The 57671-nt window shown below is 64.9% G+C and carries 38 protein-coding genes, 1 tRNA gene and 1 rRNA gene; 15 read left to right on the top strand and 25 right to left on the bottom strand.

Annotated elements, in window-relative coordinates; genetic code table 11:
• Positions 1-760: 760 nt before the first annotated feature.
• The 3 genes from IFT71_RS00200 (at position 761) to IFT71_RS00190 (ending at position 3784) form a co-directional block, all read left to right on the top strand.
• The gene (locus IFT71_RS00200) at positions 761-997 is read left to right on the top strand and encodes a DUF3253 domain-containing protein (RefSeq protein ID WP_192138728.1); all 237 of its coding nucleotides are present in this window, start codon (positions 761-763) and stop codon (positions 995-997) included.
• Positions 998-1361: 364 nt separating this feature from the next.
• A complete protein-coding gene (locus IFT71_RS00195; protein WP_342212554.1) occupies positions 1362-2312 on the top strand; it encodes an SGNH/GDSL hydrolase family protein in 951 nt (316 codons plus the stop codon).
• Positions 2309-3784, top strand: coding sequence for a carboxylesterase family protein (locus IFT71_RS00190; RefSeq protein WP_192138727.1), 1476 nt, complete (start codon positions 2309-2311; stop codon positions 3782-3784). The genes IFT71_RS00195 and IFT71_RS00190 overlap by 4 nt, the downstream gene beginning before the upstream one ends.
• Here the strand turns inward: IFT71_RS00190 and IFT71_RS00185 are convergent.
• Positions 3781-5373 carry a tryptophan halogenase family protein gene (locus tag IFT71_RS00185; protein ID WP_192138726.1) on the bottom strand — a complete coding sequence of 531 codons (1593 nt, stop codon included), beginning with the start codon at positions 5371-5373 and terminating at the stop codon, positions 3781-3783. The genes IFT71_RS00190 and IFT71_RS00185 overlap by 4 nt on opposite strands.
• A gap of 86 nt (positions 5374-5459) precedes the next feature.
• The gene (locus tag IFT71_RS00180) at positions 5460-8639 is read right to left on the bottom strand and encodes a TonB-dependent receptor (RefSeq protein WP_244654669.1); all 3180 of its coding nucleotides are present in this window, start codon (positions 8637-8639) and stop codon (positions 5460-5462) included.
• A gap of 179 nt (positions 8640-8818) precedes the next feature.
• Here IFT71_RS00180 and IFT71_RS00175 point away from each other — a divergent pair, with 179 nt between their 5' ends.
• On the top strand, positions 8819-9862 hold the full coding sequence (locus IFT71_RS00175) for an ROK family protein (RefSeq protein WP_244654668.1): 1044 nt from the start codon (positions 8819-8821) through the stop codon (positions 9860-9862).
• A 67-nt stretch (positions 9863-9929) separates the two neighbouring features.
• On the top strand, positions 9930-13382 hold the full coding sequence (locus IFT71_RS00170; protein WP_192138725.1) for a glycosyl hydrolase 2 galactose-binding domain-containing protein: 3453 nt from the start codon (positions 9930-9932) through the stop codon (positions 13380-13382).
• A gap of 2013 nt (positions 13383-15395) precedes the next feature.
• Here IFT71_RS00170 and IFT71_RS00165 read toward each other — a convergent pair.
• The 3 genes from IFT71_RS00165 to IFT71_RS00155 form a co-directional block, all read right to left on the bottom strand.
• Complete coding sequence (locus IFT71_RS00165) at positions 15396-16184, bottom strand: S1/P1 nuclease (protein ID WP_192070863.1); 789 nt, start codon at positions 16182-16184, stop codon at positions 15396-15398.
• Between the two features lie 52 nt (positions 16185-16236).
• Entirely contained in the window at positions 16237-19551 is a 3315-nt protein-coding gene (locus IFT71_RS00160; RefSeq protein ID WP_192138724.1) for a TonB-dependent receptor, read from the bottom strand.
• Positions 19552-20048: 497 nt separating this feature from the next.
• A complete protein-coding gene (locus tag IFT71_RS00155; RefSeq protein ID WP_206757429.1) occupies positions 20049-21506 on the bottom strand; it encodes a serine hydrolase domain-containing protein in 1458 nt (485 codons plus the stop codon).
• Between the two features lie 409 nt (positions 21507-21915).
• Here IFT71_RS00155 and IFT71_RS00150 point away from each other — a divergent pair, with 409 nt between their 5' ends.
• Positions 21916-23976, top strand: a complete 2061-nt coding sequence (locus IFT71_RS00150; RefSeq protein ID WP_192138722.1) for a phosphocholine-specific phospholipase C — start codon at positions 21916-21918, stop codon at positions 23974-23976.
• Between the two features lie 76 nt (positions 23977-24052).
• Positions 24053-25363: a POT-type proton-dependent oligopeptide transporter gene (locus IFT71_RS00145; RefSeq protein WP_342212553.1), complete on the top strand. Its 1311-nt coding sequence runs from the start codon at positions 24053-24055 to the stop codon at positions 25361-25363.
• On the opposite strand, the gene IFT71_RS00140 is transcribed toward IFT71_RS00145, so the two are convergent.
• Together IFT71_RS00140 and IFT71_RS00135 are read right to left on the bottom strand one after the other, a co-directional pair.
• Positions 25360-26127, bottom strand: a complete 768-nt coding sequence (locus IFT71_RS00140; RefSeq protein ID WP_274602288.1) for a DeoR/GlpR family DNA-binding transcription regulator — start codon at positions 26125-26127, stop codon at positions 25360-25362. The two genes, IFT71_RS00145 and IFT71_RS00140, sit on opposite strands and share 4 nt — an antisense overlap.
• Positions 26128-26190: 63 nt before the next feature.
• The gene (locus IFT71_RS00135) at positions 26191-29199 is read right to left on the bottom strand and encodes a TonB-dependent receptor (RefSeq protein ID WP_192138720.1); all 3009 of its coding nucleotides are present in this window, start codon (positions 29197-29199) and stop codon (positions 26191-26193) included.
• A 316-nt stretch (positions 29200-29515) separates the two neighbouring features.
• Between IFT71_RS00135 and IFT71_RS00130 the strand changes: the two genes are divergently transcribed.
• Positions 29516-30181 carry a haloacid dehalogenase type II gene (locus IFT71_RS00130; protein ID WP_244654667.1) on the top strand — a complete coding sequence of 222 codons (666 nt, stop codon included), beginning with the start codon at positions 29516-29518 and terminating at the stop codon, positions 30179-30181.
• A 192-nt stretch (positions 30182-30373) separates the two neighbouring features.
• On the opposite strand, the gene IFT71_RS00125 is transcribed toward IFT71_RS00130, so the two are convergent.
• The 5 genes from IFT71_RS00125 to IFT71_RS00105 all read right to left on the bottom strand — a co-directional run bounded on the left by IFT71_RS00125 (position 30374) and on the right by IFT71_RS00105 (position 36072).
• Positions 30374-31723: a sigma-54-dependent transcriptional regulator gene (locus IFT71_RS00125; RefSeq protein WP_192138718.1), complete on the bottom strand. Its 1350-nt coding sequence runs from the start codon at positions 31721-31723 to the stop codon at positions 30374-30376.
• Positions 31723-33078, bottom strand: coding sequence for a sensor histidine kinase (locus IFT71_RS00120; RefSeq protein WP_192138717.1), 1356 nt, complete (start codon positions 33076-33078; stop codon positions 31723-31725). Before IFT71_RS00120 ends, IFT71_RS00125 begins: the two co-directional genes overlap by 1 nt.
• A 153-nt stretch (positions 33079-33231) precedes the next feature.
• Entirely contained in the window at positions 33232-33906 is a 675-nt protein-coding gene (locus IFT71_RS00115; protein ID WP_192138716.1) for a response regulator, read from the bottom strand.
• Between the two features lie 101 nt (positions 33907-34007).
• Positions 34008-34331, bottom strand: coding sequence for a hypothetical protein (locus IFT71_RS00110; protein ID WP_192138715.1), 324 nt, complete (start codon positions 34329-34331; stop codon positions 34008-34010).
• Between the two features lie 562 nt (positions 34332-34893).
• Positions 34894-36072 carry an MFS transporter gene (locus IFT71_RS00105; protein ID WP_342212552.1) on the bottom strand — a complete coding sequence of 393 codons (1179 nt, stop codon included), beginning with the start codon at positions 36070-36072 and terminating at the stop codon, positions 34894-34896.
• 129 nt (positions 36073-36201) lie between these two features.
• Between IFT71_RS00105 and IFT71_RS00100 the strand changes: the two genes are divergently transcribed.
• A complete protein-coding gene (locus IFT71_RS00100) occupies positions 36202-36813 on the top strand; it encodes a TetR/AcrR family transcriptional regulator (protein WP_192138713.1) in 612 nt (203 codons plus the stop codon).
• Between the two features lie 840 nt (positions 36814-37653).
• On the opposite strand, the gene IFT71_RS00095 is transcribed toward IFT71_RS00100, so the two are convergent.
• Positions 37654-38067: a hypothetical protein gene (locus tag IFT71_RS00095; protein WP_192070849.1), complete on the bottom strand. Its 414-nt coding sequence runs from the start codon at positions 38065-38067 to the stop codon at positions 37654-37656.
• A 90-nt stretch (positions 38068-38157) separates the two neighbouring features.
• On the opposite strand from IFT71_RS00095, the gene IFT71_RS00090 reads away from it, so the two are divergent.
• Entirely contained in the window at positions 38158-38448 is a 291-nt protein-coding gene (locus tag IFT71_RS00090) for a hypothetical protein (RefSeq protein WP_192138712.1), read from the top strand.
• A gap of 87 nt (positions 38449-38535) precedes the next feature.
• Here the strand turns inward: IFT71_RS00090 and IFT71_RS00085 are convergent, their stop codons facing one another.
• The 5 genes from IFT71_RS00085 to IFT71_RS00065 are packed head-to-tail and all read right to left on the bottom strand — an operon-like array spanning position 38536 to position 43801.
• Entirely contained in the window at positions 38536-39162 is a 627-nt protein-coding gene (locus tag IFT71_RS00085) for a hypothetical protein (RefSeq protein ID WP_192070847.1), read from the bottom strand.
• 5 nt (positions 39163-39167) lie between these two features.
• Positions 39168-39821 carry a papain-like cysteine protease family protein gene (locus IFT71_RS00080; protein WP_192138711.1) on the bottom strand — a complete coding sequence of 218 codons (654 nt, stop codon included), beginning with the start codon at positions 39819-39821 and terminating at the stop codon, positions 39168-39170.
• Positions 39822-39830: 9 nt separating this feature from the next.
• A complete protein-coding gene (locus IFT71_RS00075; RefSeq protein WP_192070845.1) occupies positions 39831-40307 on the bottom strand; it encodes a hypothetical protein in 477 nt (158 codons plus the stop codon).
• 33 nt (positions 40308-40340) lie between these two features.
• Positions 40341-42374, bottom strand: a complete 2034-nt coding sequence (locus tag IFT71_RS00070; RefSeq protein ID WP_192138710.1) for a hypothetical protein — start codon at positions 42372-42374, stop codon at positions 40341-40343.
• Positions 42375-42403: 29 nt separating this feature from the next.
• Positions 42404-43801, bottom strand: coding sequence for a Dyp-type peroxidase (locus IFT71_RS00065; protein ID WP_192138709.1), 1398 nt, complete (start codon positions 43799-43801; stop codon positions 42404-42406).
• 240 nt (positions 43802-44041) lie between these two features.
• Here IFT71_RS00065 and IFT71_RS00060 point away from each other — a divergent pair, with 240 nt between their 5' ends.
• From IFT71_RS00060 to IFT71_RS00050, 3 genes are read left to right on the top strand one after another with little or no spacing between them, the layout of a single operon-like run.
• On the top strand, positions 44042-44332 hold the full coding sequence (locus IFT71_RS00060) for a hypothetical protein (protein ID WP_192138708.1): 291 nt from the start codon (positions 44042-44044) through the stop codon (positions 44330-44332).
• A gap of 37 nt (positions 44333-44369) precedes the next feature.
• Positions 44370-45440 (top strand): YcaO-like family protein, encoded by a 1071-nt coding sequence (locus tag IFT71_RS00055; RefSeq protein ID WP_192138707.1) that lies wholly within the window; start codon positions 44370-44372, stop codon positions 45438-45440.
• Positions 45437-46183, top strand: coding sequence for a TfuA-like protein (locus IFT71_RS00050; protein WP_192138706.1), 747 nt, complete (start codon positions 45437-45439; stop codon positions 46181-46183). Before IFT71_RS00055 ends, IFT71_RS00050 begins: the two co-directional genes overlap by 4 nt.
• Here IFT71_RS00050 and IFT71_RS00045 read toward each other — a convergent pair.
• The 5 genes from IFT71_RS00045 to IFT71_RS00025 all read right to left on the bottom strand — a co-directional run bounded on the left by IFT71_RS00045 (position 46150) and on the right by IFT71_RS00025 (position 55330).
• Positions 46150-47955: a tetratricopeptide repeat protein gene (locus IFT71_RS00045; RefSeq protein WP_206757428.1), complete on the bottom strand. Its 1806-nt coding sequence runs from the start codon at positions 47953-47955 to the stop codon at positions 46150-46152. The genes IFT71_RS00050 and IFT71_RS00045 overlap by 34 nt on opposite strands.
• 822 nt (positions 47956-48777) lie before the next feature.
• The gene (locus IFT71_RS00040; protein WP_192138704.1) at positions 48778-51963 is read right to left on the bottom strand and encodes a tetratricopeptide repeat protein; all 3186 of its coding nucleotides are present in this window, start codon (positions 51961-51963) and stop codon (positions 48778-48780) included.
• Between the two features lie 128 nt (positions 51964-52091).
• Positions 52092-53444, bottom strand: a complete 1353-nt coding sequence (locus tag IFT71_RS00035; RefSeq protein WP_192138703.1) for a hypothetical protein — start codon at positions 53442-53444, stop codon at positions 52092-52094.
• Between the two features lie 186 nt (positions 53445-53630).
• Positions 53631-54656, bottom strand: a complete 1026-nt coding sequence (locus IFT71_RS00030; protein WP_192138702.1) for a DUF4238 domain-containing protein — start codon at positions 54654-54656, stop codon at positions 53631-53633.
• 260 nt (positions 54657-54916) lie between these two features.
• A complete protein-coding gene (locus IFT71_RS00025; protein WP_192138701.1) occupies positions 54917-55330 on the bottom strand; it encodes a hypothetical protein in 414 nt (137 codons plus the stop codon).
• A gap of 505 nt (positions 55331-55835) precedes the next feature.
• On the opposite strand from IFT71_RS00025, the gene IFT71_RS00020 reads away from it, so the two are divergent.
• Both IFT71_RS00020 and IFT71_RS00015 read left to right on the top strand, forming a co-directional pair.
• Positions 55836-56114, top strand: coding sequence for a recombinase family protein (locus tag IFT71_RS00020; RefSeq protein ID WP_192070834.1), 279 nt, complete (start codon positions 55836-55838; stop codon positions 56112-56114).
• On the top strand, positions 56114-57076 hold the full coding sequence (locus tag IFT71_RS00015; protein WP_192138700.1) for a recombinase family protein: 963 nt from the start codon (positions 56114-56116) through the stop codon (positions 57074-57076). The genes IFT71_RS00020 and IFT71_RS00015 overlap by 1 nt, the downstream gene beginning before the upstream one ends.
• Before the next feature lie 170 nt (positions 57077-57246).
• On the opposite strand, the gene IFT71_RS00010 is transcribed toward IFT71_RS00015, so the two are convergent.
• Positions 57247-57323: transfer RNA gene (locus IFT71_RS00010), tRNA-Met, on the bottom strand.
• 82 nt (positions 57324-57405) lie between these two features.
• Positions 57406-57520, bottom strand: a 5S ribosomal RNA gene (rrf, locus tag IFT71_RS00005).
• Between the last annotated feature and the right edge of the window lie 151 nt (positions 57521-57671).

Here is a 57671-nt window from a genome sequence, read left to right as displayed (position 1 = left end):
CGGCGGAGAGCAAGTCCGTCGGTTACTGGTCGTAGCGGGTGCCGATACGCCGCCAATCCTTGGAGCGCCCGAACAAGATATTGATCCGGTAGACGCCGAGCTCGGCGACGCCTTCCCACCGAATCCGCAAAGACCCATAAGGCGACGCTCAGACCGTCCTACCTTCGCCCGAAGAGGCGACGTTCGTTTAGCTTCGTATTCTAGCCGACGCGCCCGCCGCGACAGGCTAGCCGAGCAGGCGTTCCAATGGGGCCCTCGTCGACCATGCCGGCTGCATCCGATCGGCTAGAACCTCGTCCCGAAAGTGATGCTCGGCCCAAAGTATAGGCAAGAATGCTCCTTGTCGGCCCGGTCCGACCAGTTCCGCTGGAACCGGCCGCGCACTTGCGCCGAGATGTCCTTCTTGACGGCGAACGATCGCCGGACTGGCGCCGAGACGACTAACCCAGCCTGTACCCGTAGGCGGAGATCTGGGCGAAGCTCGCTCCGGGGTCCCACCCGCTTGTTGCGATAGAATCTCCACTCACCCATCGCTGCCGCTACCGCGCGGAGGTCGTCCCAGAACGGACCCGAGATTACATAGGCGCTCGCAGTCGGGAATATCCGGTTCTTCGTCGAATCCGTCGACCAGAGGTATTTCAGCTTGCCGCAAGCTTCCCACGCCCATCCTGCCACGTTCCGCACGGATAAGCTGCCCGAGGAAGGCGCCGAATGCCAATAGCACCTTGACCAGCCGGAGTGCGCGGTCGACGCAGTCTGGATGACGGATCCGAAGGCAGCCACTCTTTCCCTGCTCGAGCGCCGCGCACCCGGGGCGACGATATGCCCAAGCGAGGTGGCCCGTTCAATGGCACAGGATTGGCGCAGCGCAATGCCTGCAGTCCATGAAGCGATAGACGAGCTAGTGAGCAACGGGCTGGTACAGCTCAGCTGGAAGGGACAGCCGCTTGCAAAGCGCTCAGGACCGTACAGGATCCGCAATCTTGGCGGCGATTGAAGCTAGGGCTTAATTCGCATATTTTGCCCATTCCAGTATCGGAAGTCAGCTCAACAACGTCATATTCAGCAGCTGCGGCTGCGGCGACCCACGGGCAGACTTTCAAGCCGCTCCTTCTGCGGCCCGCAAACAGACATCGGTTTAGGTTGGCACGCTGTGCTCCTTGGTCGCTTGCGGCACGAACACGGAGAGCGCGAGCGTGACGCCTACGTTTATCAGGACGCCCCAGAACGTCAGGTGCAGGCCGCGCGCTAGCCCTACCCACTTCGCCACCGTGTTTGCCGCCGACCCCTGCCCCACGAGTATCTACTGAATCTGTCGCAGCGGCCCAGCGGGTCAGCGTGCTAGGCTGGCATTGAGCTCAGTGACCAGCACCGCCGCCCCAAGCGTGCTGCCAGATTGCAGGCAACAAATTGGAGAGCGTCGTGGCCCCACGCTCTGCGAAACCCACGCTGCCCTGGATCAGCGTGAGATAAGGCATCACAACCCATCGTTGGCAGGTCGCACAAAATTTAGCTTTGCCGTCTCATTATGCGATAGCGCTGCGAGAATTCCGGAGCGCAATATGAAAACGATCTTACTCAGCTTGTCTCTGGCAGCAGTGGCCGCACCGACAATCGCGAAGACGGATGATGTGAAGGCCAGCGCCGCGCGCCAAGCGGAGGAGCGGTTGCATACCGATTGGGCATGGCTCGGCCGCTACACGGAGGCCAATACGGCGTTGCCGGCCGGCATTGCGGGCCCACGCGTCGTCTTCATCGGCGATTCAATCACACAGGGCTGGTTCGACATGGCCCCTACCTTCTTTACCGACAACAACCGCATCGGACGCGGGATCGGTGGGCAGACCACGCCGCAGATGGTGTTGCGCTTTCGCCAGGACGTGATCGATCTGAAACCCGCAGTCGTACAGATCATGGCCGGCACCAACGACATTGCCGGTAATACCGGGCCGATGACGCTTGACCAGTCGAAGGCCAATATCATGACGATGGCGGAACTTGCGCGCGCGCACGGGATCCGCGTGATCCTCGCCTCGATCCCGCCCGCCGCGAATTTTCCGTGGCGGCCCGGCCTGGAAACCGCCGACAAGATCGTGGCGATGAATAGCTGGTTGAAGGGATATGCTGCGCAGACCGGCGCTACCTATGCCGATTACTGGACGGCGCTACACGACGGCAAGGGGTTCCGTGCGAGCCTGACCTATGACGGCGTCCATCCGAACAAGGCGGGATATGCCGTCATGGGACCGGTTGCCGAAGCGGCGATCCGCGCCTCGCTCGCCAAGCCTGCCCCGAAGGCGCTCGCGCGGTGATCGTCCTCGCGCTGGCGCTCGCCGCCGTCACCGCCGGCCCGTTGGTGCGCGTCGACGATGGTCCGGTCCGCGGCGAGGCGCTTGCGAACGGCGGTGCGGTGTTCCGCGGCATCCGCTTCGCCAAACCGCCGACCGGACCGCTGCGGTGGCGCGCGCCCGAACGGCCGACGCGTTGGACTGAACCTGTCGAGGCAATCGCGCCCCATGCGGCCTGTCCGCAACCCGTCTATGGCGACTGGAACCGGGACGCGGCGATCCATAGCTCGGAGGATTGCCTGTTCCTCGACGTACGCACGCCGACGTCGAGCGCGACCGCGGCGCTGCCGGTGCTGGTATGGATCCACGGCGGTGGCAATCGCGCGGGCGCCGGCGGCGGCACCGTCGAATCGCGGATCACCGAAGCAGGCATCGTGCTGGTCAGCATCCAGTACCGCCTCGGCGCGCTCGGCTTCCTGTCGCATCCCGCCCTCAGCCGTGAACAGGGCGGGCATTCGGGCAATTACGCGCTGATGGACCAGCAGGCGGCGCTCGCATGGGTCCAGCGCAACATAGCGCGCTTCGGGGGCGATCCAAAGCGCGTCACGATTGCGGGGGAATCCGCCGGCGCGCAGGACGTCGCACTTCACCAGCTGGCCCCGGCTTCGCGCGGGTTGTTCGCGCAGGCGATCCAGGAAAGCGGAACGCCCGGCTTCGGTGTCGCTCCGCGCACGCTAGTGCAGAACGAACGCCTGGGTGAACGTCTCATAAGGGCCGCCGGACTGCCGGATACGGCCCCGACCGCCCAGCTCCGCAACCTGTCCGTCGCCAAAATCCTGGAGGCGCAAGACGCAGTCGATGTTCCCGATCTGGACGATGACAGCTTCATCTGGTTGCAGGCGATAATCGACGGTCGCGTCCTGACCGATACGCCCGCCAAGCTGCTGGCGAGCGGCCGGTTCGCACGCACGCCGCTCGTCATCGGCGTCAACGCAAAGGAACTGCCCCTGCATGGCGGTCGCGCTGCGGCGGAGGCGACGGTTCGACGCGAATTCGGTGCGGGCGCCGACCGGGCGCTCGATCTCTACGGTCTCCAGCGAGGCGGCACGCCGGTCGATGATCTGCGCCTGGGTGACGTCACCACGCAGATCGCCGATGACGTGACCTTTCGCTGTCCGACGATCGCCGTCTCCAGGGCATTCGCACGCGCAGGCGTACCGGTGTGGCAGTATCAGTTCGACTACGCGCCGGCTGGCGGCACGGTCAGCCATGCAAGCGAGATCGGCTATGTGTTCAACCCGCCGCAACCCGGCCAGCCGCCACTGCAACGCTATTGGGTCAACTTCGTCAGAACCGGCAATCCCAACAGCGCCGGGTTGCCCCTATGGGCGCGCTATTCGGCCGACACGCGCGCTTACATGGCGTTCGAACAGACCGGCCCGGCTGCGCGGCGAGACCTGCGCGGGCCAATCTGCACGCTGCGCGACACTCCTTAACGCGCCGGCATCATCAGGCGATCAGGAGGGCCGCCCGGCTCGGCAGGCTGCGCGAGCCCCGGACTGCGCGCAGCCAGGCCGAGGAACGCGTCGTGCGGCTGCGCGAGCGCAACTGCCTGTGCAATCGACTCCTTCATCCGGGCAAATGCCGACTCAAGGTCCGGAATCGAGAAATGGTCGGCACCGGGATCATGCGCGGCGGCGTCGATCCCGAAGCCTGCATACATCGACAGCCAGCTCGGATCCTGGAACGATTCCCACTCATACCGGACCAGATGGCCGCGCGCCTTGAACAACCGGAGCTTGTGCGCCAGCGCGTCGGGGAGCGCCGTGTCGCGGCAGCGATCCCACATCGGCTCTCCACGCCTGACATTGGCAAAATAATGGAGCAGCAGGAAATCGCGGATCCGCTCATATTCCAGTCCGGTCGTGCGATTATATTCCTCCGCCAGCGCGGGATCAAACCCGCGATCGGGCAGCAAGGCGAGAAGCTTCTCGATACCCGTCTGTATCAGCGTGATGCTGGTCGATTCGAGCGGTTCCATGAAGCCCGCGGCGAGACCAAGTGCGACACAGTTCCCCTGCCAGAAGGCCGTACGCCGCCCAGTGCGAAAGCGGATCATGTTTGGCTCGCCTAGCGCTTCGCCCTCGAGCCTCCCCTTCAGCGTAGCGACCGCCTCGTCGTCAGAGATGTGACGGCTCGAATAGACATACCCGTTGCCGACGCGGTGCTGGAGCGGGATGCGCCACTGCCAACCGGCTTCGAGCGCGGTGCTGCGTGTATACGGGGTCAGCGGCCCCGATCGCGTGCATGGCATCGCCACTGCCCGGTCGCACGGCAGCAGGTTCGTCCAGTCTTCATACGGCACGCCCAGGGCGCCGCCGAGCAGCAGCGACCGGAACCCCGAGCAGTCGATGAATAGATCGCCGTCGATCGCCTTGCCGCAACTGGTGTCCACCCCGCTGATGAACCCCGTGCGACCGTCGACGCGCACATCGGTGATAGTGGCATCGATGTGTTCGACGCCCCATGCGATCGCCTTCTGCGCCAGGAACCGTGCGAATAGCCCGGCATCGAAGTGCACCGCCCAGTCGAAAAACAGCAGATCATGAACCGGCCGGTCGGTCGGCGGCATGAACAGGTTGCGCTCCGCCAGCGCGGTCGCGAGACAGAAATCGGCCAGCGGCGAAGCGTGACCGGCAGCGTTCATCTTGCGCCAGTAATGATGGAACGCCACGCCGCGCGATCGCATGCCGTACAGGCCGAACGGGTGGAAGAAGCGCTCGCCTTCGCGCTTCCAGTCGACGAACTCGATGCCGAGTTTGACCGTGCCCTGCGTCGCCGCCATCACCTCCTGCTCGGTGACGCCGATTTCGCGGAAGAAATCGCGGATGCCCGGCACGGTCGCCTCGCCGACGCCGACCGTGCCGATCGCGCTGGAGTCGATGACCGTGATCTTGACAGGCTGTCGCTCGAGCCGGCGCGCGAGCAACGTTGCCGCCATCCATCCCGCCGTGCCGCCCCCGACGATGACGATCGAGCGCAGCGGCCCGCGAGCGGATGCCGGACCCGGTGTTCTGCCCGTCATGACCAACTCCCCGTCAACGCTGTCCGGCGTACAGGTGCCCGCCACCCCGATGAAAGCTGGCGGGCATCTGCGTCACACATTATGCCTCAGAACTTGAAGCGCGCGCCCGCCATGAACCGACGCTCGTAAATGTTGTTGTAGGCCTTCTCGTCCGGGAAGGTCAGATAGTATTTCTCGTATTCTCCGGTCAGGTTCGACCCTTGCGCATACAGCGTCAGGTTCGGCGTGAAGTCGTAGCTGATCGACGCGTCAACATAGTTGGTTGGTTGCTGATAGAGTTCGAGACCCTGGATACCGCCGAAATTCTGCTGCACCGCGCGCTTGGAGCGATAATTCCACGCGACACGCGCCTGGAAATGATCGTCCTGGTAGAAGCCCGCCAGATTGGTCTGGATCTTCGAATTATCCTGGAACGGGATCGCATCGCCCTTCAGATCGACCGCGCCGGAGTCGGACGGCGAATAGGTGATGTTCGCGTCGATACCGAAGTTGGTCAGGATCGACGGCATGAAGCCGAGGTCGCTGAACGACTGTTTCCAGCCTGCCTCGACGCCCTTCAGCGTCCCGCCATCGCCCTGCACCGGCGTGCTGATCGAGACCGTCCGGTTGCGGACGACGCCGTCATTGTCGGGCAGGTCGGTGCGGACGATGTTGCCCGACTGGATGAAGCTCGCAACGTCGATGTAGAAGGCACCGACGCTGATCAGGCTGCTTGCGCCGATATAATATTCGAGCGATCCCTCGACGTTGGTGGCGCGCCACGGATCGAGCTGCGGGTTGCCGTTGGAACTGCCGCCGGTGACGCGGAACACGGGCGAACCGGGGTTGCTCGTGTCGATCGCATAGGTCGGGTTCAGGCCACCGCCCCATTGGTTGAGGTCGAGCAACGTCATCGTCTTCGAATAGGCAAGCCGCAGCTTCACATTCTCGGCAAGGTTGAACGCGAGATTGAAGGCGGGCAGGAAGTCGGTGAAGCTGCGCTTGGTCTCGACGGTGCCGTTGCTCAGATTGGCCAGGCCATAGGGCTGTGGCGAACCGGTGACGAACTGCGTGATGTCGAGCTTGGTGTTGATGACCTTGAGGCCCGCATTGCCCGACACCGGGATGCCGAACACGTCGCCCTTGACGTTGAGCTGCGCGTAGCCCGAAATCTGCTTCACGCCGACGTTGAACGACGCGCCGGGGTTCTGCACTTCCACGTTGCCGGGATAAAAGCTGTTCTGGAACGCCAGCGCGTTGTCCATCACCTTGGGATCCAGCACGTAGATCGGCGGCAGGCCAGCGCCCGGCAGGTTGTACTGCTTGACCTGCCCGTTGAAGATCGGATCGCTCGCCTTGCGGACCTGCCCTGCGGTGTAGGGAGCGAAGCTGGCGGTCCCGAACGTGCCCGTACCGGCACGGCACGAGGCATCGTTCAGGGGGACGTCGAATGCCTTCCATTTGACCAGGCAGCCACCCGCCTGCGACGCCTGCCCGGCATAGAGCGGTGCCGCGCGATCGAATTCGAAATCGTCGACCGTGCGCTCGCTATACCGGCCACCCAGGGCCAGGCTGACATTGTCGTTCGCCTCGTAGGAGACGTCACCGCGGATCAGCTTGAGGTCGCCCTTGCGCCGGTAATTGCCCTCCGACGAGGTCGTCTTCATCGTGTAGCTGTCGATATTGCCGAGCGCGTTCGTCAGCTGCGATGGCAGCGTGAACACGGGCTGGTTGCCGGTGAAATCGACCGTCGCTGGTAGCGACGCCGCGCCCGCCAAGGTGTTGACGACATAGCCGCCGGGATTGAACGCGACGTCTCCCGTCGGATAATGACCGATCCCGCCCGGCTGCCACTGCGCGCCGTTGGACGGGCTGAACTGCAGATAGCTCTGGTCGTAGTTCGAATAGGCCTTGCCGTAGATACCGCGCAGGCTTGCCATGAAGCGACCGCCATTGTCGTACTTGAGTTCGACATTGTAGTTCTGCGACTGCGACTTGAAGCGATCATTCTGCGCGTACGAGTCGAAGTTGCCGAGATCGTAATTATAGACTTGTGTGGTGTTCAGGTCATAGTCGCGAGTCACGCCGCCATTGCTGAGCGAAACAACCGAACCCGTGTTACGCGACTGCCCCGGGACGAATTCGGCCGCCTGCCAGTTGACGTTCTGCATCTGGATGCCGGCAGTCCGGTCATTCTCGTTCTGGCGGGTGAAGAACGCGTCGGCGTTCAAGGTCAGCGCATCGCTGATCTCCCACTGCGCCGAGGCATTGATACCGATCCGCTCGCGCTGGTTCACCTTGTCCCAGGCGGTGAAACCCTGTGGGACGATGAACGCGTCGTTCGAGTCACCATCGCCGTTCACGTCGCGGCCGGTACCGACGATCGTGCCCTTGGGACGATTGGCGGGCGAAAAGCCGCTGCTCAGGTTGACGTCGCCAGTCGGGTTGGCGGCGGTGTTGAACTGCTCGTTGTGGAGCGCTGCGCCATAGCCTTCCTGGATGCCGTTGTGCGAGTTCGACAGATGCAGGTTCGAATAGGCCCCGGACACGAGGAAGCCGACCTTCTCACCACGGAAGCCGAACAAGCCGTTCAGGTTTGGATCGAATTCCTTGGTCTTGTCGCCGTACGCGCCCTCGGCGGCAGCCGCGAAGGTGAAGCCCTTCTTCAGGTCGAACGGACGGCGCGTACGCAGGTTGACGGTGCCGGTGATGCCCGCGTTGAGCAGGTCCGCCGTGCTCGACTTGATGACGTCGGCGCCGGCGAACAGCTGCGACGGGATGTCGTTGAAATTCGGTTGGATCGTCGTGATCGATTGCGCGCCGAGATAGGCCTCGCCGTTGAGCAGCGTCGTCACCTGTGGCAGGCCGCGAATGTTGATTGCGGCCCCCTCACCCGCGTCGCGGCGGATCTGCACGCCAGGGATACGCTGGAGCGAATCCGAGATGGTCACGTCGGGCAGCTTGCCGATGTCTTCGGCGGAGATCGAATCGGTGACCGACGCGGCATCGCGCTTCAGGTTGACCGCACGCCGCTGCGCGCCGCGAATGCCGGTAACGACGATGTCCTCGCTTTCTGCGGCGGCATCACTCGTCGGGGTGGTCGGGGTTTGCGTTTCGCTCGCCTGATCGGCCGCAGCCGCGGACGGCGATGCAGCCTGATCTGTGGGCGCGCTTTGCAACACCCCCTGCGTCGTCGATGTTTGCTGCGCGAGCGCAGTACTGCTGCTGACCAACGCCGTCACCGACGCGGCGACCATCAACATGTTCTTGGATTTTGCGCGCAACATTCCGACCCTCTCCCTCACAATCAACACCGCCAGCGATTGGCGAACGCTTTAGCCTGCGAGAATGAAGTTGATCGGCGCCGCGGCGCCCTACCCCTCTCCCACGTGCCAGCCGCAACTTACCGTTGTCTTGACACCCGTGTTCTACCGCGCCGCAAAGCGCCGTCAATTGGATAATCAATTTGCGTTTATTTTTCGAACTGGCATTGTCGATCGGGATGGCCGTGCAGCGGTCACGAGCATGGGGGGAGGATATCGTGGGGGAGAGTGGTACCATTGCCAACATCGGCGGGCTGGTATGCGAAGATGCTGCGCCGGCGCTGGGTATCGATTTCGGCGGTACGAAGATCGAAGCCGTGTTGCTCTCGAAAAACGGCGCGGCTGCGTGGCGGCAACGCATTCCCAATCCCGGCAGCTACGACAGCGCCCTGACCGCGATATCGAACCTGGTCGCCGCGGCGGACGACGCCGGGGGCGTGCGCTGCACGGTCGGGATCGGTGCACCAGGCTCGCCGTCACCGCGAACCGGGATCATGCGCAACAGCAACTCTACCTATCTCAATGGCCGCCCCTTTCGCGAGGACCTCGCCCGGGCGCTCGGTCGCCCCGTACGGCTGGTCAACGATGCCAATTGCCTGGCTCTGTCGGAGGCGATCGATGGCGCCGCTGAGGGTGCGCAGAGCGTCTTTGCGCTGGTGATCGGTACCGGAGTCGGTGGTGGCGTTGTGCTGTCCGGCGCCGTGATTGATGGTGCACACGGGATCGCTGGCGAGATCGGCCATCTGCCCCTGCCCTGGCCCGACGGACGCGAGGCCGATCCTCCGCCATGCTGGTGCGGGCTGTCGGGCTGCATCGAGAGCTGGGTTTCGGGTACCGGCTTTGCGCGGGCCGCTGCCACCGAACACGGGCTGGCGCTCAGCGCACCCGACATCGTTGCCGCGGCGCGCTCCGGCGACCCCGCGGCCCGCGCCGCGCTGGATGCCTATGTCGATCGCCTCGGGCGTGTGCTCGCGCTCGTCGTCAACCTGCTCGACCCCGAGGTGATCGTCCTTGGCGGCGGCATGTCGAACGTCACCGAAATCTACGCCGGCCTGCCCGATGTCGTGCGCCGCCACACATTTTCCGATCTGTGGGACGGCCGTATCGTGCCCGCACGCTGGGGCGACGCCTCCGGCGTTCGCGGTGCCGCAAGATTATGGACAAAGGATCCGCAGGTCGGTCACTGACCCGGCATACCGCGGCACAAAACTGACCGGCGGCACTGCCAAGCCGGCACCTCAGGAGGGACTATTCATGCGACTGGCGACACTCACCACCCTGTTACTGCTAGGAACGGCCCTGTCGGGCGCGGTCGCAGCGCAAACCGCGCCAGCCGACGCGCCAGCAGCGATCGGCAACGCCGGCCCCTATAACGTCGACATCCTCGCCGGCGGGATCGGCGTCGAGCGCGACCTGACCGGCGCGCAGGCAGGGGTCGCCGCCGATGCGCCCTGGACTCTGTCGACCTGGGTCCGGCCCGGTGCGACGCGCATGACCGGCACCCTGCTGGCCGTCGGCGATCCGCTAGGGGCCTGCCGCTGTCTCTCGCTCGTCGATGGCCGCGTCACCGGCGCCGACGGCAGCGTCCGCGTCACCGGCGGAAGCATGCTCGCCGCCGGTCGCTGGACGCATGTCGCCGCCGTGTCGGACGGTCGCACGCTGACGCTCTATGTCGACGGCCGGCCGGTCGCGTCGCGCGCCGGCCGCTCGGTCGCCGTCACGCCCCGTCTGGCACTGGCACCCGTCACCGGCACCGGCCGCGCGAAGCAGCATTTCGGCGGATCGCTGGCCGACGCGACGTTCGACGCGCGCGCGCGGAGCGCCGCGGCACTGGCCGACGCGGCCCGCGCGCAGCCAGACTTCGCGCTCGTCCAGTTCTGGCAGGTCGGCGTCGGCTGGCCGCTCCAGAAACAAGCCAATATCGGTTTGACGCAGCAACAGGATCCGTGGACGCTGCCAAAGGCACGCGGCGACGCCACCACGTCGCCGGTCTTAAACATGCCCTTACCGCCGACGGGGTTGGCGCCGGCACGCGACGGCCGCTGGCTGGTGAACGGCTGGCAGCTTGCCGCCGCGCCGGACGTGCGCGACGATGGTGCGACGCTGTCACGTCCGGGCGTGCCCAGCGGCACATGGCGTGCCGCAACCGTACCGGGCACCGTGCTGACCACGCTGGTCGATCGCGGAGTCTATCCCGACCCCTATTACGGGTTGAATAACCTCAAGATTCCCGAAAGCCTCGCCCGGCAGGATTACTGGTACCGCACCAGCTTCACCGTCCCGCCCGAAGCCGCCGGAAAGCGGCTTACGCTCGTCTTCGGCGGCATTAACTATGCCGCAGACGTTTGGGCAAACGGCCGCAAGCTCGGCAGTACACGCGGCGCGTTCATCCGCGGCCAGTTCGATTTCGTCCCCGTCGCCGGTGACAATGTCGTCGCGGTGCGCGTGTCGCCGCCGCCCCATCCCGGCATTCCGCACGAACAGTCGATCAGCGCCGGCGTCGGCGAGAATGGCGGGCAGCTTGCCATCGACGGTCCGACCTTCGTCGCCACCGAAGGGTGGGACTGGATTCCCGGCATCCGCGACCGCAACACCGGGCTGTGGCGTCCGGTCGAACTGCTGGCGCATGGCAACGTCCGCCTGCTCGACCCACAGGTCGTCACCGACCTGCCGCTGCCACGGACCGACCGTGCCGATGTTTACATCACCGTCCCCGTTCGCAACGACGGCACCACGCCGCGCAGCGTCACCGTTCGCGCGGCGTTTGGCGATGTGCATGTCGAGAAGACGGTGACCGTATCGCCCGGCGAGACGAAGGTCGCCTTCTCGCCCAAGGACTTCGCCCAGCTGCGCGTCGCAAATCCGAAACTCTGGTGGCCGAACGGCTATGGCGAGCAGGCGCTGTACCAATTGTCGCTCGAGGCGCTGGCTGATGGCCGGCTGTCGGACACGCGTACCGACCGGTTCGGGATCCGTGAGGTGAGCTACGACCTGTCGCTGTTCGATACCGCGGGCGCGCTCCGGCGGGTCAATCTGCAGTTCACCGATGGCAGCCTGCGCGGCGAACGTCTTATCGACGTCCGTCACGAAGCGATCAAGCAGTCGCCGAACGGGTGGACCGAGTCGCTGACCGTCGCCGGCCAAACCTCACCGGCGGTGACGCCTGTCGAGGAGACGATGCCCGAGCCGCATTTGACCATCCGCGTGAACGGCGTGCAGATCGCGGCGCGCGGCGGCAACTGGGGCATGGACGATGCGATGAAACGCGTCGGCCGGGACCGGCTGGCACCCTATTTCCGTCTCCAGAAGGAGGCGCACATGAACGTCATCCGCAACTGGATGGGTAATAACACCGAAGCCGAGTTTTTCGACCTCGCCGACGAGACCGGCATGATGGTGCTCAACGATTTCTGGCAATCAACGCAGAATTTCCAGGTCGAGCCGCAGGACCCAGAGCTCTTCCTCAAGAATGCGGACGACGTCGTGCGGCGCTATCGCAATCACCCGTCGATCATCCTGTGGTTCGGCCGCAACGAAGGCGTGCCCTATCCCACGCTGAACGAAGGGCTCGACGATCTCATCGCGCGCGAGGATGGCACGCGCTGGTTCACGGGCAGCTCGAACGTCGTCAATCTGCAGGGATCGGGGCCGTACAACTACCGGCCACCGGTGGGCTATTTCACCGATCTGGCCAGCGGCTTCTCAGTCGAAACGGGAACGCCGTCGCTCTCGACGCTTGAATCCGTCCGCGCCACCATGCCCGATAGCGAGACCTGGCCGCTCAGCGACACGCTGGCCTATCACGACTGGCACTTTGCCGGGAACGGCGACACCAAGACGTTCATGACGACGCTGGCGACGATGTTCGGGCCTGCGACGAGCTTCGCCGATTTCGAGCGGAAAGCACAGATGATGAATCTCGAGACGCACAAGGCGATGTATGAAGGGTTTCTGGGCCATCTCTGGACCAAGAACTCCGGTCGGCTCCTGTGGATGACCCACCCGGCCTGGCCGTCGAACGCATGGCAGATCTACAGCTGGGACTATGATACTCATGCGGCATATTACGGGGCGAAAAAGGCCGCGGAGCCGCTCCATGTTCAGCTGAACTTGCCGGGCAACGAACTGGTCGTACTCAATACCACCCGCGAGCCACGCCCCGGCCTTCTCGTACGCACGCGGGTCGTCGGGCTCGACAATGCCGAACTGTTCAGCCGCGAGGATCGTCTCGATGCAAAGGCGAATGCGGCAACCCCGCTTGCCGCCGTACCACTCGACCGCCTGTTCGCATCGCATCCGATGGTTCTGGTCAAGCTCGACATGACCGATCGGTCCGGCACGACGGTTGCGGAGAATTTCTACTGGCGCGGCAAGGACGAGGCAGCCTACCAGATGCTCAACAGCCTGCAGAGTGTTACCCTGAGCAGCTCGGTCGCCGCCCCGATATCCGTCGGTGACGACATGATGGTGGCCGTGACGCTCACCAATGACACCAAAGTGTCCGCGCTCAATGCGAAGCTGACGCTGGTCGATACGGCGGGAAAGCGCATCCTGCCGGCATTCTACAACGACAATTATGTCGCGCTCCTGCCCGGTGAGACCCGGCGCATCGAAATCCGCTATCCAAAGACGGTCGGCGCGGCGCCGGCGGCGGTGACGTTACGAGGCTGGAACCTCCCAGAAATGACGCGTCCAATCGGACGATAGCCCGTTTGATCGTACGCAGGTCATTATGGGGCGCGACTGCGTCGCCGCCCCTGATGATCGGAACTACGTCCGGAACGGGACGCCTTGAAGGGCGACGGGGCACACCTGAACATACGGCGCTTTACGCTAAAAGTGCCACCTATTGCGAACTGCCGGCTTTCCACCAAGAAGCGACACTCGCCCCCCCCGCCCCTTCTTCTGAACGAACGTCCGTTTATGCCGATCGCCGGCCGAAAGCAGACAGGCTGCTTTCCACCAGCTTTGCGTGCAGAAGGTCTGGTGTTGCCGAAAACCGCGGGATGGCTCAAAAAAACTACGCGGCGGTAGAACGTACGACCGCACGACATCGGGCACCGCGCTACTCCTCCTCGTCCTTGCGCGACTGACCAGCAGCGAGATTGGCAAGGACCGTATTGCTGAAAGCGACGCGGCGATCTTCGCGCGGACGATCGAGATCATCGTCGTGCCATGTGAAGACCGCCGATCAACCAGCTTCCGCATGCTCGATCCTGGAGGTTCGAGGCCGACACCGCGGATTGCCGCGACGGCGCGGAACCGACCCCTCGCACCGCCACGTCGGGCCAATCAATATCTAACTCGTGGATAATCCGGTCGAGCGTTTGCGCCTTTGGCCAAGTGCGGACATTTTCGATCCGCGACAGGGCAACGCAGGTCATTCCTACACCGAAGGCAAGTGCTTCCTTACTGATCGCCCTAGAGTGCCTTTCACGTATGTACGATGATCCCTGAGTATCTCTCCGAGCTCCGGCCGCAGATGGCTGAAGCCTTGTGGCAGTCGCATCCGGGCGGGGGGACTATCCGATTTCATGAAACCGGCATGTAACATGACGTGTATTTCGTACGTACCCGCTGACAGCCGTAACACAACGCTGGTATGGCCGCTGCACGGATAATGTTGGCACAGGGACCAGAAGCGCAACAAGCGCTGGCCGAGCTTGTGCGCTTGCTGGCAAGGGAAGCGACCATCGAACATGCATGCGGGATTCCCGTGCCGCCGAGGCGGTGAAGCAAAGGCAGGCCGAGACATCGGCTATTACCACATGGAAAAGCTCACTAGCCTTGACCGCCTACCCTACAACGGCTTCATGGCTTCCTGTTTTCTAGCAAAGATAGAGAATGGTCCCGCTGGCTGGCCACGAGCGGTCGCTATACTTAACGATTGACATATCCACCTCAGGATTGTGACACGCAAGCCCAGCCAGGAGTTTAAAGCCTGCGACGGCGGCAGTTCGGCTTGATGTGGTGAAGCTGGTGCGAAGGTGTCGCGCCGCGGTGTCGCAGGCTAGCCAAGATCTGGACTTGCCCGATAACCTGCATTGCAAGTGAGTGCATGATATAACGTTCGAGTCCTTGGCGACACCTGGGGGACTAGCCGATGTCCTGGTTCTGAAAAGCGCTCGGTGTTCTGCGCAGCAAGCTCGGGCACTCGACCCTGGGCTATCACAGTTCTACAGATTTTGAACGGCAGGCACAGGTAGCTTAACCTCGCGTCTATTGGCCCAGCAGCGGCTTATGGCGTTGGGGTCACAGATGACAAAGTTCATGCCACACCCACGCCAATGAGGGGCAAAACCGGTCAGAGATATGAACACGCTGCACAACCGACAACGCCGCCCGTGAGGGCGGCGATTGTAGTTCTATATCGGTGGTTGCGGGGAGGTGCAGCCACCTTGATTTGCTTATCGAATGTCGATGCTGACTTGCCCAATTACATAGTGATGAAGCGAATTGCGTTGTCTACTTCACCCCTCTGGTTCCCTTGTGTCAGAGGTCCGCGATCTCGGCCGTGTCTGAGCCAATGCTATTCTCGAGAACCGTCATAGCCTCTTGCTTTTGAAGGCATATTTGGTGGAACGCGGAACGGCAGCTTCCGGGAAGGCGCGTGGCAATAGCCGACATTACGGGAGCTGCCGCTTTTCCCAAAATAGATCGATTTTTTTTGGAATGGCGGGGTTTGAGAAAGATAGCCAAAGTAAGCCAGCCGACATCTCCTTACCCGCTGCAACGTCCAAACAGATCGTTCAGATACGCCGCCAGATGCAGTCCCGATTTGGTCATCTGCGCATGGAGCAGTGGCCGGGCGGTGTAGAGATAGTCACCGTCGATCGTCTTCGACTTGGGATAGACCTGCGGATGAAGCGCCCGCGCCTCGTCGACCCATGACACGGGATCGGGGCTCGACCACGCGATGGCCTGCTCGCTGGTGATCCGGGCGAGCAGATAGTCGGTCCATTCGGTGTAGGACATCTGCTCGCTGTCGATCAGCGTCGAATCCCAGATCGTGTGCAGGTTGGTCTGTTGGCCGCGCAGCGTCACGATCTCGTCATTGCCCCCGCGGTCGCGGGCATTGCCCGAATGCAGCGGCTGGCCGAGATCGCCGGCGATATGGACGATCATGCGCAATGCGTCGCGTCGCGCGGCGATCGGCGCCTTGCGGTCGCGCACGACGGCCCGGAACTTGGCCAGCGCCGACACCGCATCGCCCTGCGGGGGTACGCCCGCCTGCGTATAGGTCTTGCCGTCGGGTATCGTGACGAAATGCCAGTTGAAGGTCGTCTTGCTCCAATAGGGATCGGACTGCATCCGCATATAGTCCGCCCAGTTGGCGGCATCGGCGAGCGTTTCGACGCCGAGGAGATCGCGGATCTCCAGCCGGGTCGTGCCGCAGATGAAGCGGTCCGCGATCGCGCCGCTGACGCGGTGCCCGGTCGGCCCCCACGCCATCGCCGGTGTCGATGCCAGCGCCAGCGCGCCGGCGAGAAAGGCCCTGATGAATCGCATGCTGTAATCCTTGTGCGCGACGGGGAGGCGCCTTGGCCTCCCCGTCCGTCGGTCAGAAGTCGAAGCGGAGGCCGACCCGCATCTGCCAGAGCGAGGCGCTCTGATAGGTCGTGGCGGTCTGCCTGCTCGCATTGGAGTAGAGATAGCGGGCGCACGGATTCCCCGCCGCCGCGACGCACGAAACGTTGGCGATGCTGACCGAGTCCGAGAAGACCTTGTAGGTGTTCCAGTTGCGGTTGAGCAGGTTCAGCACATTCTCGACATCGGTGAAGACCTTCGCCTTGCCGAAGAAGAACGGGATCTCCTGCGACACATGGAGATCCAGTTTCGAGAAGCCCGGCGACGTGCCCAGGTTGCGCGGCGCGATCGCGCCGTAATATTTGCGCAATTTGCTGCCGTCGACGGTGGCACGCAGCGCGTCGAGCGTCGCCTGGTCGGCGAACTCCACCACGCCGACCTGCGGACGGCCCGCCGCATTGATGATCGCCGCCTGATCGAAATCGGGAACGTAGAACAGATGCCGCCCATTGCCGCCGACCGTGCCGAACACCTGCGACCGGCCGTTGCTGGCGTCGGTAAAGGTGTAGCTGTACGGGCGCCCGCTGCGGAATTCCCCGAACAGGTCGATCCGGAACTCGTTGTCGCCGAACAGGTCCGCCCTATAGCCGATCTGCACCTTGCCGTTGTGCCGTGTCTCGAAGCTCGAGCGGCCCAGCGTGCCGCGGTTCGGGTCGGCGGTGGTGACGCCCAGCAACTCGGTCGGCGTATAGCCGGTGAACGAACCGACATCCTTCACGTCCGAATAGATGTAGTTCGCGCCGAGCGAGAGCCCACCGATGCGCTTGCCCAGCCCTACGCCGAGAACGCGCGAACGGCCCTGGCCCGTGTTGCGCAGCACGATGTCCCAATTGGCGCCGACCGCGGGATTGTAGCGCGGGCGGCCATCGGGAAGCTCGCCGATCTGGGCGGTCCGCACGTCGGTCGCGACGAAGCCGTTATTCACTTCGCTGGCGAGCGCGCTGAGGTTGAATTCCCAATTGTCCGCGATCCAGCCGGGGCCGAACGGCAGGCTTCCCGACCAGTTGAGCGCGACATTGGCCTTCCAGGTGGACGCCAGCTTCAGATCAGGGTCGAGCGCTCCGACCGAGGCCGCCGCGGGGGCCCCGGCACCCGCCAGATACTGGTCCAAGACGCTTAGAATGCCCTGGCCGGTGACGTTATCGAGCGCCGCCGATCCCAGCGATGGGGCGATGTTGGCCGCGGCCCCGGTCTGGGTGGCATCGACGAAGCTGGTGCCGTTGCGCTGGAACAACAGGCTGTTCTGGCGCACGCCGTCGTTCGAGAAGGAGTTCGAGAACCAGACATCCGGCGTCCCGCCGCCGAACAGGCCGGCGCCGGCCGACAGGCGCAGGTTTGGCTTCGCATCCCAGGTCACGCCCAGCCGCGGCTGCAGCACGCCGCCCGTCGGCATCGCCGCATTGGAGAAGCCGTACGCCGAGAGGAACCGGACGTTGAGCTGCGGTCGGTCGGCATCGACCCAGTCGTAGCGCAGCCCGCCGGTCACCGTGATATCGGGCGATACCGACCAGCTGTCCTGCACGCCGAACGTATAGGACATGTAATTGAAGCGCGCGGCCGCGTCCGCCGGATCGCCCGACAGCGCGTTGGCATAGGTCAGCTGGTTCGCACGCCCCGCCTCGAGATCGGCGATCGAATCGAAGTAATATTTCCCCTTGGTCGCGGGGACGAACAGGTTGTTGATCTTGACCTGCTGCCCCTCGGCGAGGAGCTTGATGACGTGGCCGCCGCCCGAATATTGGCCCGACCACGACACGCCGCTGTTCCGGATGCTGAGATAGTTGGACTGGCGGAACTGATCGGGGCCGAGCAGGACGCGGCCATTGGGGTTGGCGCCGGTCGGGGCGAGGCAGTTCAGCCCGCTGCCGCGCGACACGGGGTCGAGGCAGATCTCGAACTCGGGGAAATCGCTGCCGCCATAGGGGTTCTGCGTCCGCTCGTAATCGCGGCGCGTGACGCGCAGTTCGGTCGAGAAATTGTCGCTCCAGTTGGAATTCAGCTGGGCGGCATAGGCGTTGGTCGTCTCGCCGAGCAGATAGAAGTTGGATTGCAGCCCGACCGACGGGTTCGACCCGGTCTCGCTGAAGCCGACATCGCGCGGCACCTCGTTCTTGTGGTAGATATATGTCAGCGCGAGCCGGTGCCGGTCGCTGATGTTCCAGTCGAGCTTCGCCGACGCCTTCTTGTCCTTTTCCGGCAACGTTTTGGCGATGTCGAGCGGGTCGAAGCCGTAGCGGCTGTTCAGGATGCTGCGGACGCGGTCGACGTTGGCGCGGGTGACGAACGGGATCTCGGTGCTCGCGCCCTCTCCTGCCAGGCCGCGCGCGCTGACCTGGCTTTCCTTGAGCTGCTCATAGGATATGGCGAAGAACAGCTTGTCCTTGATGATCGGGCCGGACAGGTTGCCGCCGTAATCGCGGAAGCTCGGCACCGGGGTCAGTCGTCCCGCCGCCGCCGGGACGGCCGTCCCGTCCGAGCGGACATTATCGTAGGTCTTCGTGCCCTGAAGCGAATCGTCGCCGAAGATTCCGAAGGTGCTGCCATGGAACCGGTTGCTGCCCGATTTCAGGATGATGTTGACCGATCCACCCTGGAGATCGCCCTCGGAAATGTCGATCGGGACCGCCTTCACGTTGAGCTGGTCGATCGCATCGAGAGAGACGATGCCGCGCGCCGACGGCAGGCCGCCTGCGTTGAGCCCGAAATCGTCGCCGATCGCGACGCCGTCGATGGTAAAGCGATTGCCGCGCGGGCTGGCGCCGCCGATCGAGATCGCCCGACCGCGCGGGTTCGGATCGAGGCTGGTGAGCGGGTCGCGCCGCAGCAGGTCGCGCAGGTCACGATTGACCGACGCGATGCCTTGGATCGCATCGGCGTTCAGGCTCGTCTGCCCGGCGACGGCGAGACCGTCACGCTTGGCGCCGGCGGTAACGACGATGTCGTTGCCGGTCTGCGCATCGACCGTGACGTTCAGCGTGACGGTGCTGCCAGCGGCGGTCTGCACGCCTTCTGTGGTCTTGCTGTCGTACGACGGTGCGTTGACGGTCACGCGGAACGGTCCGCCTGCGCGCAGACCGGAGGCATTGAAATTGCCCGTCGTGTCGGTCGCCTGGGTGACCTGCGTGCCGGACGGCATGTGAACGATCGTGACCGACGCATTGGCGACGGGCTGTCCGCCCGCATCGGTGACGCGACCACGGACGGCAGAGGTGGTTTCCTGCGCGAACGCGGGCTGAACGCAAGCGACGGTAAGCGCCAGAACACTGGCGCCAATGGCGGTTTGTCTCATGAAATCTCCCTGGGCCGCTTGCCATTGCGGCCTAGCGGAGGCCCCTATGGGCAGTGTTCATGTCAGTGTTGTTACGGATCGGATCGTTTGCGGTTTGTGGATGATTTCTGCCAGCCTGACTTTGCTGGAAAAGAATTCATGGCGGGACAGTCGCCGGGGCAATCGCAAGGATAGCCGTCCGGGGCACCTGCTCTTGTAACTCAGTTCTCGATTGCTTTTTCCCGAAATGACCTGTCGGACATGGAGAAACAGGAAAAATCGTGCCTATGGAGTGGCCGTTATCGGGAGCCCGGATCGCCAGCCTTAACGTCCGGGTGTGGGCGTTTTGGGTCCGTCCGCTTTACCGCCCGAAAGCTGCCAGTCGGCTTTCAGGAACGGTTGGCAAGCTGGGAGCGCCTGAACGTCCCGACCTGGTGTTTAGCGGACAGGCAGCTTTCAGGAGGCAGCTGGCGATTGCTGCCGTTCCCAAAAGGATCAATTATGGAAGTCGTTTCAGCTTAAGGTTTGGCGTCGGCTTCCTCTGTGAAGGGCACATCGAACGGGCCGGAAACAATGCGCCCGCTAACCTTTGAACCGGTGCTATCCACATGCAGCACCATGTCAGTCGACAGTATGAAGTATGTGTCCGGCGACGACGCATAGAGCGGCTCGCTGACTCCTTCCTTCAGCGACAAGGCCAAGCCCGATCCTTCGCCGGTGATCGAGAAAGAGCCAAGGTTTGGAATTGCGTAGTTGCCAACCAGGCGCGCGCGCATGAGCGCCGGGATCGGCACACTCGCGCGCTCGATGCTACGGTAGCTTGGCCAGCCATAGGCTGCGGCCACGCTGCGGGTAATCTCAAGCCCCAACTCATTGCCCTGAGCGCCGTTGGTCATGACGGCTACGCCATCGCCAGTGTCGGTATAGGCTACCAGGAAGTTCTCATATCCCTCGTTGCTGCCCCCATGCGAGAAGTCGCGAGCGGCAGATGCACCGTGGATCTCAAGGCCGAGGCCGTAACCGCCCTTGCCGGGTGTCAGCATCTCCGTCGCAAGCGCCCGGCCGAGAAGTGCGCCCGTCTTGCCGCGAGCGCTGTTACGCACGGCTATGGCGTAGCGCAGCAGGTCGCCCGGCGTGCTCCACAGACCCGCTGCGGCCAGTTCAGGATAGGTGTGGGGCCCGCCCGAAACGGGCGCTCCCATCCCATCGTGCGGCCAAGCTGCGTTCGCCAGCAAGGCAGCGTTGAGCGGCTGCGCGAAGTAGCTATGCGTCATGCCGGCGGGACGGAGCACCTCGTCGCGCAGCACGTCGGCGAATGTTTGAGCTGTCACATCGCCGATCAGCTTCTGAACGACGGTATAGCCTCCGCCCGAGTAGCGCCAAGCCGTGCCCGGCGTGGTATCCACGACGACCGGCTTGGTGTTCGCAGGCGCGCGGCCGGCAAGAACGTCATCGACGGTCGGCACCGGTAGGCCGGGAGCATAGCCGGGAAAGCCATGCACCGTGGTCCCCGCAGTGTGCGAGAGCAGCTCACGCAACGTAACGTGCGCGCCGGGCGGCGTCGGCAGTTTCCAGCCTCGAAGCTGCCCGTTCACGTCGCCATCAAGCTTCAGGCGGCGTTGCTGGACGAGACGCAGCGCGGCCAGCGCCGTTACCGGCTTACTAATCGAACCCGCCTGAAAAAGCGTGTCGGGTGTTACCGGTATTCCGCCCGCGCGCGTGAACCCGTATCCCTTAGACCATTCGATCGTTCCGCCACGCAGGACGGAGACGCTGGCACCGGGCACGTGCAGCCGACTCATCTCTGCGGCAATCGTTCGAGGTGACGCTGGCGTGCCGGCCAGCACCACAGCGGAGGTCAGGCCGTGCTCGACCTCAGCAATCTTTGATGGTCCAGAAGCAAGTGGCTGTTGCTGGGCGGCGACAGGAGCGGACACGAAGGCCAAAACGAACGCTACTCGAATTTGCCCGATCATCATCCCCGCCTTCTGGTGTCCTACTGGGCTAATACGCTACGCATTGCTGCCGGGCGTAGCAAGGACCCTGCTGCGGCCCCGTACCGACCGCCATTGCCCTTGGTCCATTCTCGATCGAATCTCGGGAATGGCCGAGCTTGGTGGAGAGCGGAACGGCCGCTTTTGGGTGCCGATCGGCGAAAGCGGGCGTGTATTTATATGGCAGGGCAAGGCACGCATGAGGACCAAGCGCGACTCATCGCTGCGTCTGCGCAGTTCGCCACAGCTGACGCAATAATGCCCGATATTGGCAAAAAGCGGTCAGATATCTGGGCGCATTCATATTTATTACGCATTGGCTACGTATCGGCGATCGCTGGATATCGTTGGGATGCGGCATCGACGTCGCAAGCTTGTAAAGGCGCTGGGCATGGGAATTGATCGCCGGACCTTCATGCTCGGTGCATCCGGTGCCGCCGCTGCACAGGGGGGGGCCGCGTCCGCGCTGCGCCGATCTGGAGGCGGTGGCTCAATCATGGACGTCGAGCATGTCGTGGTCCTGATGCAGGAGAACCGCTCGTTCGATCATTATTTCGGCACGTTGCGCGGTGTGCGCGGGTTCGCGGATCCACGGCCAGTCGCGCTGCCCGGCGGCCGGTCGGTATGGGCGCAGCGCGGCGCGGATCGCGACGGGGGACGGACGATCTGGCCGTTCCGGCTGGACTATAACGCAAGCAACGCACGCTGTTTCACCGGGCTCGATCACAGCTGGAAGGACAGCCAGGCGCGCTGGCGCAACTGGGACGTATGGGCGGACCAGAAGGGCCCCCTCACGATGGCGCATCTCACCCGCGCGGACATTCCGTATTATCATGCGCTGGCTGACCAGTTCACGATCTGCGACGGCTATCACTGCTCGTTGCAGGGCCCGACCGGCCCGAATCGGCTCTATCATTTCAGCGGTACCAGCGGGCTCAGCGTCGGGCAGGAGGGGGTCTACTGCGTCACCAATGGCGGCACCGACCCGAACCCCGGTGCCGATATGGCCGAGGACGACGCCACCGAGGGACTGCGCTGGCGCAGCTATGCCGGACGGCTGGAAGACGCCGGGATTGCGTGGCGCATATACCAGGAGGCCGCGAACTATTCGGACAACCCGCTCGGCTATTTCAGCGAGTTCCGGAAACTGAACCGCGCGTCGTCGCGCTATCGGCGCGGGCGCGCCTGTGTCGACTGGATCGACGGTGTCGCGCCCAGCGATCCCGAGAAGACGCAGGCGAAGCACCTGATCGCCGCCTTCGCCGCCGATGCCGCCGCGGATCGGTTGCCGGCGGTGTCGTGGATCGTGCCGATGATGCAGATGAGCGAGCACCCCGATGCGCCGGTGCCGTTCGGCGAAGTGCTGATCAGCAGCGTGGTCGCAGCATTCGCCGCCAACCCGGACGTCTGGGCGAAGACGGTGCTGATCGTCAACTATGACGAGAATGACGGCTTCTTCGATCACGTGCCGGCCCCTGTCCCGGGAATCGCGCCGCGGTACGGCGCGAGCAATGTCGACGTCCGCAGCGAAACCTATCAAGGCGAGCCCGTCGGGCTTGGGCCCCGTGTGCCGATGACGGTTATCTCGCCCTGGACGCGGGGCGGATGGGTCAATTCGCAGCTGTTCGACCATACCTCGGTCCTCCGCTTCCTCGAGAAGCGCTTCGGCGTGATGGAGCCGAACATCTCGCCGTGGCGGCGCGCGGTCTGCGGCGACCTCACTTCAATCTTCGACTTCGACGTGTCGCTACGCGCGCGGCGCGATACGCGCTGGGCGGCGGCTTTGCCGTCGGTCTCTGGCTATGTCGCGGAGACCGAGCGGTTGTGCGCCACCGCGCCGCCGCCGGTCATCGCCAACGGACAGGGCGTGCCCGCGCAGGAGACGGGGACACGCCCGGCGCGTGCGCTGCCGTACCGGTTTGCCGTCGAGCCCTTGTGGTCAAGTTCGGGCCTGACGCTGCGCTTCGTAAACGAAGGCCCGGTGGGTGTCGTTTTTGGCGTGCAGGACGAGCTGGCCTTTCCGGGATGGCGCTATTTCACCGTGGCTGGCCAGTCGCGCCTCGAGGAGAGGTGGGACGTCGGGGCGGGCCAACCGCACGCGCTGGTGATCCGCGGGCCGAATGGCTTCCAGCGCGACGATCGCGGTGGGGGCGACGGCGCGCGCATCGAAGCCGCCTGGCACGATGCCGGCACGGGCGGCGTAGTCCGGCTGCGCAACCGGGGCGTTGCGCCGGTGGCGATGGCGATGCACTGCGCGCATTCGGGTGCGCGCCGCGAGATCGTGGTCGCGGCCGAAGGCACGGCGCAGCTTACTATCCCGTCCGCCGACCATCGCTGGTATGATCTGCTGTTGACCGCGCCCGGCGGGGTGCGCCTGCGTCTGGCCGGTCATATCGAGACCGGGGGGACCAGCATCAGCGAACCGGCCGCGCGCTTCCCGCACCCCGTCTGAGCCCGACTGTCACGGCGCTGTCGCCAAGCCGGCCTAGCCGGGCTCCGTGGGCAGGGTGGACGGAATGCATGGCGGCGTGACCGTAGACGACAGGATATTCACGCCGCGCTTCCTCTCGCTCGCGGCGATGGAGTTTCTCGAACGGTTCGCGGTGTCGGGGATGAAGGCTCTCCTCGTCCTGCTGTTGGTCGATCGGTTGCTGATCGGCGACCTGTCGCGCATCGTCGGCGCAACGGTGTTGCGCGAGGCCAGCTTGGCGATGTTCGGTCCCGTCTCCACGACAGGGCTCGCCTCGCAATTCTACGGCTATGTCAATGCGCTCATCTACCTTGCGGTCCCGGTCGGCGGTCTGATCGGCGATCTGATCGCAAGCCGGCGCGCGATGGTGGCAATCGGCGGCGTCGCGATGCTGCTTGGCCTGACGCTGATGCTCAGCGAACCGACCTTCCTTCTTGGGCTCATGCCCTTCGCCGTGGGTGCCGGGCTGCTGAAGGGCAACCTGTCCGCGCAGGTCGGGTTGCTGTTCCGCGACGACGCGCAGCGGCGGCGCGGCTATACCGCCTATCTGGGCTGTCTGAATGCCGGGATCATTTGCGGCCCGCTGGTATGCGGCGCGCTCGCCGCGTTCGCGGGCCCGAGCTACGCGATCGGCGCAGCCGCGGCGGCGGTCGCAGGGGGGCTGGCGCTGTGCGCGATGACCGGCCGTGACCTGGTCGAGCATCAGGTGCCGAGCGCATCGCCGCCAGGATCGCCGACCGGAAATGCGCAGGCAACCGCGCTGCTCGTGGTGGCGCTGGCCTCGGTCTATCTCTGCTATTCGGCCTATGATCAACTCGGCAACATCTTCCTGCTCTGGGCGCGCGAGCGGACCGATCGGCAAATCTTCGGCTGGACCATGCCGGTCGCCTGGTTCCTCGCGCTCGACGGCGTGTTCACGCTCGCGTTGATCGCAGGGGCGGGGCTGCTCTCTCGAGCGTTTGCGCGGCGCGGTATCCAGGTCGGGTCGCTGGTCCAGATATTCCTCGGCGGCGTGCTGTGCGCGGCCGGGTACCTCGTCCTGGCGCTCGGCGACACGATCAGCCGCGGGGCGCTGCTCGGGCTGCCCTGGACGCTGGTCTATCTCCTGCTCATCGACGGCGCGATCGTGCTGATCTGGCCCTCCGCGCTAAGCCTAATCGCGGGGGCTGCGCCGCGCCGCCTGATCGGCTTCTGGATGGGGCTATTCTATCTCCATGGCTTCCTCTCGAGCCTGTGGGCGGGGTTCAGCGGCGTGTATTACGAGCGGGTCACCAGCCCGCATTTCTGGCTGCTGCACGCCGCCGTCGCGGGCGGGGGTGCCATGCTGATCCTCGTCGCCGGGCCCCCGCTCGCCCGGCGCCTTCGTTAGGCGATCATGACGTCGGCGTGAGCGAAGGCGCGTGCGTATTCGTCCGCGAGCGGCTTGTCGGTCACCAATAGGTCGACGTCTGTCAGCGCCGCGGTCTGGATCAGCGCATACCGCCCGAACTTCGACGCGTCCGCGGCGAGCAGCACGCGCTTCGACGTGGCATAGGCTATCCGGCTCATCGTTGCCTCGCCGGGATGGAAGTCCATAAGCCCGCGCTCCAGGCTGATGCCGCCGACCGACAGGATCGCCAGATGTGGCGTGAAACCGCGGACATAGTCCTGCGCGACGTGATCGGAAAAGGCGCGATAGTCATAGTCCATCTGACCGCCGGCGAGGAACAGACGGTTGTTGTTGATCCCGCCCAGGTCGGTCGCGACGCGCAGCGAGTTGGTGATGACGGTCAGCGATCGCCGCGAGGCCAGATGCCGGGCGATGAAGCAGCTGGTCGTGCCTGAATCGATGAACAGGATCGCACCGTCCTCAATCAGTTCGGCGGCGGCGCGTGCGATGCGCAGCTTTGCGTCGGCATTCTCCTCCATGCGCTGGTGGAGCGGTCCTTCATGCACGGGCGTCGTCATCCGCGCGCCGCCATGTTCGCGGATGATGACGCCGTGATCCTCGAGCGCGCGCAGCTCGCGCCGGATCGTCTCGTCCGAGACCGCGAGCTCGGCGGCGAGCGCGCTGACCGACAGCGTCCGGCCGCCGCGCAGGCGCGCCATGATCTCGTGCTGGCGTCGTGATCGCTTCTCTATTTCGGCCTCCATCGTCGGGTTAGGACATGCTCCATGCCTCGGCCGACTGGCAAGCGCGAGCCGACCGAGGAGGCGTCAGAATCCGACGACCGCGGTCAGACGCACCGAGCGCGGCGTCTGGTAGTTGACCGGCGCGCGATAGTCCGAGTTTGCCGACCCGTCGCTCAACTCGCCGAAGTTATTGTACGACGTCGTCGCCGAACTATCGAAGACGTTGAACACGTCCACGCGCAGTGACGCCTGCAGATGCGGGATCGGCAGGTGGACGACCGCGCTGACGTCGAACTGCGCCAGCCAGTCGCCGGTGAACGCCGTCCCGCGCGGGATCAGCGTGCCCTGACAATAATAGCCATAGCCGTGATACGTGTTCGCATAGGCATCGACTGCAAGCGGCACCGCGCCGATGCAGCTGTAATGCGGCGCCGACTGCACCAGCATGTTGGCGCCGAGATCGAGCGCCTCGAACACCCGGTAGCTGCCATAGGCCTTGAAACTGTGGCGGCGATCGTTGGGCAGGTAGCCATAGGCGCCGTTGACGAAGCCGGGTGAATCGAAGTCCGCGGTGCGGTTGATCGCGAGCTGGCCGTTTTCCGAACGCACGCCGCCCTCGTAATTGCCCTTGTCGAACGCCAGCGTGTACGACGCCGACAGGCTCCATTTCTCGTCGAAGCTGCGATCGAAGGTGAGCGTCAGCGCGTTGTAGTTGCGGCTGGGCTTGGGGTAGCCGAGTTCGGACGCCTTGAGCGTTACCGTCGGGGTGGTGCCGTCGGGCAGCTTGTTGATCTGCGTCGTCACGTCGCGGCCGGGATTGGCGATCACGAACTGGCTGCCCCCCGGATAGGCCGATTGGCACGCCGCCGCGGTGAACCCGGCGCCGACGCAATAGGCGCGCGCACCGGCGTCGATCGAGATGTCCTCGATCACGTCGGTCAGCGCGCGGTGCGTGAAGTATGCGCCGATCCGGATCCGGTCGCTGAACTGGTGCTCGGCGCCGATGATGAACTCGTTGTCCGACTGCGGCTTGATGTTGGTGGCGATCGCGCCGGCCGGGTTGAACGCCGAGCCGTCGGCAGAGACCTCGCAGTTGCGAATGCCGGTGTCGGGGCAGGCCGTTGTGTTGACGACCGACAGGATCGGTGCGCCGGCGTTCGGTACGCTGCCCGTGCCGCTTACCCCGGTGAACACATTGTAGCGCGTGTAGGTCACCAGGCTGCCGGCGACGTTCAGGTTGATGTCACCGGCCATCGGCAGGTAATATTTCGAATAGGAGCCGAAGACCTTTGTGCGTCCGTCGCCGACCGGATCGAACGCGGCGCCCAGGCGCGGCGCCCATTGGTTGCCCGATTCGAAGAACGACTTTCCGTTGACCCCCTGGTTGCTGAAGCGATCGTTGCGGACGCCGATGTCGAGCCGCAGCCGATTGTCAAACAGCGACCATTGGTCCTGCAGGTAGAAGGCTTCGTTACGGACGTGCGCGACGCCGCTCTGTTCGTAGACGCGCGTGGTATAATATTGCGTACCGACCGGTGCCCCGATCCGCGCCGCCGACTCCGCGGTGACGTTGAAGATCTTGTACGCGCCGCCGCCGATCGTCTCGAATGTCTGGGTCTGGGTGTTTTTCTCGTGGTCGTAGCCGCCGCGGACGTGATGCGCGCCCAGCAACTGGAATTGCAGGTCGGCGTCGACGCGGTAGAATTCGCGTTTGTTGTCCGTGCTGCTGAACGCGTCAGTGACCTTGTTGGCGCCGATCTGGATGCCGGCGGGGTCGCTGCGATAGTCGATGACCTGCGGGTTGGTGACATCGAGCGGCACGCTGCCCGAGCGCAGCTTGTTGACGCCATATGCGCCCGACAGCGTCAGCCACGGCGTGAAGGTGCCGGTATAACGACCGACATAGTTGATTCCGCCGGCGCGCGCATTGGTGCCGCCCGTCTCGGCGCCTAGCCTGTCGGCGGTGCGATCCCAGTTATAGCTGCGGTTGCGCGTCTCGTTGGTGGTGTCGAAATAGGTGAATTCGAGATGATGGTCGCCGGTGATGTAGCCGTCGATCTTGCCGCCCCAGAACGGGCTGGTGTTGGCGACCCCGGTGGCGTTGTCCTGATTGGCCTGCGGCGTCTGCGAGCGGATCTCGCGCAGGTTGTAGAGGCCGTAGATGAACAGGTGATCCTTGATGATCGGCCCGCTCGCCTGGAAGATCGCTTCCTTACGGCTGGCGGTTGCGTGGGCATAGTCGACCGTGCGGGTCGACGGCGCGCTGCCGCGCAGGCCTTCGGGATCCCAGATGCCCGTCACGCTCGCATGGTATGCGTTGGTGCCGGACTTGGTCGTGGCGACCACATATCCACCGGTCGCACGGCCGAATTCGGCGGGCGCACCGCCGGTCTTGACCTCGACGGTCTGGTAGAAGTCGAACGGCACTTCGGCTGGCTGTCCACCCGACACGAAGTCGGTGACGTTCAGGCCGTTGATGTAGAAGGCGTTTTCGGTGAAAGCAGCGCCGCCGATCGATACCTGGTTTGCAAAGCCGCCATTGGAGGGCGACGAGCCTTGGACCGCGCCCGGGGTCAGCAGCATGACGTCGCGCAACGTTCGGCCGATCGGCACGCGCGTCGTCAGCGACCCGAGATTGATCGTGCTGCCGACCGTCGTGTCTTGGAAGTCGGCGACGCGCTGGCGGGTGCCCGTGACGACGATGTCGCCGCTCTGGTCGGCGGGCACGAGCCGGAAGCTGTTGGCGCCACCGGATTCGCGCGTCAGCGCGATGCTGCGCTCGTTATAGGTCGCGAAGCCCTTCGCGGTGATGGTGACGTCGTAGTTGCCGGGGGGCAGCTGGGGAATCGTGTAGCTGCCGGTCACGTCGGTGGCCGCGCTGCGGCTGACACCGCGATCGGAGGACGTGATCTTGACCTCGGCACCGACGATCGCGGTTCCATCCTGCTGCGTTACCCGGCCGGATGCGGCGATGTTGGTATAGTCCTGCGCGTCGACCGACACAGTCCCCAACACGACGGCCCCGGCGGTGGCGCCGAGCATCAGCAATGCGCGCAGAGCTGCGCGCGACGAAAGTCGCGTGGACCGAAACATCAGAACCCCTTTTGTAGCTGCCAGTGCGGGTGACCCGCGCTGCTGAAGGCCATCTAGTCGAGGGTTGTGGAGTTTCTGTGACAATCGATCATAGAACGAACAGTATTAGACGGTAGGGGGAGGCAAGGCGCTGGCAGACAAGATTTCGCGGTCTCAGCGCTTAGCGACAGGTCGGCCCGCAGGTCTTGAGGTTCAGAACCGGAGCAACTGCAAAATGATGGCGGATACGGGGTCGGGCCACCGCCTATGATCGTTAGGTGTGTGCCATCACGCCTGAGATGGAGCCTGGAGACGCGCGCATATGGATAAACGACCGTTGATCGTATTCGACGTCAATGAGACGCTGCTCGATATCGAGTTCCTTGAGCCCTTCTTCGCCGAAGTTTTCGCGGCTCCCGGTCGGATGCGGGAATGGTTCGCGCAGGTCATCCTGTACGCCGAAGCGGTCTCGCTGGCCGGGCCTTACATCCCGTTCGGCAAGCTGGGCGGTGGCGTATTGCGGATGCTAGGCGAGATCTACGACATTGCGGTCACGGACGACCATGTTCGCCAGCTTGGCGCGCTGACGGCCGATATGCCGGTACATGCCGATGTCGCTGCCGGTTTGGCCGCGCTGAAAGACGCCGGATTCTCGATCGTCACGCTTACCAACTCGCCGAAGAGTCCCGGGCCTGATGCGCTCGACAGGGCAGGACTGGGGCCGATGTTCGACCGCCGGTTCACCGTTGATACCGTACATCGGTTCAAGCCGACGCCGACGACCTATCAATTCGTGCAGGATGCCATGGGGTCATCGCCAGACACTATCTGGCTGATCGCAGCCCATACATGGGACACGATCGGCGCGCAGGCCTTCGGATGGAAGGCCGCCCTGGTCACGCGCGGCGTGAACGCACCTTTAGTCCTGGACGGCATTCCGCAACCGACGCTTGTTGCTCGTGACGTCGACGAGGCCGCGCGCGCGATCGTAGCTAGACACTAGCGCAATGCCTTTACAGACAACGGTCTTGGTGTGGTCCAACTCGCTACACGCGTGGTCCCATTCGATGTGAACGAATGGCCGAAGTCGGGACGCCGCCAAGGGCTCTCGAACGTCCGGCTCTGGGTCTCAGTATCAGGGAAGGTGAAAACTGCCGTACTCTGTTCAGCGCCTACGGACTGACAGTCGACGAACCTAGCGCAGTCCCATCCGATCTAGCTTTTTTAGCAGTCCGACCCGCGAAAGACCGAGGTTGCGGGCGGTGTGAGTGTGGTTATGGCCGGTCAGTACCAACGCCTCGGTGATACGGCGGTACTCAAGCGCTGCTATCTCCTCCTCGAGCGTCTGTGGCGTGCCGACGGTTGGCAGGTCTGCGACAGCGTCGCCGACGGCGAAGGCGAGATCGGCTGCGCCGACATCGACGCCGGTCGCCGATCGAGGGGCCAACGCGGCCGCACATTCGACGGCCGCGCGCAGTTCACGGACGTTGCCGGGCCAGCGCCGCTTCGCCAGCCAGTCCAGCGCGTCCGGTGTGAACTGGCCGGTGCCGTCGCTGGCGCGGCGTAGAAAAACCGAGGCGAGCAGGGACACGTCGGTCGGGCGTTCGTCGAGTGACGGCGTGCGCAGAACGACGCCCTTCAGTCGGTAATACAGGTCTTCGCGGAAGCTGCCGTCGGCAACGCATGCAGCGAGGTCGCGGTGGGTCGCGGCAACGATACGGACGTCCGCGATACGCGGCTCGCGCGCGCCCACTGGCTGGAAGCTGCCGTCGGCCAGGAAGCGGAGCAGCTTGACCTGCATGGCCGCGGGCATCTCGCCGATTTCGTCGAGGAACAGCGTGCCGTCAGCTGCGGTCTCGACGAGCCCGGGACGGTCGCTCGTCGCGCCGGTGAAACTGCCCTTGAGATGGCCGAACAGCTCGCTTTCGAGCAGCTCGGGCGGGATCGCACCGCAATGGACAGGCACGAGCTTCCGGTCGGCGCGCGGGGAGGCATAGTGGAGCGCACGCGCGACCAGTTCCTTGCCGGTACCGCTTGGACCGAGCACCAGAACGGGCAGACGGGTCGGTGCGACACGACGGATCAGGTCGCGCAATGCGGCCATCACCGGTGTAGTGCCGATGAGTCCCATGTCCTCGGCACCGGTGTCGCGAGCCTTGAGCGCAGCGAGTTCGCGCGCGAGGCCAGCACGCTCCATCGCGCGGGCGACGACGATGCGCAGGATGTCGGGGTCGACGGGTTTGGCAAGGAAATCCCATGCGCCGGCATCAATGGCCTTCAGCGCAAGCGCGTGGTCGGCGTGGCCGGTCATGACGATGACGGGCGCAGGCGCGAAGCTGGCGATCAGCGCAAGGCCGGCTTCTGGATCATGGTGCGGCGGCATCGCAAGATCGAGCAGGACGAGGTCGGCGGGTGTCTCGGCGAAGGCCGCACGCGCAGCGTCGCCGTCGCCGACCACGCGGACGTCATGGCCGAGACCGCGCAGCCACGCGCCGGTGAGGCGCTGGAAGGCGGGTTCGTCGTCGGCCAGCAGGATGCCGCTCATCACAAATCTCCGAAGGTAAGACGGAAGGAGGTCGACCAGCCCGGCCGCTGGGCGAGTGTGACGGTTCCGCCATGGGCCTCCATGATGCGGCGGACGATGGCGAGGCCCAGGCCGGTGCCGCCGGGGCGGCGCGAGAGGAACGGGCGGAAGAGGTTGTCGACGATCTCGGGAGCGATGCCGGGGCCGTCGTCGCACACGTCGATGGCCGCAGGCGGCCCCGCTGCGGCGATGATGGTGACGTTCTTGCCGAGCGCGCGCGCGTTGTCGACGAGGTTGGCGAGCACGCGAACGAGCGCGCGGCGGTCGGCCATGACGATAAGGTCTTCGGGCACGTCGAGTTTGACGCCCATCTGGGCGACGAGCTCGATCAGGCGGATGGGCTGCGGCACCACCGTCCAGGCACGCGAATAATCCAGGATGTCGCTGACGAGGTGATTCATCCGCGCTACCTGTTCGCCGATCTCGGCCCGTACGTCGGCGGGCGCACCGGTTGCGGCCATCGTCACGATGCCCAGCGGGTTGCGCAGATCGTGCGCGACGGTTGCGGCCAGTTCGCCGAGCTCGCTCATTCGGGCCTGGCGCTCGGCATCGATCAGCCGGTGCGAGGCGGCAAGGCGGCGCGCAGTTTCGCCGACGAGCCCTGCGAACCGGTCGACAACGTGGCGCGTCGCCGGCGGCGCGTCGCTCCAACCGCACAGGGTCACGGTTTCGCCGACGACCACCAACGACGGGCCGTCGTCGACGACGGGTAAGTTCAGGCGCAGCGCGAGCAACGCGTTGGCGATCGTGGTGAGTTCGACCGCGTCGGTCGCCCCGGCCAACTGGTCGCGCCAGTCCGCGACGTCGGCGTCGCTGACCCGGCCGCCGGGAAACACGACCGCATCGGCCAGCCGCTTGAGCGGGGCGAGCACGAGGATGCCGAGCGCAAGCGTCGCGGCGAGCGCTGCCCAGGTCGCTAACAGGCCCGCTGGCCGGCCGGCCAGCACGAGCGGCACCGTGGCGATGCCTGCGCTGACCGCTCCCGCCAGCGCCACGAGCAGAATCCAGACGAGCCCACGCCGAGCCCAAAGGTCCGTCGCCATGAAGCGATACCGCAGGATGCCGTAGAGCAAGGCGACCGAGTAAAGCGGCAGCAGCAGGACCGGCCAAGGATAGGCGTCGATCCCGAGCGCGGGGAAGGTGAAGCCGGTGAGTGCGACGAGACCGATCAGGCTGGAGACGAATACCGCGCCGGCCTGGCGGCGATGCTGCCCTTGCTGCTGCACCCAGGTCTGCGCGAGACGAAGATGGCCAATCACCGACAACAGGCCGGCGAAACCCAGCACGCCCCAGCCGACGATTGACGGCACGAACATGCCAGGGAAGCCGTGCCACGGCACAACCTTACCCACTCCGAATATGAGGCCTACGATCGTGGCAAACCCAGAACGATATGAACAGCGTTACAAATTGAAAAATCAGCGGCTGAACGATCAAGGGCCGTTTCAGTGATCGCGATTGCCGTGCCGTCATGACAGCGCGCGTAAAAGGTAGCCGACGCCCCTGATCGCGTGAATTTCGACCTCCGCCCCGGCTTCGAAAAGTTTTCGTCGAAGCCGCGAAACATGGGAATCGAGTGTATTGGATTGGATATCATCGTCGAACCCATAGACCGCCTGTTCGAGCGCTTCGCGCTGGACGGTCCTGCCGCGTCGCTTCACGAGCGATCCGAGCACCAGCAATTCCCGGCGGGCCAGGTCGACCCGGACACCCCGAACGGTCGCTTCCTCGTTGGTCAGATCGAAGAGCAGTGCGCCGACCCGAACCTCGTCGGCGCCCAGTTCGGCCGGACGACGCCGTATCGCACGGATGCGCGCGAACATCTCGTCGAGCGCGAACGGCTTGATGAGATAGTCGTCAGCCCCTTCGTCGAGTCCGGCGACACGGTCCAGGACTTCTCCTTTCGCGCTTAGCACGATGATCGGCAGCCCGGGATTGTCGGCGCGGAGTGCCGGGATGATCGAGAGGCCGTCCCCGTCGGGCAAGGTCCGGTCGAGTAGGACGAGGTCATAGCTAAAGCTGCGCGTCACCTCGTGCGCCATCGCCAGCCGGTCGGCATGATCGACGATGAACTGCTCGCGCTCAAGCGCACCGCGCAGCGTGTCGGCAAATTCAAACTCATCTTCGATCAGGAGAATCCGCACCGGGGCACCTCGTTGTCGACGTCAATGGAATCGCCATCCTCCAGCCGATCTGGGTGGGATGGTTGTCGAACGGCCGGCACGACGCCACCCCGGATGCCGGCCTACTCTTCGTAACCAGCGCGGTCCTTTTCGCGGGCTCTGCGCGCCCGCTTCTCCGCGAGCTTCTCCCGGGCAGGTCGGCCCAGTTCCTGCGCCATCAGTTGCTGCTCCATGAGAGTCGAGTTCTGCCGGCCGCGTCGGCGCTGTTGCTGCATCATGCAGCCGGTATAGGCTGGCGAGCCGCGACTAGCGCCCATCTTGGCGCAGGCCGCCTGATCCTTTCGCTTCTGGGCCGTGGCCCCGCTGCCGAGCATAACGGCACCCATCATGGTTGCCCCGATTGCAAGGCGGCGCAACCCTCGGGCATTAACTTTCAGTTTAATCATAAGATCTCTCATGGTTGTGAGTGGTCGACCAACGTGATGGTATCCGTGGTCGGGTCTTCGATGGCACGTGGCCAATCGGTTATTGCCGGATGGACGGGTGATCTCGCGCAGACCGTCGATGCGTTCTAGCGATACCGCCAGCCGCCATGATGCCGGTACCGCTGATTATAATAGCGGCCTTCATTATAGTATCGACCGCGATACCGTCGGTCGTCGTTCCGACGCGCGTGGTCGCCGTATCGACCGGGGCGATGCCGGATCTGGTCACGGCCGGGTCGACCACGACGGATCTCGCCGCGGTCACCCGCCTGCTCATATCGGGAGCCGCGGTCGCCGGGTTGAGCATTGGCAGCAATGGTCGTGCCAAGCATAATGAACGCAACCGCGGCCGGCATAAGTCTTGTGATCATGTCACTCTCCTGCGACCTTGCACTGGTGGTCACCAAGAGGATGTGACAGGCGTAGATTGCCCGAACATGGCGGTTCAGCGCGGTACGTGGTTGCGCCAATCCCGCGCCTGACGCTCGATCCCGAAATACATCGAGACAACGTGCGCCTTCGATCACCCGGGCGAGCGCGCACCGGGTTTGAAACCATGGCGACCCGCGCTGACAGCAATGCAGAGCGCGGTCAGCGAAAGCGCGAGCACGACCCACGAGAAGGTGCCTGCACCCGACGTATCGAGCAAGATGCCGCCGACGATGCCGCCTGCGGCGATTGCGCTATTCCAGACGGTCGTGATCATCGCATTGGCGAGGTCGACGCCGTCACCTGCAGCATCGGCAGACGCCGTCTGCAGTTGGGTTGCTGCACCGCCGAAGGATAACCCCCAGACAACGATACCGGCGATCACCACCGCAGGGATCGTACCAAACAGAATGAAGGCAAGCGCGACGCAGACGAACGTGACCAGGCTGACCAGCACCAGACGGCGCAACATCCGGTCCACCAGCAGCCCCGTCACCCAGATACCCACAAGCGCTGCCACGCCAAAGGTGAGCAGCAGCACATCAATCCGATCTTGCAGGCCCGACAGCGCGGCGAACGGCGCGACATAGGTATAGAGGATGTTGTGCGCGGTCATCCAGGCGAAAATCGTCGCGAGAATAGGGCGGATTCCGGGCGTCCTGAAGACGGCTCCAATCGACAACCGCCGGTGCGCTGACTGGCCGGCGAAGTCGGGCACTGCCCATAACACCCAGCCGATCAGCAAGACCGTCGTTCCCGACATCGCGAAGAACGCCGCCCGCCAGCCCACGGTCGCGCCGAGAAAGGCGCCCGCTGGTACACCGAGCGAGAGCGCGATGGGGGTACCGACCATCGCGATCGCGAGCGCCTTGCCCTTGAGCGGGCCGATCACCATCCGCCGCGCATAGCCTGCCAAAATACCCCAGGCGAGGCCGGCCGCCACACCGGCCAGGAAGCGCACGACCAAGGTCAGCCAGTAATTACCTGATATGGCGGTGATCGTGTTGAAGATCAGGAAGCCAATGATTGCCGCCAGCAGCGTCGGCTTGCGGCGCAATCCTTGCGTCCAGGCCGTCAATGGGATCGCGGCGACCAGCGAACCCACGGCATAGGCAGTGACGGTTTGCCCCGCGAGCGCTTGGGAAACGCCAAGTCCCTCCGACATGCTGGGCAGCAAGCCGGCCGGCAGCGTTTCCGTCAGGATAGCCGTAAAGCCGGTCATGGCGAGCGCCAGAAGCGCAGCGATCGGCAGCGTATCGCGCTCACCTTCCACGCGTACGGGTATTGGATGTGCCATAGAATACCTCACCTGTGGACTGAATGATCCACAAGTGTATGATGCGCTACTGGTTGTCAACGACTTCCGGACCGACTACTCCAGAAGTCAGCGAAGGAAGATGACATGGCCCGTACCGGACGCCCGCGAGGATTCGATCGTGACAAAGCAGTCGGGCAGGCAATGCACCTGTTCTGGGAGCATGGTTTCGAAGGCGTGTCGCTAGAGCAATTGCGCCAATCGATGGGCGGCATCTCGTCAGCGAGCTTCTACGCGGCCTTTGGGTCCAAGGAAGCCCTGTATCGGACCGCTCTAGAAGACTATCGCGCAACGCATGGCAAGGTGGTGCTGGCCTTGCATGATGAGGGGCTTTCGCCGCGGCAGCGCATAGAGCAAGCATTGCGCCGGTCAGCTGAGATGCAGACCGACCCTGCCCATCCGACTGGTTGCATGGTCACGCTCTCGAGCACTATCTGCTCTGTCGATGGCGAATCCGTTCAAGCGCTGACCCTAGCGGAGCGGGTAGCGAACCGTGCGGCGATCCGGGCCTGTGTCGACGCGGCGATCGAGGATGGCACACTGCGGCACGACACCAATCCGGCCGGACTGACCACGCTGTTCGACGGGTTTTTGGTCGGCCTTTCTCTTCAGGCTCGCGATGGCGTCTCTCACGAAGATCTCGATGCGGGGGTCACGCAGGCATTGGCTGCTTGGGATGCAAACTCTGGCCGGCCTTAGGGCCGCGTTTGTACGTGGCGGTCCGAAGTACGCTGAATTACCCGCGGACTATCTACACGGAGACCCAGAAGCGGACGTCCGGACTGCCCCTGTTGCTTCCCGACTTCGGGCAATCGTTCATAACTGATCCAACGGTCGGTTAGCGCCCTAATCTCAGCCGTTCAGCTTGGTTCTGAGCGATCCCGAAACCGGCCACTCGTCATCCAGCTCGGGCCGAGAGCGCTCCGGACCGGGAGAGGCGGACCAAGCGCCGCCTTTGCAGACAATCTGGTGGCACCGCTCGAAGCGTCGATCCGGCATGTCTTCTCGCAGCGGTCCCGCGCAAGCGCTAGTCGCGATCACCTCGCGGCGGTCACCCGCCGCTGAGACGACGCTCGCGCTCGCCCGGCGATGTAGCCGACGCTGTAAGGGTCACCGCCCTCATCGTCGGAATCGCTCTCGGCTTCGGCGAGCTTGCTATATTCGGCCTCCCACTCAGCGAGTCAGACCTTTTCCATCAGGTAGAGGTCACGGTGGAGCGACAGATCGTCGAGATAAAAGACGCGAAAGCAGGATAGGTGAAGGCAATGCTAGCAGCTTAGGCGAACTCCCGATGTTGCGCGCCCTTGGCCCCCGCTCCGGCTCTCTCCTCGGGTTGGGTCCGGTGGCGCCACCGCGAGCGTGGACCGGGGCCGACCCGTCCACGTCGACGACGCGGGTGGCGACCGCCTCGTGGACCGAGCCCACGTGCCGGCCGGAGATGCCGCGGCGGAATGGTCACGCACGAGGCGCGGCGAGGGCCCCTTCACGGCGACGAGACCCGGTCCCCACCCGCTTACCCCTGCGCGTCCCGCCTGGACCTCAGATCGGAATGCAGACATATCGTCCGTTCGCGTCGAAGTAGCAGTATTGCGCACCGGCCAAGAGGACACTCGTCGCGGCGTTCCTCCGCAAAGCCTCAGTGGCGCCCTCCACCGCGCCCGCGCGGTCGGTCGCGACCTCCGACAGCGCGTGCCGCTTCTCGCTCCGGAGGAAGATGCGCACCAGCCTCGGCCCGCCTTCCGGTCCGCTAGACCGGAGCGGGGAGAACCCCGCAACGTCATTCTCGTGCACGTCGTGCCAGTCCTCCGTCGATTCCAGTCTGGCCATCTGGAAGACGTCGTCAAGATCCGGGTGAGGGCGGACGAGCCCGATAACCTGCCCTTCGTCGTCCGGCATATCTTCGAGCGGGTCGAATAAGTCGCCAACTTGGAAAATACCAGTTCCCTTGACCATGATCGCTTCTTCCCCCGATGAATAGCCGTCGACTCGGTTGGACTAAGCTGCGCTTTATATTGCCCGATGCATCGGCTGAGAGGGGGATCGATGACAAGCCTGTTTCTCAAGCGGCGCAGTTCGACCGCATTCCGGCACGCCTGGCGGACGAGGACGATGGCTGGTTTCCTGCTGCTGCCGGGCTGCAGCACGGTCGACCACTTCGGAGCACGTTCCGCCCGTTTCAACGCCGCGACGGTCGAGGGGCGGTCGCAGGCTATATTCTCGAACATCATGCGCGCGGCATCTGCCCGGCCTCCCGCCACCGGACACACGGCTGAATCAGACTTCAACCCGCTTGGGCATCCCTCAACGATTCACGTCGCACGAAAACTGCTCTAGCGACGACGCTTGCAGTCAAGGCGCATCGCCGGGTTGCCAACGCCCCGCGGTGCGGTCGCCGGCAGCGCTCACTTCGGGCGTCATCGCTCACCCCCCGCGATCATCCTTCCGGTGCCGCTTCGACTTACCACCGCCACCGTCGGAGAGCCTCGCTTGCCGACGCGCGCGGTCGCCTGCCTCCCCGAGCACCTCCGAGGCCTCGCGCCGAGACGGCTCCGGTGTCGCGAGCGAGTAGAAGACGTCGGGGCCGTCCTCGCAGTGCAGCCACAGCTCGCTCATGCCCAGACGACCGAAATCGAGCACGCGCGCCTCGAACAGTCGATCAGGGGCATCCTCCTCCGCCAGGGCGCCCGCCTTGCCGAAGCGGTCCACGAGCGATCCCTTGATGACCATCGCCGCCGGCTTCCCACCGTCTTGGTCCAGCATGTCCACGATCTTCGGGCCGCGCGCGTCGCTGATGAGGTATCTCCAGCCCAGCTGACGCGCCTCGCCCAGCGCGGCATCGGACCCGTCGCTCAGCGCCGCCTCGGTCAGAGCGGCGAGCGGCATGCCGTAAAGCGGCAGACCCGCCCCCGTCGGCACGGAGGCACCTCCTCCCGCGTCCGCGGCTGCCGTGTTGAAGTCGCCGCGCCCGCGCGAACGGCTGACCGCCTGCAGTTCGTCCGCGACGAAGGCGTCGGCGGACTCCGGTGTTGCTCTGGACATGATCGTCATGGCTCTCATCCTACCAGATATGCGTGGCTCTGCTCGCCCAGCACCTTCTCGCCCGTGCGGTCGGCGTAGCCGTCCCGGAACGTGTCGAAGCGCATGGTCAAGCGGTCGGCCCTCCCCTGGGCCAGTCCCGGGAACAGCGGGTCGTAGACGTGGACGAACCGTTTGCCGGCTCCTCCGTCCGACACCCCCGCGACGCAGACGAAGTGCGCACCGCCGGTCTGCCAGGCGATGCGGCACGGCACCGGCCGACCCGCCATGATCTCGGCCTTCAGGGCGGAGAAGCTAATGCGGCCCAGCCCGCTGTTCTCCCGCAGACGGCCACGCTCGTTAAGGATGGCGGTGAGCGAATGGGGCGAGTTGCAGTGGGCATCGCAGCTGGCCTCCGCACAGGCGCGCTCCTCGACATCGGCCGGATCGAACACGTCGCAACCCTCGTCGGGTCGACTTCGGGCGATGTGGTCGGTGGCGATGTCGGCCTGCTCGACCGGGTTGTGATCCAGCCGTTCGACCGCCTGCGTCACCGCAGCCCAGCACCAATTCGTCTGCTCCTGGCAGACCAGCTCGAAGCCCGGAACGACGTGCTCGGTCCCCGACGGCGCTCCACCACGATCCGATGATCGCAGCGCCAGCGGCGCTCCCATGAAAGCCGGAATTTGCATCTTTCCCTCCTACAGGATGTCGATCAGCTGGTTGCGGACGAGCGCCAGGCGGACGAGCGCCGCGTTCGCATCGGTTACGCCGGCGCCGCCGCGGTCGTCTCCGGCGCCGGCCGCCTTAGCGGCCGCACGCGCACCGGCCTTGGTCGCGGCCGCACCCGACTTGGCCTCGGCTTCGCCCTGCCTGGCAGACGCGGCCTCCCGCCGCGCGGCCGCGACGTTCACCTGCTGAACTTGCGTCCCCAGGAGCACGCCGATCGCGGTGAAGCCGACGGCGGACAGCCCATTGTAGAGCACGAGCGCCCGGTCCCACGCTTCGGGCTGACCGGGCGGCACGAACCGCTCATACATGAGCCACGAGGCGATCAGCCAGGCGACGGCGAGCAGGGCCGCTGCGACTAGCGTGTAGACCGGGAGCCGGGCGGCACCCTTGTCCAGGTCTCCCTTATTCTCGCCGACATGAGGAACAACCTTCGACGCTTCGGTCATCTCACCTTTCCCATCCTGCGTGATCCGGCATGGTCAGTCATCTCTCCCTCCCGCTGTGAGCAGATCGTTGTGGGCCTTCTGCCTGGCGAACTTAGCGTCCAGCAGGGCCGTCCTGGCTTTCAGGTCCGCGATCTCCCGGTCCGCCGCCAGCTGATCGGCGGTCTTCGGCGTCCGGAGCTCGATCAGCCTGGCCTCCTTCTCGTGGGCATCGATCTCCGCCTGCAGATCGGCGACCCCCTGCGTCCGGGCCTTGGCTGCCTCGTCCCGCCGCTTCGTGCGATCGTCATCCGCCTGCTTCGCGATCGCGGCGGCGGTGGCGGCCATACCGGCCGCGATCGCCGCCTTGTCCCTATACTCGAACTTGGCGATGGTGCCGTCGGCGGCCAGCTCCAGCGCCAGCTCGTTGGACTGGAACGCCACGTTCCTGAAAGGCAGGAAGCGGAGCTGGCCGAGTTGCGGCGCGAACGTCGGCGCGGCCTTGGGATCGACCACGAGCAGGTTCTCCGACGTGTTCGCGTCGCAGGTCGCGCCGCGGCACACGAGCAGCCGCGCCCGCACGGGCTGGCGGATGAACACGCCCCCTTTCGGCACCGCCTCGCCGTTCCGGAACTCCCAAGCGTCCACTACCTCCGAACCGAGAGTTGCCGACCGCCCGCTACCGCCCGTCACGCGCCCGCCCGACACGCCAGACGTCGGCAGTTCTAGCATTTTCCGACAATCAAGAGTTGGAAACTCCGGGTCCAAACCTGCGCATCCACCTTCGAGGAACCTTCCGCCGTTCATCTCGACGGTGTCGAGCCTCATCGCCAGCTGTAGCGAAGCAGTGAGGCAGGCGGAGACGTCGAGGCTGGGATCGCCCGGTTTGCACGCGCTCGGGCCCTCGCTCGGTTTGGGCGGAGAGGCGCCGTTCGGGAGGAGGTAGGATCTGAGATATGCGTAGCGGGCGGCGAGGCGCTCGAAGCGTTCGGGCTGCCGAACGCGGAAGGCGGCTAGGAGCACCGCGAAGCCGTGCACGTCAAGAACGCGGCTCGCCTGCGCGGGTCTCTCCCCCATCTGGGAGGTGAATGCGTCCCGCACCTTCTCGGGGGCGTTGAGCGGGCCAGCCCGATCCGACAGCCGTTCCGGCCAGACACGCGGGCTCGTCTCGAGCAGCATCGCGTCGGCCTTGCCCTTGGCCAGCGTCTTCGCCTCAAGGACGGTCTGGGCCTGGTCCAGCGCGCTCAGGTCCTTGGCGAGCGTGGCGGCATATCCGGCCTTCACCGTCGGGGACAGACCCCTGACGCCGGCAACTAGCGTCCCGTTGCGCACCCGCGCGGTGATCGCCGTCAGGGCCGCCGTCGCCGCCTTGACCTCCTTCGCACTGCTCTCGCGGGCTGCGAGGGCCTCGCGGGCCGACTGCGCGCAGTCGATGAAGGTCGACCGCTTGATCGCACGGCCGGCGAGCTCGTAGAGTGCCGCGTCGTCCTCCGCGTTGATCTGCTTGACCGGCTTGGCGGCGAGGCCCTTCACGCCTCCGCCCCCCGTGTCGCTCGCCCCGACCCTGAGCACCGCCGGCGCCATCGCGGCGCCCGCGAGAGGACCGCCTCCAGCCAGCGCTGCGACGGTCAACCCGACGGACGCCACGTCCTTCAGCACGTCTCCCGTCCTGTCGTCCGCCGACACGTTGATCGACTTGAGGTTGCCGGTCTCCGGGTAGTTGGCGAAGCCGAATCCCGTCTGCTTGAAGAGATTGGACAGGGAGCGGTAATCAACCACGTAGGACTCGCCGCGCACGTATTGCGAAGTGGCGACGACCTTGACGTCGAAGGTCAGCGTCGGATCGACGAACAGCTCCCGCTGCGAGGACGAGCCGTCCGCAGCCGGGATCAGCCTGGTCGTTGGACAATTCGAGAGCGTGCGGGTGACCTCGATCCGATACTGCAGCATCGGGAGGTTGTAGGTCGTCCCGGGCAACGCCGCCTGCGGCAGGGTCATGGTGACGTCCGGAAGCGTCGAGATCTGCGTCGTGCAGGCTCCCGCGAGCATCGCCAGGGTGGAGATGCCGCATCTGGTGCAGGCTTTGATCATGTCGGTCTCCTTCGCTGCGCCGTGGCGCGTTAATCGGGGCGGAGCGCCAGCCCGCCGACGAAGCTCAGCGACGGCGCGAAGAAATACTCGCCGCCGAGCAGGGTCACGTGGCTGCTGAAGTCGGAACCGAGCGTTCCCGCCTCCGGGTGGTCCCAGGACTTGGGCCAGAGATGGCCGGCGGCACCGCTGCCGATCACCGGATCCCGCCCCGTTCCCGAGCACGGGAAGGCGTCGTCGTTCGCCCACGCCGCCTGCGTAAATTCGAACTGCCGTTCGATGTCGCGATTGTAGGCCATGAAAAGCAGGCCGACCCCCTTCGCAGGCCGGTCGCCGAGGTCCGGCGCCCTCGCGCCGTAGCTTATGCCGCGCCGCGGCATGAGACGGCTCCGCTCGTCGGCGAGCGTCGCACCCAGCGGCACCGTTCCTCCCCGCGGATTGGTCTTGCGGATGTGGGACTGGAAGGGACAGCGCGCGCCACCCGGGTCGCCGTCGTAGACGAAGTTGTTCGCAACGTGCGCGGCGCCGAGCGCCCGCTTCGAGGCAACCACCGGCGTGCCGTCCTCGAATCGACCGACCACGAGCGCGCCGGCGAGTTCGCGCGCATCCGGCGCCATAAGGTCCAGCGCGTCCGCAAGCCCGTCCTCCGCGGACTTAAAGCCCGCCACGTCCTGCTCGAGCTTGCGGAAGACGAGGAACGAGCCGTAGCTATTCGGCCCCGCTCCGCCGGGATCGGACACCAGAGCCACGTCGAGGGGACCGAAGCGGGGATCCCAGACGAACGGTTCGCCCTGTTGGTTCAGCTCGCGGACCACCTCGTCGTCCAGCATCAGCGGCTGGCTGCGTCCGTCCACGTAGCCGAAGTGCTCGATGCCCGCTCCATCGCGGAACAGGGCGGCGCCAGTCTCGCGTGCGGCGATCCGGGCTCCGGCGGTCGTCAGCGCCTCGATCGCGCTGGCGGCGGCGGCCGCGGTCCCCTTCAGGCTGCCGTCCGCCACGAGGAGCATGGCGTCCGCTCCTTCCCGATATCCGTCCTCCCAATCTTGAGAAGAAGGGTCCCCGAGCGCCTCCCGGGCAGCCATGCCGGCGGTGAAGGCGGCGCCCCCTGGCACTCGCGCTGACGCCACCCCGAGCGCGTCGTAGCCGCGCGCCGTCAAGAAAAGCAGGACCACCGGTCCTCCGTCGAACTTTGCGTCCGTGCGTCGCCGCTCCGCATCTTCGAGCTGGTGGGTGGCCGACGTCAGTTCGAGAGCGGCCAGCGCGGCACGGATGGACGTGCGCCGCGCGGGATCGAACCGCAGCAGCATCAGCTCGGCGTGCGGTCGACCGTGGCCCTTGAGGATGTTGGCCTGCAGGTCGGCGAGCAATGGGGCGAGCACCGGCTGGCGCCACACCAGGGGTTGCCGCAGCAGGTTCTCGGGAACGCTCATCTGATCTCCTTCAGACCGCACGGTCACGACCGCAGTCGTGCGGCGCCGGCTCGGAATGCCGCACTCGGAACGGCTGCAGGTCACAAGCATCGCGGGACCGTGCGTCAGCAAGTCGCTGACGCGTCTTTGACGCATTATTGACGGCGGACGTGTCCGCAGCGGCTCGACAGAAGACTGATCAACCTGGAAGGTGGCGGCGCGACGGGCCAGTTGTCCGCCGCATCGGGTAGGAGGATGACGATGGAAGCCGATGTCTTCGTAAAGCCGCTGGACGGCGAGTTGCCGATGGGCGCGACGCCGGCGCTCTCCGAGCCGCGCCTGATCATCAAGATCGACGACACTTACTGGATGCCGCTCGCGATGGTCGCCTTCCGGAGGACGGACGCGACGGGATCGCAGATCGCAGCCTGCGACGCGGTGGCCGCGAGCTTCGAGGCGGGGGTCGCAGCCGGGGGCACGTTCACGGCCGTGATAGACGCCTCCCTCGGACTCGTCCGCAGCGACCAGTCCACCGATCCGAATCAAAGCTAGGCGCAGCGTCACGTCCGAGGAGGAACGTCTCGCCCGGGTGATGATCGAGGCCGGGGTGACGCGTCTGGCCGAGCTGACGGGCCTCGACTGCGTCGGCGTGCCCGTCTGGCAGGCGGTGCGGCCGTGGTCGCGTGCGCTCACGGTCCACCAGGGCAAGGGTCTGGACGACGCGGAGGCGCGACGCGGCGCTCTCATGGAGGCCATCGAATCCCACCATGCCGAGCAGTGGCTGCCCGGATCAGCCGCGATCTGCTGCAGCTGGGATTCGCTGCCGGCTGCCCTACGCGCACCGACCCTGGACGATTTCGCCTATCGCCGCGGCTCCCCGGACCCTTCCGCCGCGGTCGAATGGGTGCCGGTCGAACCGCTCGGCTGCCATCCCGCCTTCCATGTGCCCGGCGACTGCGTCTCGCTGGACTGCGCGGCGGCGACCCACCCCGGATTGGCGCGGAACAGCAACGGCCAGGCGGCCCACTTCGCACGCGAGCCGGCGGTCCTTTCGGCGCTCCTCGAGGTGATCGAGCGAGACGCCGTCGCCGAATGGATCGCAGGTTCGGTCGTCTCGCGCTGCGGATCGGAAATCGACACCCGCACCCTGCATTCCGATGTACTGCGGTCCATCGACGCCCGCATGGCGGCGCTCGGGATCGGGTGGCGCCTCTATCGTGTCCAGGCATTGATCGCGGTGCCCGTGCACGTGGCGGAGATCGCCACCCACGGCCCCCGCGTCAGCCCGCACGAGCACGTCTGGGGGTCGGCGGCCGCCTTCGACCCGGAGGAGTCCGCTCTTAAGGCGCTCCTCGAGGCGCTCCAGACGCGCTGCAGCCAGATCGCCGGATCGCGCGACACCATTCCGCTGAGCGGGGCGCAGGCTGGAACCTTGAGGCAGCCGATCTCCCTGCCGCAGCGATCCGACTGGCAAGGACATCCCTTCGATCTTCGAACCTCTCGCCTCGCCGACCTCGAAGGCGTAGTCGGCGCGCTCGGCGGCGCGGGATATCCTCAGGCCGGCTTCGTGGAACTCTCTCCGGCCCAGGCCTCGGCGATTTCGGTCAAGGTCTTCGTGCCCGGTCTCGGCTTCGAAGCCCGCCGCAGGCGCCCGGCATGAGCCTTCCGCCAATCGTGTTCGCAGGGCCGAGCGTGGCGGGGCTGCCGCTGGAAAGCGTCGTCCGCCTGCCGCCAGCGAGCGCAGGCGACATGCTGGCCCTCGCGGACGGGCAGCCGCGCGTCGTCGCCCTGATAGACGGCGTCTTCGATGCGCAGGCCGCGGTCCAGCACAAGGAGATCCTCGAATTGATGGCCCGGGGGTTCCGCGTGCTCGGCTCCTCCAGCATGGGAGCGCTGCGGGCGGCCGAGTTGCACCATTTCGGCATGGAGGGGGTCGGAGCGGTCTTCACCGCCTACCGGAGCGGTCGCATCACCGCAGACGACGAAGTCGCCCTGCTACATGCCCCCGGCGAACTGGAATACCGCGCACTGACCGAACCGCTGGTTGACGTGCGCGCGACCCTCGCCGCCTCCGTTCGAGCGGCGATCCTTTCAGCGCCTGCAGCACGCATCATCCGCGAGCATGCCCGCGGATGCTTCTGGCGGGAGCGCACGTGGACCGCCATCCTCCGTGATTGCCGCAGGTCCGTCGATGGGGCGGATCTCGAACGCTTCGCGGGGTGGCTTCCTTCCGGCCGCGTCCCGATCAAGGCGCTGGACGCCCAATCATGCCTGAAGGCATGCCTGGATCCGTGGCGATCTACCTCGCGCACGCCGCCTCCGAGAACATTCTTCTTCCAAGCCCTCGCGCGACAGCGCGGGGTCAAGCTTCATCCGCCGATCCGCTCGAGCCCATCGACGTAGCGCTCGAGATGCTGCGGCAGCCTGAAGGGATGTCGCGTCACCACCCAATCACTCAGCGCCGATCGGTTCGGCAGCAGCCCCCCCATCCAGACCGCGGAGACCGCCGAGCGCGCTCGCGCGATCGTCGCCTCGGCTCGCACTCCCCCCTGAACGGCGGCCAGAGCCGTCGCAATCGCTCCCCAGCAGTCGGGATCGACGATCATCGACAAATGCTCGGTAGCGAGCAGAGGATCGCCGCGGATCAGGGCCAGCATGCCCATATCGAAGTGGAAGCCGTCGGTCGAGACCGGGTTGATTGCCAGACAGCGTCGAAGCAAGGTCTCGCCCGCGTCGAGGTCGCCTAGATGGATAAGGCCGTAGGCCACCTCCATAAGCCGCTCAGCATGAAAGGGGTTGAGGCGAATCGCCTCGTCGAAGCAGCGGCGTGCCGCTCCCCATTCGTGCTGCCTCAGATGGCACCACCCGAGGAGGCTGTGCCCATGCGCGTGCCCCCGATCGCCCGCGACCGCCGACCGCGCCAGCAGCAGGGCGCGCGCCCGCTCCTCGTCGCCGCTGCTCATTGCCCGCGTCCAGGCAAAGTCCGTGTTGTAGAGACGCGCGAGCGCAAGCTTCGCCGACGAAAAATCGGGCGCTTCCGCGACGATCCGTTCGAGCTCGTCCGCCGCCGCCCGCGCGGCGGCATGGTCCGGTGGGCGCATGGAACGCACGCGGCCGGACAGGTAGCGCGAATACAGCGTGCCGGTCGGCCGATTGCCGACATATGCCGCGATGTGGTTCTCGACGGTAGGAGCCACCGCCGCCGCCATCCTCTCGACGATCTCGTCGATCGCGGCATCGATCCGGTCGGCGACCAGGGGAAAGCGCGATGCCCACAGCACCTGACCCCCGGACATCGCGGCCAGGCGGGCGGTGACGACCGTTCCGTCCGAGACCGGTCGCAGCGTGACGCTCAGAAGGTAGGCGGTGTCGGACCCGCCATGCGCGTCCGCTCGTGCGTCGTCGGCGAGCACGACCACCCGGACCTCCCGGAACCGCGACAGCGCCGACACGACCTCCTCCCGGATGGCCTGCGCCAGGGCGGCGTCCTCCGCGGCGCCCCCGTGGCCGAATCGCTCGACGTAGAGTGCGGGCGGCGCATCCGCGGGAAGCGCGAGCGGCGGCAGGGGCGTGCGCGCTTCCGGTGCATCGGACATCGCTATGCGTCCGCGGAGGACGGCTGCGGCCAGCGGACAGGTGGGATCATGGGCGAGCCAGGCGCGCGCCAGTTCCGCGGACGATGCCCAATCCCCCTCGTCCGCCGCGTCCTCGCCGCGGGCCAGAAGCGCGGTCGTCGCCCGCCGCAGCTCCGTCCCGACGCGGATTCGCACCGTGGCGACCCACTCCACGAAGGGGACGGAAGGCTCGAGTTCCGCGAGCAGCGCCCGCGGCGTGGCGTTGGTGAGCGCCCGTGCGAGCGCCGCCCGGTCGCCTGTGGCGGCCGCTGCCTCGATGTCGGCGAGATCGCTCGTCACTCGGTCCGGCCGCAACGCGAGGCGACCTGCCTCCGCAGCGATCGGGAACTCCGTTCCGCGCCGCTCCACTGCGTGGCGCAGTTCCAGCAGGCATTGACGGAGGCTCGCCCTCGCCTGCTCAGGATGCCGATCGGGCCACAGCAGGTGCGCAAGGCCAGCTCGACCCATGCTGGTGGGCTCCAGCGCGAGCACGGTCAGGAGAGCGGTAGCCCGCACGCCCAGAGGTATGCGACTGCCGGTCGGGTCGTGCAGTGCCGGCATGCCGAACACCGTCAGCCTGAGTGGAGCGCGACCGTTCATCGTCGCCTGGCGCTCGTCTGTTCCGACCCGTTCATCGCTCCGTCCTTCCAGTTACAAACGGGTATGGACGCTGGGGTCCTCTCGCCCGGCGGAGGGACTCGTGGACACCTTGTTCTGCAATTCGTCACCGACTGCAAGTCACGACCGACCGCGTAGAAGCAGCAGCGTGAACTTACCACGTCGCGGAGCCGATGCTGCCCCGCTGCCGCCCGGTTCGAAGCGGGTCGAGTAGTTCCAGCCGCTCCGCACGCCAGTTCGAGCGGCCCCCATAACGGATCCTCCACCGGGATCCGACGAAACCCAGCCACTCGGACGATTGCCCCGCTGGAGATCTGGTCGAAGCCGACGCGGTCAGCCTTAGATGGAGGGCCAGCCACCTAGGCGTGCCTCTTCCGAAGACGCTGCCGGTGACGCTTCGTTTCACAAACGCGGCAGAAGACGAGCACGCGGCCCTCGCCTGCTAGAGGCATCCATCGCGAAGACCCACTCTCGGCCGTCCAGGGCGACATCGCCGCATCCCAGAACCGGACACTTATTCACTCAGCACTCGTGGCTACTCTGCGCCCTTCCCGGACGTTCGAGGCAACCAACGCAACGTCCGCTTGGCGCCCAGAGAAGCCGTTCGACGCCAGGTTGTTCAGTATCCGGAGCAGGTGAGGAACCGAAAGCTGCAGCGCTCCGGTCTAATCCATCAGCTTGTGCCGCAGATAGCTTGAGATCGGTGCCCGAGCCGTGCCCGCCGGGGCAGGCGCCATCCCCCACAAGCATCATGTCCGGCAAACCTTAGCCGCCTCGCCCCTCGTCAGGCTCGAGCGACTGCTTCACCGCAATCCATTCGATCTGCTGAACGGTCACGTCGGCAGCGTCGACGATATTGAGCTGCCGCTTGAGGATCGGCATGTTGGTCAGGAAGTTCGGCTCCGCCATGCCCTCGTGCCAGATTGCCGGGATCAGATAATAAGCGCGATAGTGGCGGTAGCTGCCGAGGAAGTTCTCCAAATTCTCATCGCTCTTGGCTTGCACGATCAACGACCGGACCGTGAAGCCGATCATCTGCCCGCTCTCGAGCTCGCCCGGTAGTGCGTTGGCGCTGAGTTGGATCGAATAATGGCTTGGATCACGGTCGGGCAGGCGACGAATCAGCGACAGGCGGATCCGGTCCTGCTCGTCGTAGATCCCGACATCATCGCGCCACCGTTCGAAAATCTTGGTCGCGGCCGCCTCATTCTCGAAGATCAACGCGAAGAGCGGCGGATAGCCGGGTCCGTTCTGATCGAAACCGGCGCCGCGCCACGCCGCCTGATCCCACAAATGCACGTCGATGATCGACCGGACGCCAAGCTTGCGGTGGCTTTCCGCTGCCGGTTCGCCGACACAGTGTTCATCGGCCGACCGCCCCGATCGGGCAGCCGCCATGGTGACGAGATCGATCTTTTCGATGACCGGCCGCAGGGCGCGCGGTGGATAGGATGCGGGCGCCGCGTCGCTGAGGTCGCTCGGCCGGGTGAGGTAGCGGCCGTTCATCCGGTGATAGCTGTTGGCCGCGGTTGTCACGAGCGCCATGCGGCCGATGACGCGTTCGTCGCTGACCAGCGCGGTCAAGACGCGCTCGGAATCGGGAACGAAACAGGTCGCGGCGAGCAGCTCGGCGGCGATGTCGACCCATAAGTCGCGAATGATCGCTTGCTCCCCGTATCGGGTGGGCGGCAGGTCTGCCGGCCAAGCGAGCCTCGCGCGCATCGTATCGCGATCGACTGAGAAGCTTGGCCGTTCGATCGCGACATTTTCGACGACGTCGATCGCAAATCGCTCGGTATGCGGCATCACTTGATGCTCGATGGTGGTGGCGAAGAAGGCCTCCAAACTTCCGGCGACGGCCTCGGCGGTAAGGATCGCATGGTCGCTGCCGGAGGATCGGATCTCGACCTGCATCCCAATCAGGGTGGTCGAGATGGTCTGGGGAACATCCGGCGCATAGAGGATCGGTCCGGTTGGCGCCCCTTGGGTGCCGGCCGGCTGGCTGGCGAGCGACGAGAACATCTCATTGACGCCCTTCTCGGTTTCGGTCGGCGGGATGCTCTGATCGGCGCGCAGCACATTCTCGTAGCCCAGCGCGTAAAGTAGGGCGGTGCGCGGCATGATCAGCTGGGCCTGGTCGAAGATGTCGGGCCAGTCTGAGAGCCGGGCGAGCTCGGCGTCGGGCAGGTTGACGATCTGGCTTGCCGCGATGATCTCGAAATCCTGCGCATCGCGCCTGAACTTCGCGCGGTCCTTGTCGCTGAACGGCAGCGCCTCGGTCGCGCCTCGGACGAGCCCCATCGCGACTACAAAGTCGGCAAAATGGTGGAGGTCGAGCGACAATGTCGCCCAGATTTTCGCGACCACCGCAAAGCGTAGCGGCAGCCGGCCGCCTTCCTCCGCATCGATGATGAAGGCCGAGAGCGCGAATATGCAGGTCGCTCTCGCCGCCCACAGCAAGCCGGCGCTGCGATAGGCGACGGTGAGGAGGCAGAGCGCGTCGGTCAGGTCGGCGGAATGCTCCTTCTTCGTGAGCCGCATCGCCGCCTTGGATAGCAACCGGATCATCTCGAAATGACGGCCGAGACCCAGCTTCTCCGCGCGACGCAGTAGGATCAGCGCGCCTTGCGCCTCGCCGGTACGGACCGCAACGAAATCGGCCAGCTTGTCGCCCAGCAAAGCATAAGCGGGGTCATCTCCGGCGACCCGCTCGGCGCCGGTGATGAGCTTGATGACGCGTGTCGCATCGAACTCGCCGAGGCCTTCGGCCCGGTCGAGGATCGCGGCGAAGCGCTGCCAGACCTCGGACAACGCCTCGCCATCGCCGGCGAGCGCGGCCTCGTTCATTCCGATGTGGCAGAGGGCAGCCTCGGCTTCGAGCTGGTTGTTGGGCCGCTCGCCGTCGGCTGCCATCGGCTGCAGCAGCGCGACGATGGCGGCGATGCGCCGATCGAGCTGGCAGGCGGAGCGATCGAGATGACCGTGCATCACCGCGTTGAAGAGGAGCTGGCCGAGATTTACGAGGAAGCCGAGCGTGCGCGCGTGGCCGGCATCGTCGGCCAATTGCTCGATCGCTCCATATTCGGAATCGAGGAAGGCGAAATCGTCGAACCACCAATAGGCGGTCCAGACCTGCTCATAGCGCGCCTCGATACGCTGGTGGAGGGTGCCGTGCCGGTCGGCGAGCCGGATCGCGCGGGCGAAGCGGCCATCGATGTCGACACGCGGCTTTTCGATGCCGCGGGCGAGCTTGGCGGCGAGCAGCGCATCGAGGACACGGTGCTGTTCGAGGCCGCGATAGCCGTCCGGATCGCCGAGCTCGGCTTCGACCGCTTCGAGCTGCTGGACGCGCGAATAGTCGGGTGGGCCGAGGCGGCTGGCATCGCTGACCTCAGTGCCGATGCCGAGATAATTGTAGGCGATGTCCTTTCGGCCATGTTCGATCACCTCCGCGACGATCCAGGACCGGTCGTGGATGGTGACCGGGAGGCCGGCCTTCGCGCTCAGCTCGGTTTCCAGCTTGGCGCGGTCCTTGGCTTTGGCGAACCGGCTGGTCACGCAGATGATGCGATCATAGCGCCGACCGGTGTCGATCAGCCCCTGGACATCGTCGATAATCTTCTGCTTCCAGCGCTGCTTGGCGCTGAAGGCGAACGCCCAGCGCTCTCGGCCTGAATTGGCCTCGCCCTCATAGTAGAGGTCGCTGATCTCGTCGGCGACGGGCGTAGTTTCGGTGTCGGCCTTGCTGTCGCCGCCGCCATCAGGCCCGGTCTGGGGTCGCAGATTGGGGCAAATGGCGCGTTCGCACAGCTTGCGGCAGAAGATCTCGAAGGCGTGAGTCTCGTTGCGGCTGGTCAGCGTCTCGAGATGATACCCGAGCAGCGACGCGTCGAGCTGGTAATCGGTGCGATCTCGCGTGTCCGAATAATATTCGGGCCGCAGCCGGCGCATGAATTGCGACGGGAGAATGCCGTGCTTCGTCTCTTGATCTTGCTCGGATGCGCCGTCTGCCATCACAGAAGAGATAGGTTGCCGGGGCGGCCGCGTCCAATCGTCCGCGCCCCTTGTCGGCGTGATTATCAGCTCCGAGCATTCAACGTCCGGCGCCTGGATATTCCTCTACGTTGCGCGGCTGGACGACCATGCTGCCCTCGACGAAATAGCCGAGATCGCCGCGGATCGCATTGGCGCGCGCCATATCGTCCTCGGTCCAGCCTGCCGTGTCGAGATAGACGAGGTCTTCGGAGCTGCCACGCTGTGCGGCCGCATCGACGCCGATTCCGACAATGTAGCGCGCGGCCGGGCGAGCGGCCTTGGCGGCATGGCACCTGAGCACCAGTTCGCGGGAACGGTGGGCGCGATACTCCGCATAGTCGTCGCGCGGTGCGCCAGGACCGATCAGCAAGACGTATTGGATGTCGGGATGCTCGGACGGCAGCAGTGAGCCGATCCATTCTCCAGCGTCGCGCGCAGCGCGCTCCTCGATCGACTGCGATAGGATCTGCCGGTAGGATCTGCCGGTAGAACCGGCTCTCACCGGCCATGATCCGGACGACCCTTTCATAATCGTCCATCGTCAGCTCGTTGCCGAATTCGAGCTGTCCGGCGAGAAACTGGCGGGTGATATATTCGATCAGCCGGTCCCAGGTTCGGTGCTCACGGTTAAGGCGGCGGCCCTCGATCAAGGCCGGCTGGGCCGCGACCTGACGCCATAGATTGTGCTTGAGCACGAAGTCTCCCGTCGCCGCCGGGAATGTTCGACCATGATGGAGGTAATACGCGAGGAGATCGGCTTCGGTAGGGGCGCCCTTGAACTGGCCACCCGCGGCGAGCGCGGCCTTGGCATCCAGATAGGCGACGAAATCGCTGATCGTATCGAGCTCGGTGAGCACGAGTTCGAGCACCTCGGCGTCGAACACGTGCAGGAACCCGCCGGCCTCGCTGACGGTGCCGACGCGCAGCGGCGCTTCGGCATCGGTGACGGTGAGGTCGATCCCAAGCATCGGCTGGCCGGTCTCCCGGCGGCACCGGTCCGCAGCGCCGGTCGCAACGCAGATGCGGTGAACCTTCACCGAAGCCGGCGGCGGGAGCCCGATTGGTAGCGGCGCCGATGCTGCCGGGTCGAGGAAGATCATGCCCGTTTGAGATCGCAGCCAGCGCTCGGCCTGACGGACCTGATGGGCGGACTTGCCGATCGCGCGCGCAAACCAGCGCCGCCAATCGAGCAAGGGATCGCCGGTGTCGGGATAGGCGCAGCTCTTGTCGGAGAAGAGCAGGATATCAGAGCGGAATACGACCATGAGGTCGACCAGCTCCTTGCCCGGCTGCTTGAACAGATTGGGATAGGTGTACAGCGCCAGGAACGAACGCTCGCACAGGCCCGCGAGGATCGCTTCGGATTCGGTCAGGCCTTCGGATTTGCGGAACCGCACAAAGCTTCCCTAGTCAAAATGACGCCTCCGGCCGCTGGCCGGCGCCGATCATGCCACGGAACCGTCCGTCCACCCACCCGGCAACGGGATTGAAAGTGAGTAGCCAGCGCAACACCGCCGGCACGCCGCGTCAGCGAAATGGGATTCTTGCGATCCGATGCCGGGGGGCGAGAGCACGGTATGGTGCTATAGTCCGAAATCCTCATCGTAGAGGCCGTCCTCGCACGCTTCAGGCCTGAACTTGGGCAGCACCGGACGGCCGGCGAACTTGTGACCGATGTGATAATCGACCTTGCCGGGCCGACGTACGACACGTGCGTCGAGCACTGGCGATGTGTCGGCGTGGCGCTGGATGAGATCATCGTTCGAACGGTCGCGGGCAAAGGCCAGACGATAGGCGAAACGGGACGTGATCCGGTTGATCGCGAGAACCTTCTTAGGGTCCGCGATACCGCCAAAGCGCGGAATCGGCCCATGGCGCAGCAGCCGGTTCCCGCCGTGCAGCACATATTGCGGCGACAGCGGGAAGTAGAACTCGACCTTCGTATTCTCTATGTAGGGTCGGCGAATGCCGGCATCGGCGGGATCGAAATAGGCAACCGGATTGTCGGAGGTGAGGAAGCCGATCCCCGTATCGTCGCGCAGTATCTCGAAGCCGAGCCGCCGCGTCATGTCGCCGAACCGGCGCATGTCCTCGCCCATCGTGCCCAGCGTTCGCGGGCGATTGACGGTGACCTCAACCGTGTCGAGCTCATCCTCGTATCGCTTCAGCTTCGCCGGCAGCTTGCCCATGTCGGCCAAGGCCTTGAGGCTGGTCCGGGTCTCCAACGCCATCAGCGCTTCATGATAATCGCGCGCTGCGGGCACCCGCGTGCGCATCATCGTGACCATCGAATAGAGCGCCAGGAGGACGGCCGGGCCGAGCGATCCGGCGCTCACCGCGTCCAGCACGCGCGGCCACCGCGTCTCAACGTTGCCGAACAGATTCTCGAAGCTATCGTTGTCGCGCGAACCGTCTTCGCGGGTCTGGCTGTAATAGTAATTCTCGAAGCCGATTTCCTCTGGCCGGACGTGGAGCGGGGAAGTTGGACGGTCGCAGCGATAGGCGTGGAGCTTGCCGCCGGCATGAGCCCAGCTTCTGAGATAGGTCACCGATACGAAATGATGGCGCTTGCGTTCGGCGGTCGGGCGTGGGGCGGCAGCGGGGGACATGATTTACATAGTGCCGGATCGTCGCGGGGTTCGCCAATGCTACGCTTTAGATGCCGCGCTCCAAGCGTCGCCGACCGATGCCCGGATCTTGAAGTAGCGCGTCATTGCTCTTGAGTCGATACAAGCAGGAACCTCGTGACCTGAAGCCGCGCTGCTATCCGTTGCTGCTCTGGCGCTGGCTGTCAGCGAACCCCAGGAGCGGGGCGGGACTCTGGAAGCGCCATTTCGGCCCGCGCCATGCCCAGCCACACGATGAATGATCAGCCGGCCGGGATCGGCTCGCTGGTTGCGGCATCGCGCGCATTCGAGCTCGGGAGCTTCGAGGCTAAGTCGGCGGCGAACAGGTGGCACGCCATCGCGATTTCGAAGAAGTCGATAGCGGCGATGACGACCGGTTCGTCTAACGCATAATCTCGTGTGCGCGTAACCCGGTGCAGATAGACGGTAACTTCTGCTTTCCCGAACGGATTGTCGGGCGCGTGGGTGTCGATGGTCTCGCCCGGCAGCAGTTCCACCTCCTCGTCGCCGCGCATGTAGAAGGTCTGCAGGCGGGGGAAGCTGAGGGTGAGGATGCCGGTCACCGGATCGACATCCTTCGTGCCGACACGGCCACCGCGATGCTCGAGGCGATTGCGGACGTTCTGCAGCGATCGAGATTCCGCGTCGAACGCCATTGGCTCAGTCAAGCCGCGGTTCACCTGCTCCATCAGCCCCGGAAAGGTCAGCTTAGACGCCGCGGAACATATTTTAGCCACCCTCTCGCAAGCAACGGCAGGAAAGCTCCCAATTCCGGCTGTTGGGCGCTCGGACCGCATCAGTCCGGGAAGGGCGCATACCTGCCATTACGAAGCAGCTGAACGAACGTCGGCTTCTGACCATCAGCGCCCGAAAGCGGACAGGCCGCTTGCCACCAGTTTTCACTAATCTCCGCGACGGGTTAGCGGCAGATTCTTCTCTAGGGGGGTAGGACGGGAAGGCCAATCTTGCTGGCGGCTATGTAGGTGATGTGCGACCGACGCCCCCACTTCGCTGCTCCAGCAGCTTGGCCATCGAGCTGTCAAAGCTGCTGGCGCGCGATCTTGCACGAACCGAGTTCCGAAGACGAGCTGCTCTGAACAGGACAGCAGAAGGCTATAATGTAGACGGGAACGTTCAGCGAAACGAGGTTGAGGAAAGCTGATGCGCGTACTGCTGTATGCACGCTATTCAACGGATCTCCAAGATCCGCTATCGATCGACACGCAGTTGACGATGTGCCGTCGCGAACTCGCACAGCGAAAATGGACCGAGGTCGGCTGCTACACCGATGGTTCGCAGTCCGGCGCAACAATCCACCGGGCCGGGCTACAGGCGTTACTTGCCGCGGTAGGAACCGGGGGCGTTGACGTAGTGTTCGCAGATGCGATGGACCGGGTGTCGCGAAGCCAGGCGGACATGCTTCGCTGTACGAAAGACTGATGTTCCGCGGCATCCTCCTTGTCACATGTAAGGAAGGTGAGGTCGGGGCGCTGCAAATCGGCATGATGGGAACGATCAACGCCGAACAGATTGCCGCGACCAGCGAGAAAACTCGCGATGCTCTAATCAAGCGGCACGCAATGGGAAAGAATCCCGGCGGCACGGCATATGGCTATGAGAAACGCATCGCCTACGACCTGAACGGCGAACGTACCAGGGGTCTGCAGCAGATCGTGCCGGCGCAAGCCGCTATCGTCGTACGGATCTTCGAAGACTATGCTGCTGGCATATCGCCCGGCAGCATAGTCCGCCGCCTTAACGAGGAAGGCGTACCGCCCCCGCGCAGCGGTCGACGTGATCGGGCAACTTCGAGCAGTCCACCTGCATGGACGCCCAACACGCTGACCGGCAACGCCGAGCGTGGTACTGGCATTCTCAACAACCAACTTTATGTCGGTAGACGCGCTTACGCCCGCCAGACGTACCGCAAGAATCCCGATACCGGTAAACGACATGCATTCCTGAATGCAGAAGAGCAGCAGGCTACCACAGTCGCAGCACCAGGCCTACGCATCGTCAGCGACACGTTATGGCAGAGCGTCAAGGACCGCCAACAGTCGCTGCGGCGTGGCCCGATGAAGGCCCGGGACGCCGTCCCTGCCCTGCCCTTCTTCGCACAGCAGCGCCCGAAATATCTGACATCCGGCAAGATGACCTGCGGCGAATGCGGTTCGAGCTATGCCAAATCTGGTCGCACGCGGTTCGGCTGTCAGGGGGCATCAAAGAAAGGCCCAGCCTTTTGTGGGAACCGCCTGACCATCCGCCAGGCCGATCTCGACGCCCGCATCCTATCCGGTCTCGCGAACGAGATGGTGCGTGACGAGGTGCTCGCGGTATTCATCGAGGAGTATGCGAAGGAGACGGCGCGACTGGAGGCAAGCGCGACCGACATTCAGCCGTAGCGCGATCGAGCGCATCCGTTCGCTGATCGACACAGTGGTGTCAAAACCGGAAAACGGCGTGCTTGCGATCAGCCTTCGCGGCGAGTTAGCGTCAATACTCGAGCTATGCGCCGTGCCAGAAACGCAAAAAACCCCCGCGGGGATTCCCTCGGAGGTGTTGCAAATGAAGATGGTTGCGGGGACAGGATTTGAACCTGTGACCTTCAGGTTATGAGCCTGACGAGCTACCGGGCTGCTCCACCCCGCGACGGTCCGGTTAGGGACGTAAGGGTAGATGAGATTGTGAATGGGTTTTGATATCGTGTGATGCATGTCGCACGGGCTTCAATGCCTGGCGACGACCTACTCTTCCATCGCTTGAGCGATAGTACCATTGGCGCAGGCGGGTTTCACGGCCGAGTTCGGAATGGGATCGGGTGGGACACCGACGCTATAGCCACCAGGCAATGGAGCCGGTGCGACATGCGTCACTGTGATATCTGGGGGTTTAAAATCGATACCGTGCAAGGTTTGTAGTGGTATTTGACCAATCCCTCGACGGCGAGGGGATTGGCAATCTGGCGTCGTCTTAATCATCCGCACTATCGTCTGACGT

Source organism: Sphingomonas sp. CFBP 13733 (genome assembly GCF_014841795.1).
Lineage (GTDB): Bacteria > Pseudomonadota > Alphaproteobacteria > Sphingomonadales > Sphingomonadaceae > Sphingomonas > Sphingomonas aerolata.
This window is presented reverse-complemented; position numbering and strand designations above follow the sequence as displayed.

Coding starts and splice junctions, on each gene's coding strand:
- IFT71_RS00180 (WP_244654669.1), bottom strand. CDS start 8,639: ATGTTGCGCGCAAAATCCAAGAACATGTTGATGGTCGCCGCGTCGGTG.
- IFT71_RS00070 (WP_192138710.1), bottom strand. CDS start 42,374: ATGATCAAAGCCTGCACCAGATGCGGCATCTCCACCCTGGCGATGCTC.
- IFT71_RS00060 (WP_192138708.1), top strand. CDS start 44,042: ATGGAAGCCGATGTCTTCGTAAAGCCGCTGGACGGCGAGTTGCCGATG.
- IFT71_RS00080 (WP_192138711.1), bottom strand. CDS start 39,821: ATGCAAATTCCGGCTTTCATGGGAGCGCCGCTGGCGCTGCGATCATCG.
- IFT71_RS00090 (WP_192138712.1), top strand. CDS start 38,158: ATGACAAGCCTGTTTCTCAAGCGGCGCAGTTCGACCGCATTCCGGCAC.
- IFT71_RS00185 (WP_192138726.1), bottom strand. CDS start 5,373: ATGACGGGCAGAACACCGGGTCCGGCATCCGCTCGCGGGCCGCTGCGC.
- IFT71_RS00065 (WP_192138709.1), bottom strand. CDS start 43,801: ATGAGCGTTCCCGAGAACCTGCTGCGGCAACCCCTGGTGTGGCGCCAG.
- IFT71_RS00020 (WP_192070834.1), top strand. CDS start 55,836: ATGCGCGTACTGCTGTATGCACGCTATTCAACGGATCTCCAAGATCCG.
- IFT71_RS00015 (WP_192138700.1), top strand. CDS start 56,114: ATGTTCCGCGGCATCCTCCTTGTCACATGTAAGGAAGGTGAGGTCGGG.
- IFT71_RS00135 (WP_192138720.1), bottom strand. CDS start 29,199: ATGTTTCGGTCCACGCGACTTTCGTCGCGCGCAGCTCTGCGCGCATTG.
- IFT71_RS00170 (WP_192138725.1), top strand. CDS start 9,930: ATGCGACTGGCGACACTCACCACCCTGTTACTGCTAGGAACGGCCCTG.
- IFT71_RS00030 (WP_192138702.1), bottom strand. CDS start 54,656: ATGTCCCCCGCTGCCGCCCCACGCCCGACCGCCGAACGCAAGCGCCAT.
- IFT71_RS00040 (WP_192138704.1), bottom strand. CDS start 51,963: ATGCGCCGGCTGCGGCCCGAATATTATTCGGACACGCGAGATCGCACC.
- IFT71_RS00025 (WP_192138701.1), bottom strand. CDS start 55,330: ATGGCGTTCGACGCGGAATCTCGATCGCTGCAGAACGTCCGCAATCGC.
- IFT71_RS00150 (WP_192138722.1), top strand. CDS start 21,916: ATGGGAATTGATCGCCGGACCTTCATGCTCGGTGCATCCGGTGCCGCC.
- IFT71_RS00045 (WP_206757428.1), bottom strand. CDS start 47,955: ATGCCGGCACTGCACGACCCGACCGGCAGTCGCATACCTCTGGGCGTG.
- IFT71_RS00075 (WP_192070845.1), bottom strand. CDS start 40,307: ATGACCGAAGCGTCGAAGGTTGTTCCTCATGTCGGCGAGAATAAGGGA.
- IFT71_RS00165 (WP_192070863.1), bottom strand. CDS start 16,184: ATGCGATTCATCAGGGCCTTTCTCGCCGGCGCGCTGGCGCTGGCATCG.
- IFT71_RS00085 (WP_192070847.1), bottom strand. CDS start 39,162: ATGACGATCATGTCCAGAGCAACACCGGAGTCCGCCGACGCCTTCGTC.
- IFT71_RS00140 (WP_274602288.1), bottom strand. CDS start 26,127: ATGGAGGCCGAAATAGAGAAGCGATCACGACGCCAGCACGAGATCATG.
- IFT71_RS00200 (WP_192138728.1), top strand. CDS start 761: ATGACGGATCCGAAGGCAGCCACTCTTTCCCTGCTCGAGCGCCGCGCA.
- IFT71_RS00095 (WP_192070849.1), bottom strand. CDS start 38,067: ATGGTCAAGGGAACTGGTATTTTCCAAGTTGGCGACTTATTCGACCCG.
- IFT71_RS00050 (WP_192138706.1), top strand. CDS start 45,437: ATGAGCCTTCCGCCAATCGTGTTCGCAGGGCCGAGCGTGGCGGGGCTG.
- IFT71_RS00110 (WP_192138715.1), bottom strand. CDS start 34,331: ATGATTAAACTGAAAGTTAATGCCCGAGGGTTGCGCCGCCTTGCAATC.
- IFT71_RS00100 (WP_192138713.1), top strand. CDS start 36,202: ATGGCCCGTACCGGACGCCCGCGAGGATTCGATCGTGACAAAGCAGTC.
- IFT71_RS00160 (WP_192138724.1), bottom strand. CDS start 19,551: ATGAGACAAACCGCCATTGGCGCCAGTGTTCTGGCGCTTACCGTCGCT.
- IFT71_RS00120 (WP_192138717.1), bottom strand. CDS start 33,078: ATGTTCGTGCCGTCAATCGTCGGCTGGGGCGTGCTGGGTTTCGCCGGC.
- IFT71_RS00125 (WP_192138718.1), bottom strand. CDS start 31,723: ATGAGCGGCATCCTGCTGGCCGACGACGAACCCGCCTTCCAGCGCCTC.
- IFT71_RS00155 (WP_206757429.1), bottom strand. CDS start 21,506: ATGATCGGGCAAATTCGAGTAGCGTTCGTTTTGGCCTTCGTGTCCGCT.